General features: G+C 59.6%; 50 protein-coding genes (1 of these 50 cut by a window edge). 34 read left to right on the top strand and 16 right to left on the bottom strand.

The window, feature by feature from the left end:
• On the bottom strand, window positions 1-787 hold the 5' end (the start) of the coding sequence (gene mnmG, locus MJQ68_RS08660; protein WP_238750647.1) for a tRNA uridine-5-carboxymethylaminomethyl(34) synthesis enzyme MnmG. Its footprint begins 1079 nt before the window's first position; 787 of the gene's 1866 nt are visible here — the first part of the coding sequence; the start codon lies at window positions 785-787; its stop codon lies off the left edge, out of view.
• A gap of 317 nt (window positions 788-1104) precedes the next feature.
• On the opposite strand from mnmG, the gene MJQ68_RS08655 reads away from it, so the two are divergent.
• From MJQ68_RS08655 to nqrF, 6 genes are all read left to right on the top strand, one after another.
• Window positions 1105-2715, top strand: a complete 1611-nt coding sequence (locus tag MJQ68_RS08655; protein ID WP_238750646.1) for a Na(+)-translocating NADH-quinone reductase subunit A — start codon at window positions 1105-1107, stop codon at window positions 2713-2715.
• Between the two features lie 48 nt (window positions 2716-2763).
• Complete coding sequence (locus MJQ68_RS08650; protein WP_238750645.1) at window positions 2764-4164, top strand: NADH:ubiquinone reductase (Na(+)-transporting) subunit B; 1401 nt, start codon at window positions 2764-2766, stop codon at window positions 4162-4164.
• A gap of 13 nt (window positions 4165-4177) precedes the next feature.
• Entirely contained in the window at window positions 4178-4930 is a 753-nt protein-coding gene (locus tag MJQ68_RS08645) for an FMN-binding protein (protein WP_238750644.1), read from the top strand.
• 56 nt (window positions 4931-4986) lie between these two features.
• Window positions 4987-5745 (top strand): NADH:ubiquinone reductase (Na(+)-transporting) subunit D, encoded by a 759-nt coding sequence (locus MJQ68_RS08640; protein WP_238750643.1) that lies wholly within the window; start codon window positions 4987-4989, stop codon window positions 5743-5745.
• A gap of 81 nt (window positions 5746-5826) precedes the next feature.
• Entirely contained in the window at window positions 5827-6441 is a 615-nt protein-coding gene (gene nqrE / locus MJQ68_RS08635; RefSeq protein WP_238750642.1) for an NADH:ubiquinone reductase (Na(+)-transporting) subunit E, read from the top strand.
• A gap of 63 nt (window positions 6442-6504) precedes the next feature.
• On the top strand, window positions 6505-7779 hold the full coding sequence (nqrF, locus tag MJQ68_RS08630) for an NADH:ubiquinone reductase (Na(+)-transporting) subunit F (protein WP_238750641.1): 1275 nt from the start codon (window positions 6505-6507) through the stop codon (window positions 7777-7779).
• An 84-nt stretch (window positions 7780-7863) separates the two neighbouring features.
• On the opposite strand, the gene MJQ68_RS08625 is transcribed toward nqrF, so the two are convergent.
• The 3 genes from MJQ68_RS08625 to fabG are packed head-to-tail and all read right to left on the bottom strand — an operon-like array spanning window position 7864 to window position 10891.
• Window positions 7864-9468, bottom strand: coding sequence for a cellulose synthase family protein (locus MJQ68_RS08625; protein WP_238750640.1), 1605 nt, complete (start codon window positions 9466-9468; stop codon window positions 7864-7866).
• A 2-nt stretch (window positions 9469-9470) separates the two neighbouring features.
• Window positions 9471-10160, bottom strand: coding sequence for a glycosyltransferase family 2 protein (locus MJQ68_RS08620; RefSeq protein ID WP_238750639.1), 690 nt, complete (start codon window positions 10158-10160; stop codon window positions 9471-9473).
• Window positions 10160-10891, bottom strand: coding sequence for a 3-oxoacyl-[acyl-carrier-protein] reductase (fabG, locus tag MJQ68_RS08615; RefSeq protein ID WP_238750638.1), 732 nt, complete (start codon window positions 10889-10891; stop codon window positions 10160-10162). The genes MJQ68_RS08620 and fabG overlap by 1 nt, the downstream gene beginning before the upstream one ends.
• 97 nt (window positions 10892-10988) lie before the next feature.
• Here fabG and MJQ68_RS08610 point away from each other — a divergent pair, with 97 nt between their 5' ends.
• The 5 genes from MJQ68_RS08610 to MJQ68_RS08590 all read left to right on the top strand — a co-directional run bounded on the left by MJQ68_RS08610 (window position 10989) and on the right by MJQ68_RS08590 (window position 16673).
• Entirely contained in the window at window positions 10989-11288 is a 300-nt protein-coding gene (locus tag MJQ68_RS08610) for a YbaB/EbfC family nucleoid-associated protein (RefSeq protein ID WP_238750637.1), read from the top strand.
• A gap of 29 nt (window positions 11289-11317) precedes the next feature.
• Window positions 11318-13225, top strand: coding sequence for a cation:proton antiporter (locus tag MJQ68_RS08605; protein ID WP_238750636.1), 1908 nt, complete (start codon window positions 11318-11320; stop codon window positions 13223-13225).
• An 86-nt stretch (window positions 13226-13311) separates the two neighbouring features.
• The gene (locus MJQ68_RS08600) at window positions 13312-13728 is read left to right on the top strand and encodes a hypothetical protein (RefSeq protein ID WP_238750635.1); all 417 of its coding nucleotides are present in this window, start codon (window positions 13312-13314) and stop codon (window positions 13726-13728) included.
• A 42-nt stretch (window positions 13729-13770) separates the two neighbouring features.
• On the top strand, window positions 13771-15339 hold the full coding sequence (locus MJQ68_RS08595) for an NAD(P)/FAD-dependent oxidoreductase (RefSeq protein WP_238750634.1): 1569 nt from the start codon (window positions 13771-13773) through the stop codon (window positions 15337-15339).
• Window positions 15336-16673 (top strand): glycosyltransferase 87 family protein, encoded by a 1338-nt coding sequence (locus tag MJQ68_RS08590; RefSeq protein ID WP_238750633.1) that lies wholly within the window; start codon window positions 15336-15338, stop codon window positions 16671-16673. The genes MJQ68_RS08595 and MJQ68_RS08590 overlap by 4 nt, the downstream gene beginning before the upstream one ends.
• 300 nt (window positions 16674-16973) lie before the next feature.
• Here MJQ68_RS08590 and MJQ68_RS08585 read toward each other — a convergent pair whose 3' ends face one another.
• Window positions 16974-18392 (bottom strand): CCA tRNA nucleotidyltransferase, encoded by a 1419-nt coding sequence (locus MJQ68_RS08585; protein ID WP_238750632.1) that lies wholly within the window; start codon window positions 18390-18392, stop codon window positions 16974-16976.
• A gap of 77 nt (window positions 18393-18469) precedes the next feature.
• Here MJQ68_RS08585 and MJQ68_RS08580 point away from each other — a divergent pair, with 77 nt between their 5' ends.
• Window positions 18470-20326 carry a lamin tail domain-containing protein gene (locus MJQ68_RS08580; protein ID WP_238750631.1) on the top strand — a complete coding sequence of 619 codons (1857 nt, stop codon included), beginning with the start codon at window positions 18470-18472 and terminating at the stop codon, window positions 20324-20326.
• Here MJQ68_RS08580 and MJQ68_RS08575 read toward each other — a convergent pair.
• Both MJQ68_RS08575 and MJQ68_RS08570 read right to left on the bottom strand, forming a co-directional pair.
• Entirely contained in the window at window positions 20299-21594 is a 1296-nt protein-coding gene (locus tag MJQ68_RS08575) for a serine hydrolase domain-containing protein (protein ID WP_238750630.1), read from the bottom strand. The two genes, MJQ68_RS08580 and MJQ68_RS08575, sit on opposite strands and share 28 nt — an antisense overlap.
• Before the next feature lie 39 nt (window positions 21595-21633).
• Window positions 21634-22422: an acyl-[acyl-carrier-protein] thioesterase gene (locus MJQ68_RS08570; RefSeq protein WP_238750629.1), complete on the bottom strand. Its 789-nt coding sequence runs from the start codon at window positions 22420-22422 to the stop codon at window positions 21634-21636.
• Between the two features lie 44 nt (window positions 22423-22466).
• Between MJQ68_RS08570 and MJQ68_RS08565 the strand changes: the two genes are divergently transcribed.
• From MJQ68_RS08565 to htpG, 8 genes are all read left to right on the top strand, one after another.
• Window positions 22467-22982, top strand: coding sequence for a hypothetical protein (locus MJQ68_RS08565; RefSeq protein WP_238750628.1), 516 nt, complete (start codon window positions 22467-22469; stop codon window positions 22980-22982).
• A gap of 184 nt (window positions 22983-23166) precedes the next feature.
• Window positions 23167-24891: a DUF6089 family protein gene (locus tag MJQ68_RS08560; protein WP_238750627.1), complete on the top strand. Its 1725-nt coding sequence runs from the start codon at window positions 23167-23169 to the stop codon at window positions 24889-24891.
• A 166-nt stretch (window positions 24892-25057) separates the two neighbouring features.
• Window positions 25058-25996: a tetratricopeptide repeat protein gene (locus MJQ68_RS08555; RefSeq protein WP_238750626.1), complete on the top strand. Its 939-nt coding sequence runs from the start codon at window positions 25058-25060 to the stop codon at window positions 25994-25996.
• A 54-nt stretch (window positions 25997-26050) separates the two neighbouring features.
• Complete coding sequence (locus MJQ68_RS08550; protein WP_238750625.1) at window positions 26051-27988, top strand: OmpA family protein; 1938 nt, start codon at window positions 26051-26053, stop codon at window positions 27986-27988.
• A gap of 15 nt (window positions 27989-28003) precedes the next feature.
• Window positions 28004-28693 carry a hypothetical protein gene (locus MJQ68_RS08545; RefSeq protein ID WP_238750624.1) on the top strand — a complete coding sequence of 230 codons (690 nt, stop codon included), beginning with the start codon at window positions 28004-28006 and terminating at the stop codon, window positions 28691-28693.
• On the top strand, window positions 28693-29673 hold the full coding sequence (locus MJQ68_RS08540; protein ID WP_238750623.1) for a succinylglutamate desuccinylase/aspartoacylase family protein: 981 nt from the start codon (window positions 28693-28695) through the stop codon (window positions 29671-29673). The genes MJQ68_RS08545 and MJQ68_RS08540 overlap by 1 nt, the downstream gene beginning before the upstream one ends.
• 10 nt (window positions 29674-29683) lie before the next feature.
• Complete coding sequence (nadD, locus tag MJQ68_RS08535) at window positions 29684-30265, top strand: nicotinate (nicotinamide) nucleotide adenylyltransferase (protein ID WP_238750622.1); 582 nt, start codon at window positions 29684-29686, stop codon at window positions 30263-30265.
• 204 nt (window positions 30266-30469) lie between these two features.
• Window positions 30470-32356 carry a molecular chaperone HtpG gene (gene htpG, locus MJQ68_RS08530; RefSeq protein WP_238750621.1) on the top strand — a complete coding sequence of 629 codons (1887 nt, stop codon included), beginning with the start codon at window positions 30470-30472 and terminating at the stop codon, window positions 32354-32356.
• Between the two features lie 55 nt (window positions 32357-32411).
• On the opposite strand, the gene MJQ68_RS08525 is transcribed toward htpG, so the two are convergent.
• Window positions 32412-32996 carry a VOC family protein gene (locus tag MJQ68_RS08525; protein WP_238750620.1) on the bottom strand — a complete coding sequence of 195 codons (585 nt, stop codon included), beginning with the start codon at window positions 32994-32996 and terminating at the stop codon, window positions 32412-32414.
• Between the two features lie 62 nt (window positions 32997-33058).
• On the opposite strand from MJQ68_RS08525, the gene MJQ68_RS08520 reads away from it, so the two are divergent.
• The 3 genes from MJQ68_RS08520 to MJQ68_RS08510 all read left to right on the top strand — a co-directional run bounded on the left by MJQ68_RS08520 (window position 33059) and on the right by MJQ68_RS08510 (window position 36738).
• A complete protein-coding gene (locus MJQ68_RS08520; protein WP_238750619.1) occupies window positions 33059-33658 on the top strand; it encodes a hypothetical protein in 600 nt (199 codons plus the stop codon).
• 158 nt (window positions 33659-33816) lie between these two features.
• On the top strand, window positions 33817-35328 hold the full coding sequence (locus MJQ68_RS08515; RefSeq protein ID WP_238750618.1) for an SUMF1/EgtB/PvdO family nonheme iron enzyme: 1512 nt from the start codon (window positions 33817-33819) through the stop codon (window positions 35326-35328).
• Window positions 35329-35415: 87 nt separating this feature from the next.
• The gene (locus tag MJQ68_RS08510; RefSeq protein WP_238750617.1) at window positions 35416-36738 is read left to right on the top strand and encodes a UDP-N-acetylmuramoyl-tripeptide--D-alanyl-D-alanine ligase; all 1323 of its coding nucleotides are present in this window, start codon (window positions 35416-35418) and stop codon (window positions 36736-36738) included.
• 1 nt (window position 36739) lies between these two features.
• Here the strand turns inward: MJQ68_RS08510 and MJQ68_RS08505 are convergent, their stop codons facing one another.
• The gene (locus MJQ68_RS08505) at window positions 36740-38599 is read right to left on the bottom strand and encodes a cation:proton antiporter (protein WP_238750616.1); all 1860 of its coding nucleotides are present in this window, start codon (window positions 38597-38599) and stop codon (window positions 36740-36742) included.
• A gap of 90 nt (window positions 38600-38689) precedes the next feature.
• Between MJQ68_RS08505 and MJQ68_RS08500 the strand changes: the two genes are divergently transcribed.
• From MJQ68_RS08500 to ppgK, 3 genes are read left to right on the top strand one after another with little or no spacing between them, the layout of a single operon-like run.
• Entirely contained in the window at window positions 38690-38980 is a 291-nt protein-coding gene (locus MJQ68_RS08500) for a hypothetical protein (RefSeq protein ID WP_238750615.1), read from the top strand.
• A gap of 35 nt (window positions 38981-39015) precedes the next feature.
• On the top strand, window positions 39016-39891 hold the full coding sequence (locus tag MJQ68_RS08490; protein ID WP_319937472.1) for a peptidylprolyl isomerase: 876 nt from the start codon (window positions 39016-39018) through the stop codon (window positions 39889-39891).
• A gap of 53 nt (window positions 39892-39944) precedes the next feature.
• On the top strand, window positions 39945-40724 hold the full coding sequence (gene ppgK, locus MJQ68_RS08485; RefSeq protein ID WP_238750614.1) for a polyphosphate--glucose phosphotransferase: 780 nt from the start codon (window positions 39945-39947) through the stop codon (window positions 40722-40724).
• Here ppgK and cysS read toward each other — a convergent pair whose 3' ends face one another.
• The 3 genes from cysS to MJQ68_RS08470 all read right to left on the bottom strand — a co-directional run bounded on the left by cysS (window position 40725) and on the right by MJQ68_RS08470 (window position 43430).
• Complete coding sequence (gene cysS, locus MJQ68_RS08480) at window positions 40725-42215, bottom strand: cysteine--tRNA ligase (protein WP_238750613.1); 1491 nt, start codon at window positions 42213-42215, stop codon at window positions 40725-40727.
• Between the two features lie 64 nt (window positions 42216-42279).
• Window positions 42280-42894, bottom strand: a complete 615-nt coding sequence (locus tag MJQ68_RS08475) for a DNA-3-methyladenine glycosylase family protein (RefSeq protein ID WP_238750612.1) — start codon at window positions 42892-42894, stop codon at window positions 42280-42282.
• Complete coding sequence (locus MJQ68_RS08470; protein WP_238750611.1) at window positions 42894-43430, bottom strand: flavin reductase family protein; 537 nt, start codon at window positions 43428-43430, stop codon at window positions 42894-42896. Before MJQ68_RS08470 ends, MJQ68_RS08475 begins: the two co-directional genes overlap by 1 nt.
• Window positions 43431-43615: 185 nt before the next feature.
• Here MJQ68_RS08470 and MJQ68_RS08465 point away from each other — a divergent pair, with 185 nt between their 5' ends.
• Genes MJQ68_RS08465 through MJQ68_RS08455 form a run of 3 tightly spaced genes read left to right on the top strand, consistent with a single transcriptional unit; the run spans window position 43616 to window position 46578 of the window.
• Window positions 43616-44374, top strand: a complete 759-nt coding sequence (locus MJQ68_RS08465; RefSeq protein ID WP_238750610.1) for an MbnP family protein — start codon at window positions 43616-43618, stop codon at window positions 44372-44374.
• 2 nt (window positions 44375-44376) lie between these two features.
• A complete protein-coding gene (locus MJQ68_RS08460; protein ID WP_238750609.1) occupies window positions 44377-45450 on the top strand; it encodes a cytochrome-c peroxidase in 1074 nt (357 codons plus the stop codon).
• A gap of 9 nt (window positions 45451-45459) precedes the next feature.
• Window positions 45460-46578, top strand: a complete 1119-nt coding sequence (locus tag MJQ68_RS08455; protein WP_238750608.1) for a cytochrome-c peroxidase — start codon at window positions 45460-45462, stop codon at window positions 46576-46578.
• 37 nt (window positions 46579-46615) lie between these two features.
• Here MJQ68_RS08455 and MJQ68_RS08450 read toward each other — a convergent pair whose 3' ends face one another.
• Complete coding sequence (locus MJQ68_RS08450; protein WP_238750607.1) at window positions 46616-49210, bottom strand: hypothetical protein; 2595 nt, start codon at window positions 49208-49210, stop codon at window positions 46616-46618.
• Between the two features lie 180 nt (window positions 49211-49390).
• On the bottom strand, window positions 49391-50107 hold the full coding sequence (locus MJQ68_RS08445; protein ID WP_238750606.1) for a GLPGLI family protein: 717 nt from the start codon (window positions 50105-50107) through the stop codon (window positions 49391-49393).
• A gap of 997 nt (window positions 50108-51104) precedes the next feature.
• On the opposite strand from MJQ68_RS08445, the gene MJQ68_RS08440 reads away from it, so the two are divergent.
• The 3 genes from MJQ68_RS08440 (at window position 51105) to MJQ68_RS08430 (ending at window position 53602) form a co-directional block, all read left to right on the top strand.
• Window positions 51105-51968 (top strand): DUF6624 domain-containing protein, encoded by an 864-nt coding sequence (locus tag MJQ68_RS08440; protein WP_238750605.1) that lies wholly within the window; start codon window positions 51105-51107, stop codon window positions 51966-51968.
• Window positions 51969-52080: 112 nt separating this feature from the next.
• Window positions 52081-53061, top strand: a complete 981-nt coding sequence (locus tag MJQ68_RS08435) for a sterol desaturase family protein (RefSeq protein ID WP_238750604.1) — start codon at window positions 52081-52083, stop codon at window positions 53059-53061.
• A complete protein-coding gene (locus MJQ68_RS08430; RefSeq protein ID WP_238750603.1) occupies window positions 53006-53602 on the top strand; it encodes a hypothetical protein in 597 nt (198 codons plus the stop codon). Before MJQ68_RS08435 ends, MJQ68_RS08430 begins: the two co-directional genes overlap by 56 nt.
• On the opposite strand, the gene MJQ68_RS08425 is transcribed toward MJQ68_RS08430, so the two are convergent.
• Window positions 53599-54804, bottom strand: a complete 1206-nt coding sequence (locus MJQ68_RS08425; protein WP_238750602.1) for an outer membrane beta-barrel protein — start codon at window positions 54802-54804, stop codon at window positions 53599-53601. The genes MJQ68_RS08430 and MJQ68_RS08425 overlap by 4 nt on opposite strands.
• Window positions 54805-54901: 97 nt before the next feature.
• Window positions 54902-55843, bottom strand: coding sequence for a hypothetical protein (locus tag MJQ68_RS08420; RefSeq protein ID WP_238750601.1), 942 nt, complete (start codon window positions 55841-55843; stop codon window positions 54902-54904).
• A gap of 684 nt (window positions 55844-56527) precedes the next feature.
• Between MJQ68_RS08420 and MJQ68_RS08415 the strand changes: the two genes are divergently transcribed.
• Complete coding sequence (locus MJQ68_RS08415) at window positions 56528-56917, top strand: SMI1/KNR4 family protein (protein ID WP_238750600.1); 390 nt, start codon at window positions 56528-56530, stop codon at window positions 56915-56917.
• A 95-nt stretch (window positions 56918-57012) separates the two neighbouring features.
• Window positions 57013-57342, top strand: coding sequence for a hypothetical protein (locus MJQ68_RS08410; RefSeq protein WP_238750599.1), 330 nt, complete (start codon window positions 57013-57015; stop codon window positions 57340-57342).
• Window positions 57343-57493: the final 151 nt, after the last annotated feature.

Raw genomic sequence — 57493 nt, 5'->3', positions numbered from 1 at the left:
TGAACATAGGACTGCGATCGAAGCCCTCGCGCAGGGTCTCGTGCACGTCCAGGTTGGTGTAGGTGACGTGGCAGGGCAGCTGGTCCACCAGCGGTGGCGTATCGGTGTAGCTGAAGCGGCCGGGGTTCTCGTCGCCGGGCTGCTCGGTCATGACGCTGTAGTCGAGGGTGCGGCCATCCAGGCGGGCGGGGGTGCCGGTCTTCATGCGGCCGGCCTCGAAGCCGAGCTCCTGCAGCTGGGCGGTGATGCCGGTAGAGGCACGCTCGCCGGCCCGTCCGCCACCGAGCTGCTTTTCGCCGATGTGGATGATGCCGTTGAGGAAGGTCCCGTTGGTGAGCACGACGGCCTTGCCGGGAATCTCCATGCCCAGACCGGTCTTCACGCCCGCGATCCTTCCGTCCTTCACCCACACGCCTACGACCATCTCCTGCCAGAAGTCGATCAGGGGGTGGGCTTCCAACTTTTCGCGCCAGTTGAGGGCGAAGGCCATGCGGTCGCTCTGCGCACGCGGGCTCCACATCGCGGGACCCTTACTGCGGTTGAGCAGGCGGAACTGTACCATAGTCTCGTCGGTCACGATGCCGGAGTAGCCACCCAGCGCGTCGATCTCGCGCACGATCTGTCCCTTACCTACGCCGCCCATGGCCGGGTTGCAGCTCATCTGTGCGATGGTCTGCATGTTCATGGTCACCAGCAGGACCCGGCTGCCGAGGTTGGCCGCCGCTACCGCTGCTTCGCATCCCGCGTGCCCCGCCCCAACCACAATCACGTCATACGTAGGAAACATAGCTCGTCCTTTAGTCCAGTGCTGCTAACGCCAGGCCAAAGTTAAAAGTTACGCAAACGCTCTGCGGGTTACCAGCCCCCCTCTCCAGCGAAGCGGCTGGAGAGGGCCGGGGAGAGGTATAGAAAGCAGGCGGCACACCAACTAACGGGCGCGGACGCAGGTGCCATGTAAACTAGATAAAATCTAAATAAGCCCCGAAACCTCTCCTGACCGAGTGTGCCCGGCGTAGAACTACGTTAAGTCGTAACTTTGCCCCGATTTCTTCCCCCGTCGGCTGCCCGCAGTCCGATTTACCGCCATATAACGCTGCCCCGCGTATGAAAATCTTGAAACCGGCTGGCTTTTCCCTGCTGCTCGTCACTGCGCTGCTGCTGCAGTCCCAGTCCTCCCTGACGGGGGGCAACCTGGTGTTCTACAGCATTGCTGCCCTGGCCTTGATCATCTTCTTCTTCATCGTAGTGAGCGTGGCCGACAACTTCATGGTCATCGAGTCCAAGCAAATGGGCCTCGACAACGAGAAGGAGGCCGGGCTGTTTCCCCACTTCAACCAGCTGTTTCAGAGTAAGCAGCCCGACTACCTGAAGAAGGCCCACGTCTTCACCCTGCGGGCCGGCTACGATATCCCCATGGCGGGCGAGCCCGTCGAAGATATCCGTGAGCCGAAGGTGACCCGCTTCGCCATCAGCCCCCCCGATTACTTCGGGCTGCGGCCTATCCCTAAGGTGGTGGTCGAGGAAGGCGATACGGTGAAGGCCGGCGACCCCATCTTCTACGACAAGCAACTGAGCCGCATCAAGTTCTGTGCCCCCGTCAGCGGAGAGATCCTCTCCGTGACCCGCGGCCTCAAACGCTCGATCGCCAACATCGTGATCCTGGCCGATAAGGAGCAGCAGTACCGGGACTACCAACTGCCCAAGCCTACAGCCTCCCGCGCCGAGCTGGTCGACTTCCTGCTCGAAAGCGGCGTCTGGCCCGCAATCCGCCAGCGGCCCTACAATGTGGTGGCCGATCCCGACCTCGTGCCCCGCGACATCTTCATCTCCACCTTCGATACCGCCCCCGTAGCTCCCGACCTGAAGCTGGCCGTGCGCGGCCGCATGGACGTCTGGCAAGCCGGCATCGACGTGGTGCGTCGTCTGACCGAGGGCATCGTCTACCTGGGCCTCGACGGACGGGCTGATCAGGAATCCCCCTACGCCATCACGCGCGGGGTAGAAAAGCGCTACTTCCGCGGAGCCCACCCGGCCGGCAACGTAGGCACCCAGATCCATCACATCCACCCCGTGGGTACGGGCGACAATACCGTCTGGACGCTGGCCGTCGAGGACGTACTGCTCATCGGTGAGCTGTTCCAGAACGGCCGCTTCGACACGAGCCGACTGGTAGCGCTGAGCGGCAACAGCTACGCTACGCCCCACTATGTAAAGACCTACGCCGGCGCCAACATCGGCGAACTGCTGGCTGGTGAGACGATCCGGGAGAACTCGCGCATCATCAGCGGTGACGTGCTCTCGGGTACGCAGACCAGCGAGGGCGGCTTCCTCAACTACTTTGACAACCAGGTGACGGCTATTCCCGAGGGTGACGAGGCCGAAATGTTCGGCTGGTTGTTACCCCTGAGGGACCGTGCGTCCATCTCTCCTACCATTCCGGTACTGAGCAACCAAATCGACATCACGACCAACAGCCACGGCGAGAAGCGGGCCTTCGTAGTCAACAATGATTATGAACAGGTTCTGCCCATGGACATTTACCTTACGCAACTCATGAAGTCCATCATCGTCAACGACCTGGAAAGCATGGAAGGACTGGGCATTTACGAGCTCGTCCCCGAGGATGTAGCGCTGGCGGAATTCAGCTGTGTGAGCAAGCAGCCACTGCAGCAGATATTGCGTCAGGGACACGACACCATGATTGCGCAAGGTTAACTATACAATAGTCGGGCTGTTTTCCTATACAGCCTACACCCATTAGTTATGAAAGCATTAAACGAGTTCGTCAGAAAGTTCGAGCCGGACCACGCTACCCAGCCGCTCCTGCACACGACCTATGACGCCTTTTATACCTTCCTCTTCCAGCCCGGTACCACCACCAAGGGTGGCGTGCACGTGCGGGACGGCATGGACCTGAAGCGGCAGATGGTCTGGGTGGTACTCGCCCTACAGGTACTGTACATCTTCGGTACCTGGAACATCGGCAACCAGCACTTCACGGCGCTGGGCCGGTACACCGGTCTGCTCGAGGGCCTGCACCTCAAGATCGTATACGGACTGATCCAGATCATCCCCATTTTCGTGGTCACCCACGTGGTCGGTCTCGGTATCGAGTTCCTCTACGCCGCCAAGAAGGGCCACTCCGTCGAGGAGGGTTTCCTGGTATCGGGTGCGCTGATCCCCCTGATCATGCCGCCGGACATTCCCCTGTGGATCCTGGCCGTTTCCGTCGCCTTTGCCGTCATTCTCGGCAAGGAAGCCTTCGGTGGTACGGGTATGAATATCTGGAACATCGCGCTGCTCTCCCGCGTGTTCATCTTCTTTGCTTACCCCACCACCATTTCCGGTGATGAAGTATGGGTGAGCGGTATCGAGAAGGTGGATGTAGGTGTGTACGCCAGTGAGGCCTACACCTTCGTACACCATGGCTTCGACTGGTTGTTTGCCGGTCTGGGCTGGAATACCTTCGGCCTGGGGGGCCAACTCGTAGCCGATGGCTACACCGGCGCCACCCCGCTGGGCATTGCAGCCAAGGAAGGCTGGGCGGGCGTCTCCGCCGTCTACGATCAGAGCTCGATCTTCTGGGGCAACATTCCCGGCTCGATCGGTGAATCCAGCGTACCCCTGATCCTGTTCGGTATGGCCTTCATCATGTTTACCCGCATCGCCGACTACCGCATCATCGTAGGCGGACTGATCGGCTTCATGGTAGGTGGCTTTATGCTCAACGCCATCGCCCCGAGCGAACTGACCGCAGATACCCCCGGTATCTTCAAGTTCATGGCTATTCACCCGCTGCGGCAGATGATCATGGGCAGCTTCCTGTTCGCGATCACCTTCATGGCTACCGACCCCGTCAGTAGTGCAGATACGCCTACGGGCAAGTGGATCTACGGCTTCCTGATCGCCTTCATCGGCCTCATCATCCGGGTACTGAACCCGGCCTACCCCGAGGGCTGGATGCTTTCCATCCTGCTGCTGAATACCTTCGCCCCCCTCATCGATCACTACGTTTACCAGGCCAACATCAAGCGCCGCGCCAAGCGGACCGCCAGCATGGCCATCACCCGCGACGAGATCATCACCAAGCGTGGTGACGTAGACGTGTTTACCCCCGAAAACGATGAGGATTACCGTCCTGTCGGAAACGTAGGTATCTACTAAACTCCCCCCTGCCATGAGCACCAAATACATTTATACCTTCGGTACCATCATGACGGTCGTCGTGGCCCTCGTACTGGCGGGTTTCCGTACGGCTACCGCCGATGCCGCAGCGCGTAACGAGGATGTCTTCAACAAACGGGAGATCCTGGCTACCGTAGCCGAACCCCTGGAAGCTGCGGGCAAGCCCGTGGGCAGCCTGACGGACGAGGAGGTCCTGCAGATCTTCGACGAGCAAGTACAGCAGGTGGCAGTCAATGCCGCCGGTGAAGAAATCACTGATGTCGACTTTGCCAGCATCGACCTGGCTACGGAATACAAGAAGGCCGAGAACGAGCGGGCTTACCCCGTCAATATCTTCAACCTCAACGGTGACCGCTACTACGTCTTCAGTGTGCGGGGTAACGGACTCTGGGATGCCATCTGGGGCAATATCGCCCTGGCCGGTGACCTCAACACGGTGACTGGAGCCAGCTTCGACCACGCCGGTGAGACGCCCGGTCTGGGTGCCGAGATCAAGGATAATGCCGGTTGGAAGGCGCAGTTCAAGGGCAAGAAGATCTATGACGGCGACAAATTCGTCAGCATTATCGTCCGCAAGGGCGGAGCGGTCAATCTCGACCACGAAGTAGACGGTCTTAGCGGAGCCACGGTGACCGCTGACGGCGTGACCAAGATGCTCTGGAACGGTCTGAAGGCTTACGAGCCCTTTATCGAGGAGCAGCGCGCGGAGACCGCGTCGGAGGCTACCAGCATGAACCTTAAGTAAATATCCCACCGCGATCCGGTACCGCAGGGTCCGGATCGCGGTATTTCTATTAGCACATGGCAGAATCAACTGAACTCAAAACAGGCGTTGTAGCAGACAACCGGCCCGAGGAGAAGCAGCCCATTTTCGGTAAGAAGGAGGCGATCCTCATCACCGATCCACTTCTCGACAACAACCCCATCACCATCCAGGTACTCGGTGTGTGTTCGGCCCTGGCCGTTACTTCGCTGGTGTACCCTTCGCTGGTTATGGCCGTAGCTGTAGTCTTCGTGTGTGGCCTGTCCAGCCTGTTCACCTCGCTGATGCGCAACATCATCCCGAAGGCCGTGCGACTGATCGTGCAGCTCGTCATCATCGCCACCCTGGTGACCCTGGTGAACGAAGCGCTCAAGGTGCTGGCCTTCCCGGTCTATAAGCAGCTGTCCGTATACATCGGTCTCATCATCACCAACTGTATTGTGATGGGCCGTCTGGAAGCCTTCGCGATGGCCAACAAGCCCTGGCGCTCCTTCCTGGATGGGATCGGCAACGGACTGGGCTACGGACTTATCCTGGTGGCCGTAGGCGTAGTACGCGAGCTGTTCGGTAAGGGTAGCTTGTTCGCCGGCTCCCCCATCGCACTGAACATCATCGGCCCCAGTGGAGCCACCACGGATTACCTGATCAATACGGCCGCCGAGAGCGGCATCGGTAGCTTCTTCGGTTGGTACGCTAACAACAACCTGATGGTACTGCCCGCGGCGGCCATGTTCGTGATCGCGGTATTCATCTGGATCCAGCGTAGCTACAACACCAAGCTGGTCGACGTATCGTAGGAGATAACTCCCGTACCGATCTACTAGCACGTATCTGACTCCCTTATCGCCGCAACGCACTGCGCCGCAAATTTCTTCCCAATGGGTGATTTTCTCAATATTTTCATCAAGTCGGCCTTCATCGAGAACATGGTGCTGGCCTACTTCCTGGGGATGTGTTCCTTCCTGGCCGTATCCAAGACCCTGAGCACGGCGACCGGACTGGGCCTGGCGGTCATCTTCGTCCTCGGCGTCACGATGCCCATCAACTGGGTGATCAACGAATTCATCCTGATCCCGGCCGATCTGGAGTTCCTGCGCTTCATCCTCTTCATTGCCGTAATCGCTTCTACCGTACAGCTGGTGGAGATGGTGCTGGAGAAGTTCAGCCCCGGCCTCTATACAGCGCTCGGTATTTTCCTTCCGCTCATCACGGTAAACTGCGCCATCCTCGGTGGTAGCCTCTTTATGGTGAGCCGGGACTACAATCTGAGCGAGTCGGTGGCCTTCGGTCTGGGTGGTGGCTTCGGCTGGTTTCTGGCCATCATTGCGCTGGCGGCGATCCGCGAGCGGATCCGTTACAGCAACGTCCCCCCCGCACTGCGCGGCCTGGGCATGGCGTTCCTGATCACGGGGCTTATGGGTATTGCCTTTCTGAGCCTCACGGGCATCGACCCGGCCGTCTTCGCGGGCTGGTCACCTCCCGTTGCCGAGTAAGTTTTACCCTGTACCGATAAACCGCCGGTCGTCATTCCGGCTTACATATAAAATTATCCCATCATGATCACCATTGGAGCCGCGGTCGTCGTTTTTACGCTCATCGTGCTAGCCCTCATTACGATGCTGCTGGTCGCGCGCCGCAGACTCGTCCCCCAGGGCGAGGTAAAGATCATCGTCAACGGAGACACCGAGAACCCCCTGCTCGTGCAGCCCGGCAGTTCGCTACTCAACGCGCTGTCCGACAAGAGTGTATTCCTTCCCTCGGCCTGTGGCGGAGGTGGCACCTGTGCCATGTGCGAATGCGAGATCACCAAGGGTGGTGGCGATGTACTCCCCACGGAGCTCAACCACCTCACCCGCCGCGAAGTCGCCGAGCACAAGCGCCTGGCCTGCCAGGTGAAGGTGCGTCAGGATATGGAGATCCATATCCCCGAGGAGATCTTCGGTATCAAGAAGTGGGAGTGTACCGTAGACCGCAACTACAATGTAGCGACCTTCATCAAGGAATTCGTGGTGCGGCTGCCCGAAGGAGAGAGCCTCGACTTCGAGTCCGGCGGCTACATTCAGATCGATGTACCCAAGGTGACGGTCGACTTCAAGAATTTCGACATTACTCCCCACCCCGTGTTCCATAAGGGAGCACCCGCCGACAAATTCAAGCCCGACTGGGATAAGTTCGGTATGTGGGACTTCACCATGAAGAACGACGAGGAGCAGTTCCGCGCCTACTCCATGGCCAACCACCCCGGAGAAGGTGACATCATCATGCTCAATATCCGGATCGCACCCCCGCCCTTCGACCGGCAGAAAGGTGCCTACATGGACGTTAACCCCGGTGTCTGTTCCAGCTACGTCTTCGACCAGAAGCCCGGCGATAAGGTGGTCATTTCCGGCCCCTACGGTGAGTTCTTCATCAAGCCGACCGACAAGGAGATGATCTACATCGGCGGTGGTGCCGGCATGGCCCCCCTCCGTAGCCACATCTTCCACCTCTTCCATACCCTGAAGACCGACCGCAAGGTCAGCTACTGGTACGGTGGCCGCTCCAAGGCAGAGCTCTTTTACACCGAGGAGTTCGAAGCGATCGAGCAGGACTTCCCCAACTTCAAGTACCACATCGCCCTGAGCGATGCCCTGCCCGAAGACAATTGGGACGGCCTCACCGGCTTTATCCACCAGGCGGTGCTGGACAACTACCTCAAGGAGCATCCCGAGCCCGAAGAGATCGAGTACTACCTCTGCGGTCCTCCCCTGATGCTACAGGCCGTCCAGAACATGCTCGATGAGCTGGGTGTCCCCGAAGAGAATATCGCCTTTGACGATTTCGGTAGCTAGTAGCTAAGCCCGCAATGAAAAGCCCCGACTCACAGCGTGAGTCGGGGCTTTTTTATGGTTGCAGTCCTATACAGATCAGACCCGCTATCCGTCCTTCGCCAGACTAAGGTGCTTAATGCTGAGGAAAAAGATCGCTCCGAAGCCCAGCGCCAGCAGTCCGTGAAAGACCACGAAGGTGGTATTCTGTAGGTGAAAGCCTCCCCAAACCGCAAAGAGGAAGTATACACACAGCAGGCCCTCCCCGAGGGTGATCAGGCTCAGCCGGCCGGAGACGTACTTCGTCGTCCGGAGCTTATCGCGCACCGACTTGATGTTGAACTTCGGCGTACGCACGAAGGCGCTCTTCTTGCCCCGGTAGCCCTGCAGTACGGCTACTGAATTGTGTAGCGACAGGCCCATACTCAGTGCCAAAAAGAGCGGAAACAGAAAGACGAACTTGAACACGGACTTACCGAAGCTCGGCTCCTTATTCGCCACGCTCTGCACGTTGGCTACGTAGTAGATACCGATCACTGAAAGCAGCCCCGTAAGGAATACGGCAAAGAAGTTCTTGCTGAAGCCCAACTGCGCCAACTCGCCGAATAGGAACAGCAGGGGCACACTAAATACCGCGCAGAGAAATACGAACAGGAAGATCGAGGAGGCTAGCAGGTGGGCCGTCGCGTGTACTTTATGGTTCCAGGGTAGGGCACTGCGCCAGACGTCCGGCAGCATCTTGCGCGCCGTCTCCGCACCGCCCTTCATCCAGCGGTGCTGCTGACTCTTGAAGCTGTTCATCTCGATCGGCAGCTCGGCCGGGCTCCCCACACGCTCCAGAAAATGAATGCGGTAACCGGCCAACTGGCTCCGGATACTCAGGTCCAGGTCTTCGGTCAGCGTATCGGGTTGCCAGCCGCCACCGGCCTCGATGGCCGCCCGCCGCCACACGCCTGCCGTACCATTAAACTGTAGCAGGTGCCCCCCGTTCATGCGCCCCACCTGCTCCACCGTGAAGTGTACGTTAAGCTGCAGGGCCTGCAGGCGGGTGATGATGCTGTACTCCTGGTTCAGGTGCTCCCAGCGGGTCTGCACCACCCCGACCTTCGGGTCGGCAAAGTGCGGGATCGTACGCTGCAGGAAACTCGGATCGGGCACAAAGTCCGCATCGAAGATCGCCATGAACTCCCCCCGCGCTTCCGCCATTCCGTCGCGCAGTGCACCCGCCTTATATCCCTGCCGCTCGGGGCGGATGATCTGCCGGATCTGGAACCCCTCGGCGGCATACGCGCGCACCTTTTCCGCGACCAACTCTACCGTCTCGTCGGTGCTATCGTCCAGGATATGGATCTCGTAACGGTCTCTGGGGTAATCGAAGGCCGTCACCGCGTCGATCAGTCGCTCGATCACGTAGTACTCGTTGTAGATCGGTAGTTGTACGGTCACGAAGGGATAGGCGGAAGCGGGCGGGGTCGCAGGTGCGGGGGATACCGCTACCGGGCCATCTTCGTGGGCGGATGCGGCCACCAGCGCAGCATTGCCTACCCTGGCCGTACGGACCGCCGAGAGCTGCTCGAACGATACCGGGTGCTGCGTGGGGTCGGGACTCTGCTTGTAGTGGTACAGCAGGTTGAACTGCAGCAGGCAGTAGACCGTGATGTACAGTAGGCTCAGGGTGTAGACCGCCAGTACCACAAGTGCCAGTACCGTCATGCTCAGAGGAGTTTAAAAATGGTCCACAGGATCTTATGTCCGGCCAGGAAGGTGCCCCGTACCGTTCCCGATATCTTGGATATACCGATGCGGCGACGGTAGCGCACCGGCACCTCCGTACAGCGTAGCCCGGCCTTAGCGGCGCGGACCTGCATCTCCACCGTCCAGCCGAAGTCGGGGTCCTGCATGCCCAAAGCGAGCAGCGCCGGATACCGAATGGCCCGAAACGGTCCCAGATCGGTGAACTCATAACCGTAGAACAGGCGGATAAGATTTGTGGCCAGCCAGTTGCCAAACACCTGTGGTAGCGTCATACTGCCCGCCTCTACCTCCCCCAGGGCCCGCGAGCCGATGACCAGGTCATAGCCCTGCTCCAGGATCGGGGCGATCAGCTCGGGCAGCTGCTCGGGGTAGTCGCTGTGGTCTCCGTCAATAAAGACGACGATGTCAGGCTGCTCGGCGGCGGGGCGCTCGGCGATATGCTGCATTCCCCGTAGACAGGCCGAGCCGTAGCCGGGGCGCCGTTCCGTGACCACCGTTGCACCGGCGGCCGCGCCCACTTCGGCGGTGCGGTCGCGACTGTTGTTGTCGCAGACGATGACTTCGCGCAGCAGGGCGTGCGGCAGCTCGGCTACGACCAGCCCGATGCTAGCTTCTTCATTGTAGGCGGGTATGATGACATCGACGATCACTACGATAGGCCGCCGTCGACGCTGAGTACCTGTCCGCTGACGTAGCTGCTCATGTCGGAGCCCAGGAAGATGCACACCTCGGCGATTTCCTCGGCCCGGCCGAAGCGCTTGAGGGGGATGTTGCTGAGGTAACCCTGGCGGACCTGGTCGGGCAGCTCGTCGGTCATGTCGGTCTCGATGAAGCCCGGGGCTACGACGTTGCAGCGGACGTTGCGACTGCCCATCTCCTTGGCGATGGACTTGCTGAAGCCGATGATGCCGGCCTTGCTGGCGGCGTAGTTGGCCTGACCGGCATTGCCCTGGATGCCGACGATGCTGGACATACTGATGATGCTGCCGCCGCCACGCATCATCGTGCGCAGGGCATGCTTGGTGAGATTGAAGACGGACTTGAGGTTGTTGTCCATAACCGTGTCCCACTGTTCCTCGTTCATGCGCAGCATGAGGGTGTCGCGGGTCACGCCGGCGTTGTTGATCAGGATGTGGAGTCCGCCCAGATCGGCGACGACGGATTTGATCAATTGCTCGGCGGCGCTGTAGTCGGCGGCATCGCTCTGGTAGGCGGTGACCTGCTCGCCCAGTTCTGCGACGAGGGCCTCGGCGGGACCGGCGGAACTGCGGTAAGTGAAGGCGACCCGGGCGCCGGCGGCGGCCAGGCTACGGACGAGGGCGGCACCGATGCCGCGGGAGCCGCCGGTGATGAGGGCGACTTTGCCGTCGAGTAATCCCATAATAGCTTTATTTGGTGACGGCCAAAGGTAGGATAAACTAAAAAGCCCGCCCCGGCCTTTACCAAGTTCACGAAATGCCCACGCTATGTTTGGAGATATGATGAAACAGATGGAAGAAATGCAGGCCAAGATGCAGGAGCAGCTCGGCCAGCAGACCTTCGAGGCCGAGGCCGGCGGCGGCGCCATCAAGGTGACCTGCGACGGCACCCGTACGATCCAGAACGTCAGCATCGACCCGGAGCAGGTAGATCCCAGCGACCTGGAGGCCCTGGAAGACCTGCTGGTAGTAGCCACTAACCGGGCGCTGGAGAAGGCCGCGGCCTACGAAGCACAGCAGGCTGGTGGTATGATGGACAATATGCTTCCCGGCGGACTGGGCAGCCTGCTCGGCGGATAAACCCTACTTTACCCCCTAGCTGATCAGGTATGGAAGAACTCGCGGGCATCATCATACTCGGCATCTTTGCCCAGTGGTTTGCCTGGCGGGTGAGGGTGCCGGCGATCCTGCCGCTCATCGTGATCGGTCTGCTGGTAGGACCACTGTCCACCCTCTTCACGGCCGACGGCAGTAAGCTGATCTCCCCCATCTTCGAGGTGGTCGGGGAGGAAGGGGAGGGCCGTGGCTTGTTCCCTGGGGAATCCCTGTTCTACTTCGTGAGTCTGGCCATCGGCATCATCCTCTTCGAGGGGGGGCTGACGCTGCAATTTCGGGAGGTGAAGCAGACCCAGCGGTCGATCCTGCGCCTGATCTCGATCGGTAGCCTGATCACCTTCCTGGGGGCGGGACTGGCCGCACACTACATCATGGGACTGGGCTGGAGCATCAGTTTCCTGTTCGCCGCCCTCATCATCGTGACCGGCCCTACGGTTATTGCCCCCATCCTACAGAACATCCCCCTCAACCGCAATGTGAGTACGGTGCTGAAGTGGGAGGGCATCCTGATCGATCCCCTGGGGGCCCTGGTGGCGGTACTGGTCTTTGAGTTCATCAGCTCTACCGATCACGGGCTGGGCTTTACGGGCGAGGCGGTACGCACCTTCGTGCAGATCATCATCTACGGGGGTACGCTGGGCTTCCTGGCCGGCTACGGACTGTTCCACATCATCAAGCGGGAGCTGGTACCTCACTACCTGCTCAATGTATTCATCCTGGCCTACGTGCTGCTCATCTTCGTGGTGAGCGATCAATTGGCCCATGAGTCTGGTCTGCTAGCCGTAGTAGTGATGGGACTGGTACTGGCCAACAAGGACGTACCCCGCATCAAGGAGATCCTGTCATTTAAGGAATCGCTGAGCGTCCTACTCATTTCCATCCTATTCATTCTGCTGGCGGCCAATATGAATATGTCGGAGCTGCGGCTACTGACCGAGGATTGGCGGCCCCTGGCACTGTTCGGCTTTGTGATCCTGGTGCTGCGCCCCCTGAGCGTATTCATCAGCACGGCCCGGGGTAATCTGGATATGAAGGAAAAGCTGTTCATCAGCTGGGTAGGGCCGCGGGGCATCGTGGCGGCGGGTATCGCCTCGCTGTTCGGACTGAAGCTAGCGGCCGACGGGGTGCCGGGGGCGGAGTACATCACGCCGCTCGTATTTATGATCGTGCTCGGTACGGTTCTGATCAATGCTACGACGGCCCGCTTTGTGGCGCGCCTGCTGGGTGTCATTCAGGATTCCTCCAACGGGGTACTTATCCTGGGGGCGACTGACTTTGCTATCACGATCGCTGAATACCTCGACGGAGAGGGGCGGGAGATATTCCTGGTCGACAGTAATTCCGGAAACATCAAACGGGCCCGCAAGAAGGGGCTGCGGGGTATCGTAGCCAACATCTACAACTCCGACCTGAGCGATGAGTATGACCTGCTCGACGTAGGCTACATGCTGGCGCTCACTGGCAGCGACGACGTCAACTCCTATGCCATCAACCGCTACGAAGACATCTTCGGGGAGCGGGGCGCGTACCGCCTGATCTCCACGGAGGAAATGAAGGGTGAGGTCACGCCGGATCAGGCCGGCCATATCTTTAGTCATACCGACGACTTCATCAACTTCAGTGAGGCCCAGCGGGAGGCCGCCGTGGTGCACGAGCGGCCGCTGTACAGCCAGCGCGAACTGCTCGATCTACTCATCGAGGCCCGGGGGGAGAACTACTCCGTACCGCTATTCATCAAGGAGCCGGACGGACAACTGCGGGTACTACCCCAGGATCCGGAAGCGATCGACGTAGACTCCGGGGGCTACACGCTGGTGTACCTGGGTGTAGAACTACCGGACGTCGCGCAGCCCCGGCCAGTGGCTCAAGATCAGGAAAACGGACAAAAATCCGTACTTTGATCAGGTTTAGCGTTCTATAGTTAGTAGCGGTGTGCACCAAACCAGCGTTCGCCACCGTTTTCAAACCAACTGGAAATAGTACTCACATGCGTCATTTACTCACCCTGGCTCTAGTAGCCTGGGCTGCTCTGTCCCTTGCACAGGACCCGGCAGACATCTTTCACAAGACCGTCGACGTCGACCGGGTAAACCGGATATCCTTCGATGTATACCCCAACGACAGGGTCGAATACCGGACTTGGCCCGGTGATGACGTACTCATCGAGACCAGCGTCGAGATCGCCAACGCCAAGCAGGATATTCTCGACTTCTACATGCGGCAGAACCGCTACGTGCTCAAGCCCGAAGTAGAGGGCGATGCCATGTCGCTCGTGAGCTTCGACAAGACCCGCCGCACCGTCAAGGGCACCGAGGGCAATGCCTTCGAAACCGTAACGATCGTCGTCTACCTTCCGGAAAACTTCACGTCGACCGCCGACGGACTGTACACGCGCAACCAGTAGTAGTCCACCGCCCGCCGCCGGCAGTGCGTACCTTTGGGGCCGATGCCCACCACTGTAGAAATCAAGCTTCCCCCCGCCGTCCTGCACGATGCAGCGGCGCTCCGCCGTGCCGTCAGCCGCAAGACCAGCGTGCCCGAGGCCGAGCTGGGCAAGCTAACGGTCGACCGCCGTAGCATCGACGCGCGGGGCAGCCAGCCGGTCTACCGCCTGCGGGTCGCGGTGCAGGATGCTGACGAGCCCACTGCCGCCGCGCCTCCCGGCTTCGAGCTTCAGGATGTATCGGAAGCCCCCACGGTAGTCATCATAGGCTGCGGACCGGCCGGTATGTTTGCCGCTCTCGAGCTCATCGAGCTGGGGCTAAAGCCCGTAATCATCGAACGCGGAAAGGACGTGCGCGCCCGCCGCCGCAGCCTCCGGGCGATCCAGCAGTTCGGTGAGGTCGACCCCGATTCCAACTACTGCTTCGGAGAGGGTGGTGCCGGTACCTACAGTGACGGTAAGCTCTACACCCGCAGCCTGAAGCGGGGCAACTACCTCAAGGCCCTGCACACCCTGGTCGAGCACGGCGCCCAGGCGGATATTCTCATCGATGCCCACCCCCACATCGGCTCCAATAAGTTGCCGGCCGTGGTCGGTAATATGCGGGAGACTATCCTGAAGTGCGGCGGAGAGATCCGTTTCGGTCACCGCCTGACGGATCTGGAGTATACCACGGACTTGACCGCCCTGCACATCGTCGATCCCGACGGCAGTACCTACCGCCTGGCCGCCGAGGCCTTCATTCTGGCCACCGGTCACTCGGCCCGCGATGTATACCACCTGCTGCACGCCCGGGGCATCCGGCTGGAGGCTAAGCCCTTCGCCCTCGGGGTGCGCATAGAACACCCGCAGCCCCTCATCGATAAGATCCAGTACGGGCAGGAACAGCGGGAGGAGAACCTGCCGGCCAGTAGCTACAAGCTCGTCACCCAGGTGGGTGACCGGGGGGTGTTCAGCTTTTGCATGTGCCCGGGCGGACTGGTCGTACCCGCCGCCACCGCCCCCGGCGAGCTGGTCGTCAATGGCATGAGCCTCAGCCGCCGTGACAGCCCCTACGCCAACTCCGGTACGGTAGTCGCCGTGGAGGTGGAAGACCTGTCCCCCTTCGCCGACGCGGGCGTGTTTGCCGGTCTGGCGTTCCAGCAGTCCGTCGAGCAGGCGATGTTCCGCAGTGGAGACGGTACCCAGCGGGCGCCCGCCCAGCGGCTTACGGATTTTGTGCAGCGGCGCGTTTCCCAGGACCTGCCGGATACGAGCTATATCCCCGGGCTACACGCCGCACCGATGCACGCGCTGCTACCGGATAGCATCTACTCGAAACTACAGGAGGGCGTCAAGGCCTTTGGCCGCAAGATGAAGGGCTACTACACCGCCGAGGCCAACGTGATCGGTACCGAGAGTCGCACGTCGTCCCCGGTACGCATCCCGCGTGACCGCAAGACCTACCAGCATCCCGAGGCGGCTTCCCTATTCCCCTGTGGGGAGGGGGCGGGCTTCGCCGGTGGCATACTGAGTGCGGCGATGGACGGGCAGAACGTAGCCCGTGCCGTGGCCGCAAAAGTGGGTGGATGAGGTTGCTCGTCCGTAGCGTAGGCGGTCTTTTACTGACGGCGGGGGTGCTGTACCTGGGCTATCTCGTAGACCGTACCGACTTCCATTCGCTGTTTACCGCCGTCGCTGCTGCCTTTCTGGGTTATCTGCTGATCGTATGGCGGCCCGTCGCCACGCCTCTGCGCTACTGGATCGGGCTGGGTATCGTGCTGCGGGTTCTCCTGGTCTTTGCCTTTCCCCAGCTGAGCGACGATGTGTACCGCTTCATCTGGGACGGAAAGTTGGTCGCAGCCGGCCACAACCCTTTCGCGCAGCTGCCGGCCTACTACCTGGAGGCCGGCCATAGCGTAGCCGGCCTCAATCAGGCACTCTTCAACCGGCTCAATTCCCCGGACTATCATACGATCTACCCACCGGTAGCCCAGGCCGTGTTTACGCTGGCTGCCTGGCTCAGCCCCAACAGTTGGTACGGGGCGGCGGTAGTGATGAAAACCGTCCTTCTGCTGGCGGAGCTGGGCAGCGTCGTATTGCTGTACCGCCTGCTCGGTACGTTCGGTCTTCCCCCCGATCGGGTGCTGTACTACTGGCTCAATCCGCTCATCATCGTAGAGATCGTGGGTAACCTGCACTTCGAGGGCATGATGGTATGTTTCCTGCTCCTGAGCCTCTACCTACTGACTAAAAGTAGGTATGGCGGGGCCGCGGGTGCCATGGCGGTGTCCATTGCCAGTAAGCTCCTGCCCCTCATGCTGCTGCCCTTCCTGCTGGGCCGGCTCTGGCGACGGTCGTTCTGGGTGTTCTTCGGAGTGCTCGGCGTAGCTACCGGACTCCTCTTTCTCCCGCTGCTGCTGGGTAGCGGATTCATCGAAGGCTTCGGGGGGAGTCTGGACCTCTACTTTCGGACCTTCGAGTTCAACGCCAGTGTGTACTACCTCCTGCGGGCCTACGGCTACTACGAGCTGGGCTGGAATCAGATCGCTCGCTTCGGACCCCTACTGGCACAGGTGGCGGCGGGGCTGATCTTCATTGTGGCCCTGGCGGACCGCAGGACGGACTGGCGGAGTCTGCCGGGACTGTGGCTGGCCGCCTTCATCATCTATCTGTTATGTGCCACTACCGTACACCCCTGGTACCTGGCCGTACCGATCGCGCTCTGTGGATTTACGCGCTGGCGCTTTCCGCTGCTGTGGTCATTTCTCATCATGCTCACCTACGTGAGCTACACCGTGATACCGTACCAGGAGAATCTGCTGGTGGTAGCCGTAGAGTACGGCCTGGTAGCAGGCTGCTATGTATGGGAACGGCAGACCGCAAAAAAAGAAAGGCCCGCACGTGGTGCGGACCTTCAGATGTAGTATTTTAACTACCGAAATAACTGGAATTTAGAGCGCCTTGGCGCTAGGGATTACAATACAAACCTTCAAAACCGGTGGGGAGAAAACCAACAATCCCGCCACCAAATCAAATGAACACGCTTTTTGGAAAAACACGAGGAGAAGTTGCACCTTCCCCTTCGATACCTCAAAGATAGGGGGAGGGGTAGGGGGGGGACCACCCCACGGTCGTGGGGTGTCAGGAAAATACTCAATTAAATTTTTGCGCTTAAATCCCCGATATCCCCCCAAATATTGGCATCATCCCCCAGGAATACCCGATCATGCCTGCACCGGCGTGATGGATAGCTCGGCGGCTACCGCCAGCATCTTGGTGTATGCGGCCTGGTATTCATTGTCGATATCGCCGTCCAGGATGGCTTCCCGTACTGCATCCTTGATCTGTCCTACCTCGCGACTCGGCGGGATGCCGAAGGTTTCCATGATGAGCTCTCCGGAGATGGGGGGCTGCCAGTTGCGCAGGTGGTCTTTTTCTTCGATCTCCTGCATCCGGCTACGCAGCTGCTCGTAGTTCTCGAGGTAGCGCTTCACCTTGCGGGGGTTCTTGCTGGTGATATCGCTCTCGCAGAGGGTCATCAGGTCGTCGATGTCCTCACCCGCATCGAAGAGAATACGGCGCACGGCCGAGTCGCTGATCTCCTCCTGGGTCAGGGATATGGGCCGTTGGTGCAGGGCTACCAGCTTTTGCACGTACTTCAGTTTGTCGTTGGGTAGGCGCAGGCGGCGGAACACCTTGGGTACCATACGCTCCCCCACCGCGTCATGGGCATGGAAGGTCCAGCCCGCCTCGGCTTCCCAGCGTTTGGTGCGGGCCTTACCGATGTCGTGGAGCAGGGCGGCCCAGCGGAGCCAGAGATCCGGGCTCTTGCGGGCCAGATTATCCACCACCTTGGCAGTGTGCAGGAAATTGTCCTTGTGCTTGCGCCCGTTGCGGCTCTCTACACCCTTAAGGGCGGACAGCTCGGGCAGTACGTAATCCAGCAGACCGGCCTCGTCGAGCAGCAGCAGACCGATGCTCGGCCGGGGCGCGAGCAGGATCTTATTGATCTCGGTGGCGATACGCTCCCAACTGATGATCCGGATCCGGTCGCGGTACTCCTGGATGGCCCGGAAGGTCACCGGATCGATCGCGAAGCCCAGCTGGGTCGCAAAGCGAATGGCGCGCAGCATCCGCAGGGGGTCGTCGCTAAAGGTCTTGCCCGGCTCCAGGGGGGTGACGATGCGCTTAGCCTCCAGGTCCTCGAGTCCGTTGAAGGGGTCGATGATGGTGCCGTAGTCCGCATCGTTCAGGCTGATGGCCAGGGCGTTGATGGTGAAGTCGCGCCGCAGCTGGTCATCCGCCAGGCTACCTGACTCTACGGTGGGCTTGCGGCTATCCGAGCGGTAGCTCTCCTTGCGGGCGCCTACGAATTCAATATCCAGGTCGTGGTGCTTGAGAGCTGCGGTACCGAAGCGTTTGTAGACCGTGACCCGGCTCCGGGGATGCAGGCTATCACCCACACAGCGTGCCAGCTCGATACCACTACCCACGCATACGATATCCAGGTCCTTACTGGGCCGCGCCAGTAGCCGGTCGCGCACATAACCCCCTACCACATAAGTAGGATAGCCCAGCTGCCCGGCGGCATGGCCAATAAGCTCGAAAATCTTACGCTCGTCGTCCCGAATCTGAAATACCATACCAACTGCAAAGATAAGATTTAACCGCACTCCACATATAGTAGAGTGGGCCGGGCGACCTATGTGGAAAAAACAGTATGACCCACATTATCCCCCGCTTTCTATGTATTGCACTCCTGTGGTGCGCGCTCTGCACCAGCGGCCGCGCCCAGGATACCATCTATTACCAGGACTTCGAAACACCCGACGAAGGAACGCTGGACTACAGCACCAACGTGGCCCCCTACGGCAGCGGCGGATTGCCCACCTGGAACGTCGTATCGCGTATCAAAGGTATCGAAACGGCCTACTCCGGCGATTCTTTCTGGGCAGTACGCGACGCAGACAATGCCCTGGCGAGTGAGCCGGTCGGGCGACTCACCTTCGACGCCGGTGATATCTGCCGGCTCACCAGCGCCCGCTTCGTCTTCGCCTATAACGTGATCGGCTACGACGGGGGGGACGACTTCGGCTACGAACTGTACCTGGACGGCTTTCTGCACGAACGGGTCATCCTGGTGGACGGGCGCAACGGCGGGGGCGTATCGACCGACGGCTGGGTCACCGATACCGTAGCCGTACCCGGTACCGCACAGACGGCCAAACTGGTCCTGTACTTCGACCAGAACGGCGACGACGTAGCCGGGCTGGATAACCTGCAACTGCTCGCTACCGGCACCAATGGAAGCTGTGCTGCCGTATGTGGCATCAAACTCGGTAAGCCCAAACTCGACTGTACAGACTTCACCGCCGCCGCCGATGGGGTGCGTCTGACCCTCCCCTACCGGGGAGCCGAAGCGGGTGTCCGGGTGCGCATCGATGGGGGTACCGTCGGTGGCGACGACCCGGCCCTGGTACAGGACGGTAAGATCGACGTACAGGGCCTGCAGGAAGGGCAGTCCTATATACTACGGGTAGACGGCGGCGACTGCGCCCTGGAATTATCCCTGGACCTGCCGGCCGATCAGTGTGCCCCCAGCGACCTGGTGATCAACGAAGTGCTGGCCGACCCGGGCGAGGACATCAACGGCGACGGAATGATTAACGCGGGTGATGAGTTCGTAGAGATCTACAACACTGGTGACCAGACGGTAGACGTAGCCGACCACACCCTGCACGATGGGTCCAACTCCGGTCCGCGCTTCATCTTTCCGGATGGGGCGGTACTGGGGCCGCGCGAGACCTTTGTCGTATTTGCGGCGGGGAGTGACCAGCTGACCGCATCCTGCGAATACGGAATCGCCAGCGGCTTTCTGGGGCTAAATAACGACAGTCCGGAAACCGTCACCCTGCGCAACCCCGCCGGCCGGGTAGTGGCCCAGGCCAGCTTTGACGATGCGCCCGCCGGGGAGTCGCTCACGCTTCACCCGGATGGCAATAGCGCGGGAGGGTACGTACCCTACTCCTCCATCGACCCCGACGCTACCTCCCAACCCTGTAGCCAGGTGGTGGCCGCACCGGTGGAGCTGCTCTTCTTCACCGCCACCCCCATGCAGGACGCCGTACGTCTCGACTGGGCTACGGCCAGCGAGCAGAACAACGAGCGCTTCGTCGTGGAGCGGAGTAAGGCCGGTCGCGTCTTCGAGACGGTGGGTCAGGTACCGGCCGGCGACGGCACCTACGTACTGGTGGATAACACGCCCTTTCCCGGACAAAACCTCTACCGCCTGCGGCAACTCGACTTCGACGGGGCGGAGACGATCTACGGACCCATCAGTGTGCGTCTTGATAGCGGCATCATCCGGCTGTACCCCAACCCGGTGGTCAGTAAGGTCTTTCTGAGTGGAGAGCTGCCCGCGGATCAGCCGGTGACCATATTCCGCAGCGACGGTCACGTAATGCTGCGTACCCAGGGTACGACTATAGATGTCTCCCACTTCCCGGCCGGCAGCTACTACCTGCGCCTGGAGGGCGGCGGCGGGGCACCTCAGTCGCTGCGGTTCATAAAGGAATAGAGCAGGGTGTGGATGCGCGGTCGGATATTAAGCGAGTAGATGGCCCCCCGCTCCCTGCTGGGGTGGACGCGGTTGCTCAGGAACACGTACAGCAGCTCGTGGGCCGGGTCCGCCCAGACAAAGGTGCCGGTATATCCGCTGTGTCCAAAGCTGGCCGGGGAGGCCGCCCGGGCCACGGAGCTCGCCGCTGCATCGTAGGTCAGGAGCGGCTTATCGAAGCCCAGTCCGCGGCGGTTGCCCTCCTCGGGGTACTGGTAGCGGGTGAATTCCGCGATCGCTTCCTCGGTCAGGTACCGCCGCCCGTCGTAGGTGCCCCCGTTGAGGAGCATCTGGTACAGCTTAGCCAGGTCTTCGGCGGAGGAGAACAGTCCGGCATTGGCGCTTACTCCCTCCATCATGGCCGCACCCTCGTCGTGCACCACACCGTGCAGGGTATCCATGCGAAAGAAGGTGTCTACCTCGGTGGGCACGATCCGTTCCAGCGGGATACCACGCTCCAGCGGCCGGTACCCCAGGGTAGTGGCCCCCAGGGGATCATAGAACTGCTGGCGCAGGTACTGCCGGTAGTCCATTCCCGTGGTGCGCTCCACGTAGGCGGGCAGCAGGTAGAACAGCAGCCCGGAGTAGGCGTAGGTGCCGGGCGGCTGCAGGGGAGATTTGCGGATGGCCCGGTAGATGTGCCGCTGGCGGTACTTGCGGTGGAGCCACAGCTCGTCTGTAAGCCGGATCGGAAAGCGGCGCGAGCTATCGGACTTAATGGTCGCCCAGCGGAAGCGGCGGTCGTTGGTACGCGTGGCATGCCAGTCGTCCTTCCAGGGGTAGCGGGCTTGTCCCCGCAGGGTGGTCTGCCAGTAGGGTACCCAGGGGCGCAGTCCCGCCCGGTGGGCCAGTACGGAGCGTAGGGGGATGTGCTGCTTATCGGTCTGCTTCAGCTCCTCGAACAGGATACCGAGGGGGGCATCCAGGTTCAGCCGGTGCTGTCCGTACTGCTGCATGAGCACGAGCAGGGCGGAGCTGGTCTTGGTCACCGAGGCCAGATCGTACACATCGTCCGGTCGGGTGGCGCGACGGCGCGCGTAGGTGTGGTGGCCGGCCGTGACGTGTACCAGCCGCTCCCCCTTGTGCCACACCAGCACCTGTGCGCCGGGAAAGGCACCCCCCGCGATGCCTTCCTCCAGTACCGCACGGATGGAGTCGGCCAGGGCCAGCGTATCCTGGGCATGCACCGACGTACCGTAGAATAGCAAAACAAGCAGGAGTAGACGCATAAGAATGAAGTGGGCGGGAACGCGGGTGCGGTGAATATACTACCGGGCTACCCACTCGGTTTCCATGGTAGCCAGTAGCTCGTCGTCCCGCATCAGGGTATGGCGGAAGGTGACGGGGCCGTTGGTGTCCAGGCGGGTAGACCCGGCGCGCAGCAGGTCGCCGTAGCGCGCCTCCCGGTGGTAGGTGATGTCGGCCCGACGGGGCAGGTACTGGGTCAGGTGATCGATGCCGAGGGGTTCCACCATGAGTTCGGCGAAGGCCGGATTGGTGAGGTGGTTATTGAAGTCTAGGTGGGCATAGGTGACGCGGAAGGTCATTCCCTGGTCGGTCCGTTCCGGGGGCTGCACCTTGCCCTCGGGCCAGGGGAGGTGCTGCGCTGGCGGCGGCAGGTCAGTCAGCAGCTCTGTGACACTGGTGGGGAGGGGTTTGATCCGTCGGCTGCTGGTGTTCATGGTCGACCAGGCGGAGGTAGACGTGATCAGGGGGGTACCCTGCGCGTCGAGCAGGTAGAAGTCGCGAATGATGAGCAGGCCGCGTTCCACCCGGGCGGGAAGGGTGAGGACCTGTACGTCCTGACCCAGGGTAGGCCAGTGCGCAGCCTGGATGATCTGACGATGCAGCACCCAGGTAAGTCCCTGCTGTGCTACTAACTGGGGGGTGGAGATACCTAGCCGGTCCGAATTGCGCATGGCAGCTTCCTGAAACAGGCGGATCAGGTGGGGGAGGGTCAGGTACTGGTGGGGGCCCACCGCGGAGGCCAGAATCCGGGAGGAAACCGTCTCGGAAAGAGAGGTGCGCGGCGGAACGGAGGGAGGGGAAGCGGACAAAGTAAAACTATTTGTTTAGTTTTGGGCCACTCAAAACATCTTGTATGGCCCTACGCGCTAGTTTGCGTCCGGCACGCCGACCGGTCTACCTCGCATCCTACGAAGGTACCGTACGGTCGCTGGAACCTACCGAGGATACTGAATCGACCGCGCAGCCCGAGCCCGACGCTGACCCTGTTCAGGCCGGGGTGGCACCGCTGCGGTACGCGTTTCCGGAGGCGGGGGCCGATACTGCCGGCGGACAGTGCGACGGGTACTGCTTTTCCATTCTGTTTGCGGCGGGCAAACTGGAGCGGACCTATACCATGGTGCGGGAGTTCCTCCTGGAGCACGGCTACGGTAGCGTACCCATACCCGCTGACGTGGCCGAGCTGCAGGCGTTTCGTCTGCCACCCAAACTGCGGCACCAGCTCTCGCTCTTCGGGGTAGATGGCTACGTGCACAACCCGATCAAGATCGTATTTCCACCCCGGGGCAGCAAGCGCGGTAGTCTCCGCGTTGAGTTGTACGACGAGGCAGCCGCCGGTCACCTGCTGCGGTTCCACCAGCGGAGCAAGTAAGTAGCGTGTGAAAGTGGCCTATTCGCACAATTACTAACTGCGTAAGCTGTTTAAGCCCTAAAATTGCACCCTCGTACTACCACGCCTGAACAAAAGCAGGCCATAAACGATAGAACGATCAATGCCCCCAAACCAACCAAGGGGGTGCATACCTAGCACACAATCAAACGTCAAACCCGCACATATGCTTAAGCAACTACTCTTCGTTTTCGCGGTTCTCACCAGTATTACCGTGTACGGACAGGATACTCCCGTCACCATGGACGACCCGCTTACTACGGATGCTCCACTCAGTACTGAAACCCCCGAGAGCCCCTACCCCTGGTCGTTCGGCCTCAAAGTAGGTGCCGCATCCATGGGTGGCGATCTGGTTGACAAGGACATTATTATCCTCAACCAGCCCCGTCTGGGTGCAGGTGTCTTCCTGCGGCGCGCACTGGGTGATGCCCTGGCCCTTCGGCTCGACCTGATGTACTTCTCCCTCCGGGCAGAAGACGAGAATAGCGATGATGCCGGCCGCCGCTCGCGAGGCTTCACTTCCCAAACCACCATCATCGAGCCCAGCCTCAGCATCGAGCTTGCCCCCTTTGCCGGAGGTCGCTTTACGGATGATTACACCTTCCGCCCCGGACTTTCCCCCTACGTGATGGCCGGAGTAGGCTACGGTATCTGGGGTGACGTCACTACCGAATACAATGAACTAGGTAACCCACCCAGCACCCAGGAGCTGGCGCTGATCAACACCGACAAGAGCGACCAGGCCGATGACGGCGGCGGAATAGTCTTTCCCCTAGGCGTAGGCCTGCGGTACCACCTCAGCCCTAAATCTGCGCTAGGTGTCGAGTACAGCTTCCGGATCACCGGTTCTGACCTCATCGACGGCGTGTCCGCTTCCGGCGACCCCGATGATGATGATACCTATGCCTTTCTCGGTCTGACCTACACCGCCGGCTTCGGCTCGCGCGATGCAGACGGCGATGGTATCAATGACGAGGATGACGAATGTCCCACCCAGCCCGGACCCGCGAACACCAATGGCTGTCCTGACGCGGACGGTGACGGTGTAGCCGACAAGGACGACGAATGCCCCAATGAGGCCGGTGTTGCTAACCTCAACGGTTGCCCCGATGGCGACAGCGATGGCGTAGCCGATAAGGACGACGACTGCCCCACCGAGCCCGGTACCGCTGCTACCAACGGTTGCCCCGATGGTGACGGTGACGGTGTAGCCGACAAGGATGATGAGTGCCCCGATGAGGCCGGACTCGCCAGCCTGAACGGTTGCCCCGACGGAGACGGTGATGGTATCGCCGACAAGGACGATGAGTGCCCCGCCGAGGCCGGACCCGCCGCTACGAATGGCTGCCCCGACCGCGATGGTGACGGTATCGCCGACAAAGACGACGAATGTCCCGATGAGGCTGGTGTAGCCGAGCGCAACGGTTGCCCGCTGCCCAACGACCGCCCCGAGAACCTGCAGGAGCGGACCACCCGCTACGGTCAGATCCTCGAAGGTCAGGACTTCAGCCACATCCGGATCGACTCGATCAACGGAACGATCATGATCGACCGTATCTTCTTCCCCACCGATGCATCGAGCCTGAACCGGCCCGACCGCCTCATCATCGAAGAGATCGACCGCTTCCTGTCGCTGCCCGGTGCTGAAGACTTCAAGATCCGCTACGAAGGTCATGCTGACCGCCGTGCTTCGGACGAGTACAACATGAACCTCTCGCAGCGTCGGGCGAACTCCGCCAGTGAGTACTCCGAGCGTCAGGGTGCCGACCCCGCTAACCTGAGTACCATCGGCTTCGGTGAAAACCAGCCCGTTGGTGCTACCCTACGTGAGAATCGGGTAGTGATTCCAGTAGCTACCGAAGCTACCCGGATGATCGATCTGCGCAACTAGGGTAAACTTAGTATACCCATTCTGTTGAAAAGAGGGTGCCTCCCGTACGGAGGCACCCTCTTTTCGTTAGAATATTCTCACCTTTGTGGTAACACTCAGTGGGGAGAGCGGGCCGGTACACGAAGATGTACTTATTGGTTAGTAGGAGAAAAAAGCTTATTGGGAAATGTCTGAGTACAAAGTCATTATTGCAGGACAATTGGAGTTCGGCTCCCGCCGGGCATTCAACCAGGTCATGGAGCAGTACGCGCACCGGATGGAGAATTACTACAAGAACGATATCCTCCTTAAACCGGAGAATATCTTTAAGGAGGAAGAACTCACCCTGGACGTGCCCCGCACCGTACTGCCCAGCAGCGAACGGCTCTGGCTCAACACGCTGAACCTGCTGGAACGGGTGGTCACCTTCAGCATCGCCGGTAGCCTGAATATGTGGCGGCTCAGCGCGGGTACGATGATCGACTACTACCAACTCGAACCGAAGAGCGATCGTACCACCGTTCAGCTCTTCAACCGGGGCCGCGAACTGGTCGACCAACGCGACAACGAGCAGGAAGCGCTCAATATGATGACCAAGGTGGTGGGGCGCTTCGAACGGCACGCCCAGGCCTACGAGCGGCGGGGATTCGTCAACTACCGCCTCGGCAACGACAAGGACGCGCACTACGACTACTCCAAAAGTATCTCGATCAACCCCCTGATGCCCGAGAGCTACTACGGACGGGGACTGGTCAATCTCCGCATGGGAGATATGGAGGCCTCAGCCGTAGACTTCGAAGCCGTCACCAAGAACAGTATTCCGCACCAGTCCATCTACTGGATGGCACAGGTAGCATTAGGCGACGTCTCGCTACAACTCGGCCGACCAACGGATGCCATGCGCACTTATGGTATGTTCACCAAGCGCAAGCAACGCATCGCCAGCCTGGACCGCTACGACCGCCGGGTAGGCTTCGAACTGGGCAAACTGTACCTCAAGGCGGATCGTGCGGTCGATGCGGTCGTCGCCCTGGAGCGTGCCCTGGAGGGTGCACCCGACCATAAGGCGCCGGAAGAAGCAAAGATCCGTGCCCTGCTCGACACCGCCCTGGCCAGCCGCTCGTAGCGTACTTTTCAGGCGCCGCACGCGTTGGTAGTACACAAGCGTCCGTGATCTCTTATGTACTTCTTCTACCTGCGTCTGCTCTGGACCCTGCTGCTGTGCAGCCTGCTTTCTCCCCTCATGGGGCAGGCAGGAACGCAGGAGCTCAAGCGCCGTGACCTGGAGGAACTAGCCGCCGTGCAGTCCCTGATGACACTGCAACGCTTTGACGATGCCAGTCAGCGGCTGGCCAAATTAGTAAAGAAGTACCCCGAAGTAGCCGAGTTGCGGTACCTCGACGGCGAGATCGATCAGTACGAACACCGCTACGCCGAGGCCGCCACGGCCATCACCAAGGGCATTGCGCTGGACGGAGGTAGCAGTGCACGGGCATACCGTAGATTGGGTGACGTATGCACTCAGGCGGGTGACTACGCTGCCGCACTCGGCCACTACGAAACCTACCGCGCCAAAGTAGGTGAGGGCGGACGTGCTTCAAGTATCGCTACGGCGGATAAACTGGTCGCTCAGGCGCGCACCGTGGCCGAGCTCGCTGCTAATCCATATCCCTTCGCACCTGCCCCCCTGGGCCCCGGTGTCAATACACCCGAAAGCCTGGAGTACTTCCCCAACCTGAGCGTAGACGGGCAGCAACTGATCTTTACCCGCCGGGTAAACCGGCAACAGGAAGACTTCTACCAGAGCCGGCGGCAGGCTGACGGGCAGTGGGGCAAGGCTACCCCCCTTACGGGCGTCAATACCGAACTGAACGAAGGAGCTCAGACCATCACCGCCGATGGTAACTACCTCGTCTTTACGGGCTGTGGGCGTCGGGACGGGGCCGGTGGCTGCGACCTCTACGCTAGTACGCGCGTAGGCGATCGCTGGACGGACGCGGTCAACCTTGGTCCGGGGATCAATACCCGCTCTTCGGAGAGTCAGCCCAGCTTATCGCAGGACGGCAGCCTGCTGTTCTTTGCCAGTAACCGGGAGGGCGGGCTGGGGCAGGACGATATCTACGTCGTGGGTCGTAGGGCAGACGGCAGTTGGGGCAGACCGGTCAACCTGGGTCCGACCGTAAACACGCCATCCAATGACCGCTACCCCTTCTGGGCCGCAGACGGTAAGACGCTCTACTTTACCTCCAGTGGCCGACCCGGTATGGGTGGGGCAGACCTGTTCAAGACCTCGGTGAACGCGGCCAATCAGTGGCAGAAACCCACTAACCTGGGCTACCCCATCAACACGCCGGGGGAGGAGACCAATCTGTTCATCGCCCTGGATGGACGGACGGCCTACTTCAGTAAGGGAGTGGGTAATGATATTGATATTTACACCTTCGACTTACCCGGCAAACTGCGTCCCGCCCCGGCTACCTACGTACAGGTGAGCGTGGTGGACGATCAGACGGGCCAGCCCCTGGAGGCCAGCGTACGCCTGCAGCCGCAGAAGCCGGGCGGGATCGTCTCGGCCCGGTCCACCGATGCCTCGGGACACTACCTGACCGTACTGCCGATCGGGCTCGACTACGGCTTTTCCGTGGAGAAGTCCGGCTACGTATTCTATTCCGACCGCTTTTCGCTGACCGATACCTTCTCCGTCACGGAACCCTTCCGGCTACAGATCCGGCTACAGCCCGTCAAGGAGGTCGCCAGTAGTGAAACTGCCGAAGCGGATGGTGCGATCGTGCTGCGCAATGTGTTTTTCGAGACCGCCAGCGATGCGCTCATCGGGCTGTCCACCGAGGAGCTCGACCGGCTCGCTACGCTGCTGCGGGAGCAGCCCGCAGTGTCCGTAGAGATCGCCGGACACACCGACGATGTGGGTACGGAGGCTGCCAATCAGACCCTCAGTGAGCGCCGCGCCCGGCGGGTAAAGGCGTACCTAGAAACGCAGGGTATCGCGGCGGAGCGTATCACGGCGGTGGGCTATGGGGAAAGCAGACCAGTGGCTACGAACGCTACCGAAGCGGGGCGTGCCAGCAACCGCCGCACCACCTTCCGCTTGGTCTTTTAGTCCTACTTTTGTGGCATGTCCGATCAATCATTGGTGGCCCCTCCCCCAGCATCCCGCAACCTGCCGGCCCTGCTGATCAGTGGGTTATTCCATCCCCTGTTGATGCCGACCTACCTGTTCCTCCTCCTGGTGGGCGTGAACCCCTACTTGTTCGGCACTACGGAACTGGGGGACTCCCGGGCGATGAGTAACCTCATCCTCATCTTCCTGGACACCTTCGTGATCCCGGTCGTAGCGGTGTTCATCATGGCTCGGCTCAACATGATCAGTAGCGTCATGATGCACGAGAAATCGGAGCGCATCGGGCCGTTGCTCCTCGTGATGGTCCTCTACTTCTGGATCTACTGGAACTTCAACAAGAGCAATCAGACCCCCACGATCTTCAATGCTTTTCTGCTGGGCGTGGTCATTGCGCTGGTGGTGGCCTTTGTGATCAATCTGCTGGACAAGATCAGTCTGCACGCTACGGGCATGGGCGGACTGGTTGGAGCAAGCATCATCCTGCTGGGACTCTACGGCGGAGACGGCATCCCCATCGGTAGCCTGACGATCGGACTGCCCCTGGTCGTGCTGATCGCCGTACTGCTGGCCGGGCTAGTGGGTACGGCCCGCCTCGCACTCGGGGCGCACGACAAGCTACAGCTGAGTGTAGGGTATGCCCTGGGATTCGTGGCGCAGTTCGTGGCCCTAAAGGTGTACTACTGATGCAGCATACCGGTGAACACCTCCAGGCCGATCCGCTCGGGGAATCTCCGCGGGTCATCGGACACTACGTCGGTACGGAGATGGGTCCGCTGGTGGTGGCCATCGGTGGTATCCACGGCAACGAGCCGGCGGGCGTCACCGCCCTGGAGCAGCTCTTCGACCTGCTGCGCGAGGAACCCTTGATCAATCCCGGCTTCACTTTCCGGGGCGAGTTGCTGGCCCTACGCGGCAACCTGGCTGCCCTGCGCACGGGGCACCGCTACATCGATACCGACCTGAACCGTATCTGGAGCCCCACCCGCAAGCGCCAGGCGACCAACTCCGAAGACCGGGAACTGGACGGACTACTGGCTGCCATCGCTCATGCCCTCGACGAGGTACCGGCCAGCGAGCTGATCCTGCTCGACCTGCACACCACTACGGCTACCGGTGGAGTATTCGCCGTCACGGGGGACGACCGGCCGAGCCTGCTCCTGGCTGCCGAGCTAGGCGTACCCGTGATCAAGGGAATGCTCAGCAACCTACAGGGGACCACCCTGGGGTACTTCCGCGGTGGCGACTTCGACTTCCAGCGGCCCAGCCGTGCCGTCACCTTCGAGGCGGGCTCCCATACCGATCCGCAATCGGTGGACCGTGCCCTGGCCGCTACGGTCAGTCTGCTGCGCGCGGTAGGCTGCGTACGCCCCGAAGACGTCAATACCCACTACGACGATACTCTGCGGGATGCAGCCGCCGGTGCCCCCCCACTACTCGAACTGGTCTACGTGCACCGGATCACGGCGGCCGAGCGGGATTCCTTCGTGATGCGGCCGGGCTACGAGAATTTTCAGCCCGTGACGGCCGGTACCCTACTAGCTGACGACGCCGGCGGACCCATCGCCGCACCCTGCGATGGCTACCTGCTCATGCCGCTCTACCAGGCGCAGGGTGAGGAGGGCTTCTTCATCGTAGCGACCTATCCTTCCCCCTCCGGCTTCTAAGTACTACACTATGGCCAGGCGGCAGATCGGTCTTTTTTTTGGCTCCTTCAATCCGGTGCACACCGGGCACATGATCCTGGCCAACTACATGGCCACCCGGACTGCCCTGGATGAGGTATGGATGGTCGTGAGCCCCCAGAATCCCTTCAAAAAAGCCGGTAGTCTAGCCCGCGATCACGACCGCCTGCACCTCGTCGAACTGGCTATCGGAGAGACGCCCCGCCTCAAGGCCAGCCGGGTGGAGTTTGACCTGCCGAAGCCGTCCTACACCATCGATACCCTGGCGGTGCTGCGCGACAAGTACCGCGACTACGACTTCACCCTCATCATGGGCAGCGACAACCTGGCCTCGCTACACAAGTGGAAAAACGCCGATATCATTTTGCGCGATTACCGCATCCAGGTCTACCGCCGGCCCGGCCAGGAGGGCGGGGAGTTGAGTACCCACCCCAGCGTCACCGTATACGACGCTCCGCTGATGCAGCTCTCGGCCACCTACGTGCGCAACTGCATCCGGGAGGGGCACAGCGTGCGCTACCTGGTGCCGGATGCGGTGGCGGAGGAGCTGGAGAAGTCCGGGCTGTATCGGTAGAACGCAGCCTCCTGGCTGCGTAGTCCAATGCAACCTCCGGTTGCGCCGGTGAGACTCGCTACCGGAGGTAGCTTCGAACTTCGCAGCCGGGAGGCTGCGTCTGACGCGTCTGATGCCCGCCAATCTGACAGTCGGACTCATTTGGAATAACTCTTGAGCCTTATCCCCGGGACCGTGCGTCCCCACCACCAAAACAAATCAACTATGCAGAAGGGTAATATCTCCGTACAGACGGAAAACATCTTCCCCATCATTAAGAAGTTTCTCTATTCCGATCAGGAGATCTTCCTGCGGGAGCTCGTATCGAACGCGACCGACGCTACCAGTAAGCTAGTCACCCTGGCCCGTAAGGGGGAAGCGAAGGGAGACTACAGTGACCGCACCATCGATATTATGATCGATAAGGAGGCCGGCACCCTTACCATCCGCGACCGCGGCATCGGTATGACGGAGGAGGAAGTCAAGAAGTACCTCAACCAGGTAGCGCTGTCCTCCGCTCAGGACTTTGTCGATAAGTACCAGGACGACGCCTCCATCATCGGACATTTTGGCCTGGGCTTCTACTCCGCCTTCATGGTGGCCGATAAGGTAGAGGTAGTCACCAAGAGCTACCAGGACGGTAGTACGGGCGTGCGCTGGATCTGTGCCGGCGACCCCAGCTACGAGATCGGCGAAGCCGAGCGAGACATGCAGGGCACCGACGTCATCCTGCACATTAGCGAAGACAGCAAGCAGTACCTCGAAGAAGACGAGATTGAAGGCCTGCTGCTGAAGTACTGCCGCTTCCTGCCCTATCCCATCCGCTTCGGCACCAAGACCGAGACGGAGTATAAGGAGTTTGAAGGGGAGGTAGCCGAAGGCGAAGAGAAGCCCGAACCCGAGAAGATCGAAACGGAGGTAGATAACGTCATCAACAACACCGATCCGCTCTGGAAGAAGTCGCCCGCCGACCTTACGGACGAAGACTACAAGGCCTTCTACCGCGAGCTCTACCCCATGGGTGAGCCCCCGATGTTCTGGATCCACCTCAATATCGATTACCCCTTCCACCTGACGGGTATCCTCTACTTCCCCAAGGTGTCCGGTAAGCTGGAGCTGCAGCGCAACAAGATTCAGCTGTACAGCAACCAGGTGTACGTCACGGATAACGTATCCGATATCGTCCCCGAATTCCTCACCCTCCTTCACGGGGTGATTGACTCCCCCGATATCCCCCTCAATGTATCGCGGAGCTACCTCCAGGCCGATACGAACGTCAAGAAGATCACCGGCTACATCACCAAGAAGGTGGCCGAGAAGCTCAGCAGCCTCTTCAAGGAAGACCGGCAGGCGTACGAAGAGAAGTGGCCCGACCTGGGCGTGTTCGTCAAGTACGGCATGGTGAGCGAGGAGAAATTCTATGACCGCGCCAGCAAGTTCGCCCTCCTGGAGAACACCGAGGGCAAGTTCTTCACCATCGAGGAGTACTGCGAGCGGATCAAGGAACAGCAGACCGATAAGTACGAGCGACTGGTAGGTATTTACACTGCCGATGCCACGCGTCAGCACACGCTCGTCGAAGCGGCACGCGACCGCGGCTACGACGTACTCAAGTTGGAGCACGCCATCGATGCGCCCACCATCCAGACCCTGGAGCAGAAGGAGGACAAGCTCACCTTCGTCCGTGTCGACTCGGCTACGCCCGATCAGCTCGTGCAGAAGGACGAGGAGAAGGAGAACCTGCTCGACGAGACCCAGCAGGAGACCATCACCAAGCTATTCACCGATGCGGTAGGCACCGGCGGCACCGTAGAGCTCAAGCCGCTTGACGTGCAGGACGCCCCCGTGCAGATCGTCCGCAACGAGTTCATGCGCCGTATGAAGGAGATGCAGATGATGCAGGGCATGGACGCCAACATGTTCCCCGACAGCTACCAGGTCGTTGTGAACGCCAATAACCCCATCGTGAAGGAGCGCCTATTGGACGTAGAGGACGAGGCCACCCGCGCCGAGAACGCCACCTACCTCTACCAGCTCGCCCAGCTCAGCCAGCAACTGCTGACGGGTGCCGACTTGAAGGCCTTCATCGACCGCTCCATGAAGATGATGTAGATCACTTGATGTAGTCCCTGACGGGCCCGGTAGCTTGCTGCCGGGCCCGTTTTCATTACAGCCGTACCAGCCCAATGGGCCCCCGCACCGTAGCGGCGATACGCGGGCTAGCGGCCTGCACCGCCCGCTGACCGGCTCCGTAGCGCTGTAGGGTTTGATTAACCGTGTGCTCGTCCGGGCTGTACAGCCGCAGGTCTACCAGTTCTACCCCGGCGTCCGGCAGGGCCTCGGCGGGGTGAGTGGTGGAGCCCGACCAGTCGATCAGGAAGGGCACGACCTCGGTGGCCGGGGCCGAGCCGGGGTCGGTCAGTCGCCAGTGGAGGGCCCGGCCATCCGCTAGGATGCGGGTGCCCTGCTGCCAGTCTTCCGTGGGGAAATCCTTCGCACCTGCGTGTAGCGCCCACCTGCTCAGCCGGGGGAGGGTGCCCAGGTCGATACCCATCCAGCGGGGTGCCGGTAGATCGGTCGTGGGGTCTACCGCCAGTACTTCCAGGTAACTGCGGGGCCCGAGGCGGAGCAGGGCGTTGTGCGTACCGCGTGCCGTATGCCGTCCGCCGGGGGAGAACAGCAGGCCCGCGGAGGCAAAACGAGCGACGGCAGCCTGGAGATCGGCCACCACATATACCAAGTGATCCAGCATGTACCAAAGGTAGGCGCTAACTTTGCCGCTTCCTTGCTGGACTACCCCGATAACTGACACGTATGCGTTTGTTCTTTTTCCTGTTACTGCTGTGCCTGTGCGCCAGCCTGCCCGCGCAGAAACGCGGCAACCCCGCCCTGGCCCAGGACGTGCCCCTGCAACTGCAGTTCGATACCGTGATCCAGGTCTCCAACCGCTACCGCGAAGGCAATAGCGAGTTTCGGGTAGTGCGCCGCGCCTACCTCGATGCGTTCATGGCCAACGTGAGCGACTCCCTCTCGCAGTATCCCCTGGAGATCGGCCGGCTACAGGAAGAGAAGGCCGCGCTGCAGGAGCAGATCGACGCCACCAGCTCGGAGGTGAGCGAGCGCGATGCCACGATCGCCGAGCTGAACGCGGAGCGGGATAGCGTCAACCTCCTGGGCATGCAGCTCAACAAGGGCACCTACAGCCTCATCATGTGGGCCCTCGTGATCGGTCTGCTGATCGCCCTGCTGGTAGCTCTGGCCAGCACCCGAATTGCGGCGGCCAACAACACCGAACTCAAGCGGGAGCGCGACAAACTGGCCGGTGAGCTGGAGACGAGCCGCAAGAGCCGCCTGACCGTAGAACAGGACCTGCGCCGTCAGCTGCAAGACGAAATCAACCGCCGCGGCAGCTAGGACCGGGCGCGTGCGCGGGTGCGGTGAAAGTTTAAGAAAACGAACACAATAGTCCCCCGACCTATTGGGTTTTACTAGCCGTAGGTCCGGCCACCCCTGCGTACCCTAGCTGCAACGATTTCCGGACTACTACCTTATAACTGGACGACCACCGTACTATGCATTTATCAAAACTCCTGCCGTTCTTCTGTCTGGTACTCCTACTGGCCGGCTGCAACCGTAACAACGAGCGCAACCGCACGACTAACTGGAAGTACAACGACGAGAAGTGGGGCGGCTACGAGAAGAACGCCGACTTCGAAGGGCAGGAAACGCCCCCGAATATGGTGCTCATCCCGGGCGGCACCTTCGTCATGGGCTACACCGAAGAGGACGTACCCTACGACTGGGACAACATCCCCCGCCGCGTCACCGTAGCGAGCTTCTACATGGACCAGACCGAGATCGCCAATGAGGACTACCTGTTGTACCTCGACTGGACCGCCGACGTCTACTCCGAATACCCCGAAGTACTGCTCAATGCCCTGCCCGATACGCTGGTATGGCGCGATGAGCTGTCCTTCAACGAGCCCTACGTGACCGGCTACCTGCGCCACCCCGCCTACGCCCAGCACCCCGTAGTGGGCGTGAGCTGGAACCAGGCCCGGGAGTTCTCCCGCTGGCGGACCGACCGCGTCAATGAGTCCATCCTCATCGACAAGGGCATCCAGGAGAGCCGCCCCGATCAGCAGGGCTCCGACGTGTTCGTCACCGATGCCTACCTGGCCGGACAGTACGAAGGCGTAGAGCGCAAGGGCAAGAAAGACATGACCACCGGAGGTACCCGCCCCGTGCGACTGGCCGACGGTATCCTGCAGCCCGACTTCCGCCTGCCCACCGAGGCGGAGTGGGAATACGCCGCCCTGGCCCTACAGGGACTACAGGAGAACGAGAAGGACGAGAACTACACCGACCGGCGCATCTACCCCTGGAGCGGTACCAGCATGCGCTACCAGCGCCACGATAAGAACCAGGGTAAGATGTACGCCAACTACAAGCGTGGCGCGGGTGACTACTCCGGTATCGCCGGCCAGCCTAATGACGGTAGCATGATCACCAGCAACGTCTTCGATAACTTCCCCAACGACTTCGGCCTCTACAATATGGCCGGCAATGTCAACGAGTGGGTGCTGGATCTGTACCGTCCGCTCACCACCCAGACGCTGGTCGACGCCGACAACCACGACCTCAACAGCTTCCGGGGCAACGACTTCCAGAACATCAAGCGCGATCAGGACGGCAAGGCCGTCGAAAAGGATAGCCTGGGTCGTCTGGTCTACGTACCCGTAGAGGATGCCGACGTCGCCAACCGCGACAACTACAACCGCGGCCGCGTCTATGACTACCTTGACGGAGACGAAGAGAGTGGAGCCGAGTACGCCACCGACGAGTACACCCTCATCAGCGATAAGGCGCGGGTGTACAAGGGAGGAAGCTGGGCCGACCGTGCCTACTGGCTCAGCCCCGGTACCCGCCGCTACCTCGACCAGGACCGCTCCAGCCGCACCATCGGCTTCCGCTGTGCCATGGTACGGGTAGGAAATAGCTCCGGAGTCGAAGACGCCAAAGTGAACCGCTTCGGATTGAAGCCAAGCAAGCAGAAAAAGAGCCGCCGCCGGTCCCGCCGGTAAGTAGCGCAACCTACTGCACTACAAAACGCCCCGTCTGAATTCAGGCGGGGCGTTTTGTTTTTGGCCCCCGTCCGGTAGCTTTGCGGTATGGAGTCACCCTACGTACCCCTCGCCGACCTCTACACCAACTACCTGGAGCGGCGCGACGTGCAGATCGACAGCCGGCAGGTACGTCCGGGCAGCATGTTCTTCGCCCTGCAGGGGGCAGCGGACGGCAACCGCTACGCCGCCGCCGCCCTGGAGGCCGGAGCAGCCTTCGTGGTCGTGGACGACCCCGGCGTAGTCGTACAGGACGACGACCGCTACCTACTCGTCGAAGATAGCCTGACCGCCCTACAGCAGCTTGCCCGTCGGCACCGTAGCAACTACGGGATGCCGGTACTGGCGATCACGGGAAGCAACGGTAAGACCACCACCAAGGAGCTGATCGCCGCCGTGATGGCGCAGCAGTACACGGTGCACGCTACCCCGGGCAACTACAACAACCACATCGGGCTGCCGCTGACCATCCTTTCGATGCCCGAGACCACGGAGATTCTGATCCTGGAGATGGGGGCCAATCACCAGGGGGAGATCGCCGCGCTCTGCGCCATCGGGCAGCCTACCCACGGGATGATCACCAACGTCGGAGAGGCCCACCTGGAGGGCTTCGGTGGACTAGCAGGCGTGATCAAGGGGAAGGGGGAGCTGTACGACTACCTGGCCGCCCACGGTGGGGTAGCCTTCCTCAACAGCGACGAGCCGCACCTGCCCACTATGGCCGTGGGCGTGGAGCGGGTCGTGGCCTACTTCACCAGTGAGTCCCCCTCGCCCCTCGTGCCGGGTATGGAGATCGGTACCCTGGCCGTGCACCCCGCCGTGCGGGTGGTCTTTCTGGACGAGCAGCGTGCCCTGCTTACCGCTACCACGCAGCTCAGCGGACAGCATAACCTGCAGAACGTCAAATCGGCCATAGCCATAGGGAAGTACTTCAAGGTGCCCGGCGTCCGCATCGTCAGTGCACTGCGCGACTACCAGTCCCGCAACCACCGGAGTCAGGTGCTGGAGCACCGGGGCGTGAGCTTTTACTGGGATGCGTACAATGCCAACCCCAGCAGTGTACTAGCTGCGCTACAGGGCTTTGCCGCGGGGCGTGATCCACAGAACAGTGTGGTCATCCTGGGCGAAATGCTGGAACTCGGCGAAGCATCAGCAGCGGCCCACCGGAGGGTCGTACTGCGGGCCGGACAGGTGGCGCGCACGGTGCTGCTGGTGGGGCCGGAACTGCTGGCGGTGGCGCGGGAGTTCGAGCGGCCGTACTTCGAGGACAGTCGGCAGCTGGCCGAGTGGTTCTGGCAGCAGGACTGGTCGGGCCGCCAGGTATTCGTGAAGGGGAGCCGGGGCAATAAACTGGAGCGCCTGCTGGAGTAGGTCAGGCCTCGATCTTCCGCTCCTTCTGGCCCGTAGGCGGACTGGTCTGCGTCAGGGGTTCACCCAGGAAGTACAGGGTATCGCCGGTCGTGACCGATAGCGTTCCTTCATTAGCGGTGATGAAGGTGATGTCACCGTACTCCGCGCAGCGCAGGTAGAGGGGGATGGCCTTCTCCTGCCGCAGTTGGGCCAGGAGCGAACCGATCTGCTTTGGATCATCGATCTCCAAAGCCTGCACCTCCCCGAAGTTGCGAGCCGCCCGGTTGAAGAGCAGGTAGCTGGCGTAGTGACCGAACAGCGCCTCGTCGTTGAACCGCTGGGCCTGTATTTCCTTGCGGGTTACCAGGCGGAATGCGCCACGGATACCCTCGCGGCTGCGGTAGGTGTTCAGAAGGTAGAAGTTGTCTTCGTCGCTCCCGGTGAGGGCCAGGATATAGCCGATATCGCTCAGGTCCATGTGGCGGTCCAGATCGGCGTCGATGGGGATGGTGATGGCGGTGAGGTTATCTTCTTCCGCCACATCGGCCGCCGCGCGGTTCGGGGTGACCAGGGTGACATCCCGCCCGCTTTCCTGTAGTGAGTTGGCCAGCTGGCGTGCACCCTCCGAGGCGCCGAAGATGAGCACGCTGCTGCCCTTGGGGAGACTGACCTTGAGCTTGCGGGCGACCAGACCGGCCAGCGTCGCGTTGAGTAGCACGGTGCCCAGTACGATCAGGAAGACCAGTGGGGTGATGTACTCCGCATCGGCGATGCCCTCCTTCGCCAGTTCGATGCCAAACAGGGAAGCTACTCCGGCCGCTACGATACCGCGGGGCCCGACCCAGCTGATGAAGGCCTTGTCGCGCCAGGTCAGCTCGGAACTCCGCAGGCTCCAGAATACCCCCAGTGGGCGGGCCAGTACGACGACGATCAGGAATACGAACAGGCTTTCCTTGGTCAGTACGAGCGTGATCTGCTCTACGGTCATATTGGCTGACAGCAGAATGAAGAGTAGGGAAATAAGTAGGAGCGTGAGGCTTTCCTTAAAATCCAGGATATCGTCCAGAAAGGGTACGTCCCGATTGGCCAGGTAGGCGCCCATCACTACGGTGGTGAGGAGTCCGCTCTCGTGCGCGATCGAGTCCGACACCAGAAAGGCCCCCACGACTGCCCCCAGGGTGAAAATATTGAGTAGAAACTTAGGGATGTAAAGCCTACTGATCAGGATGAACAGAATGTGGCCGAACACGAAGCCCAGTCCGATACCTACTAGGCCCGACTGTACGAACTTGACCAGCGCCTCGTAGATCGTAGCCTGGGGGTCGTAGTAGGCTACGATGAAGTTGTAGAACAGTACGGCCAGAAAGGCTCCGACGGGGTCGATCACGATGCTCTCCCACTTCAGTACGGTGGCTACCTGCCGCTTCACGTTGATCTGCCGCATGATGGGCGCGATGACCGTGGGGCCGGTCACGACGATCAGGGTAGAGAAGAGAAACGCGATCTGCCAGTTGAGCCCCATCACGAAGTGAGCGGCCAGACCGGCTACGACCGTAGTGGTAAACGCACCGTAGGTAGTGAGCCGGAAGATGCTGTCGGCCAGTCCGCGGATCTCGCGCAGCCGCAGGGTGAGGCCTCCCTCGAAGAGGATGAGGCCGATGGACAGGGAGACGAAACTGTATAGCAGGTTACCCGGAAACAAGCCCGTGCCGGCCTCGCTATCGAAGCGGGGGCTTACCAGCCGGTGACCGCTGTACCACTCCCAGCCGGGACCGATGAGGATGCCGGCCAGAATGAGGGGAAGAATGGCCGGAACCCGTAGCCGCCAGGCAATCCACTGAGCGACTACGCCGATAATGATCAGACCTCCGATTTCGTACATGGAAGTAAAGGTCTACTACGGCAAACTTGTTTTATTGGCCTATCTTCGCCGGCCCTTTACCACGCGTACTACTAATCCCCCCTCCCTCCCTTGACCCGTCAGGAATTCGACGCTTCCCTCCGCGAAGCTACTCCGCCAACGTCCTTTGGGCTAGAACTGACCTCCCTGTGGTGGATCAGCAACAACCAGTGGGAACGGGCCCACACGCTCATCGACGATGCTATCGGGCCGGACCGCGCCTGGGTACACGGCTACCTGCACCGCATCGAGGGCGACGAGCCCAACGCCCGCTACTGGTACCAGCGCTCGGGCCGCGATGCGCCCGACTACGGACTGAGCAAGGAGCGCGACCTGCTGCTGGAGTACTTTTTGAGCAAATAGCGACGCTGCCGCGTTGTCCCACCAAACTACCCCCCATGCGTCTGCTCTCCTTGCTTCTGCTTGCCGGCCTGCTCGCCCACTGTGCCCGCCCCGTGGCAAGCTTCACGGCCGAGACCGCCACAGTAGTAGCCGCTGATACCGTGCGCTTCCGCAATACCTCCGAGCGGGCCACGAGCTATCTGTGGGACTTCGGCAACGGACAGACCAGCACGGAAGCCGAGCCCCAGCTGCGCTACTACACCTCCGGGGACTATCCCGTAGTGCTTACGGCCACCGACGATAAGGGCAAATCCAGAACCACCACACAAACCATCAACGTGACTCCACCCAACGAATGCCTCGTGCGCATCGAAACGCCCATGGGCGACATGCTCGCACGCCTCAGCAACCTCACCCCCAAGCACCAGGACAACTTCGTCAAGCTGGTCGAGGACAACTTCTACGATAGCCTGCTCTTTCACCGGGTCATCGACGGCTTCATGATTCAGGGTGGCGACCCCGACAGCAAGAATGCTACGGCCGGCGCACGCCTCGGTAGCGGCGGACCGGGCTACCAGACCCCCGCGGAGTTCGATCCTTCGCTGGCCCACGTCAAGGGAGCCATCGCCGCGGCCCGTACCAACAACCCAGAGAAGCTGAGCAGCGGCTCCCAGTTCTACATCGTGCACGGCCGGCCCGTGACCGAGGCCGAACTCAGCCGGCAGGAAGGACAGACCGGCGTCAGCTACCCCAGCGACGTTCGCACCGCCTACCTGGAAAACGGCGGGGTGCCCTTCCTGGACCAGCAGTATACCGTATTCGGACAAGTCATTGAAGGGCTGGACGTGATCGACAAGATCGCCGCCGCCGCCACCGGAGCCGGCGACCGGCCCAAGGAGGACGTGACGATGAAGATCAGTCTGGTACGCTAGTTCGCTGACTGCGGTCCGGGGCCCTATATTCACGCCCAGACTAAGACAGCGGCATGAAGGACACCACTATTCTCGGCGTAGACGTAGGCGCCACCGGCTTTAAGGGCGGACTGGTAGACGTAAAGACGGGCAGCATGCTCACCGAGCGGTTTCGCTTCGATACGCCGCAGCCGGCTACCCCCTCGGCCATGGCCTACACCTTCCGTAGCCTGATCGATCACTTCGACTACAGCGGCGTGGTGGGCGTGGGCTTTCCCGCCATCGTGCACCGCAATGTAGCCGGCAGTGCCTCTAACATCGATAAGGCCTGGATCGGCACCAGCATCTCGGAGACCTTCGGGCGGATGCGCGACGTGTCCATCTACGCGCTCAACGATGCCGACGCCGCCGGGATCGCCACCATGAACTTCGGCACCGGCCGCTCCCATAAGGAAGACGGTACGGTGGTCATGATCACCATCGGCACCGGACTGGGCGGAGCCATGTTCCTCGACGGAGAGCTCATCCCCAATTTTGAGCTCGGCCAGTTGTACCTGAAGGGCATGGACATCATCGCTGAAAAATTCATATCCAATAAGGTGCGCAAGGACAATGACATGGACTGGAAGACCTTCGGCAAGCGCCTAAACAAGTACCTGACGCACGTCAATTTTATCCTCAATCCCGACCTGATCGTCCTGGGTGGTGGCGGTAGCAAATACTTCGTGGACTACAAGAAGTACATCAAGTGTGGCTGCGAGGTCAAGCCCGCCGAGATGCGCAATACGGCCGGTACGGTAGGGGCGGCAGTGTACGCCTACCAGCGGCACCACCGGAAGGTGGCGGCCGTGTGATCAGATCGACCAGCTAGCTCCTTCCTTACCGTCCTTGACCGTGATGCCCGCCTCGTTCAGCGCATCGCGCAGTTGATCCGAGAGCGCCCAGTTCTTATCCGCCCGCGCCTGTTGCCGTAGGTCGAGGATGATCTGCATGGCCTTGTCGAGGGCTTCCTGCTCCGCTCCACCACTGGCGGCCTCGTCCTTCAGGCCGAGCACATCGAAAAGTAGCCTGCCCAGCCCCTCCTTAAAGGCCGCAAGCGTCTCGGCACTTACTTCCTCTAGGGACAGTTGTCCACCCTGCAGCGCATTGATGCGGGTGACCAGCTCGAAGACCCGGGCCAGCGCGCGCGGAGTATTGAAGTCATCGTCCATCTCGGCGTAAGCAGCGGCCAGACCCTCGGTGAGTTCCTTACCTACGGTGCCGTTCTGTGCACCGCCCTTAGCTTCCAGGCCCTGCAGGAGGTTCCAGGCTTCCAGTAGGCGGGTGTAGCCCTTTTTGGCGGCCTGGAGTGCCTCGTCGCTCAGGTCCATCGTACTGCGGTAGTGGCTCTGCAGCATGAAGAAGCGGACGACCATGGGGCTATAGCCTTCGGATACGTGGGGACTGTCGCCGCTGAAGAGTTCCTCGGGGCTGATCGTGTTGCCGTCCGACTTCGACATCTTGCGGCCGTTCATCAGCAGCATATTGGTGTGCAGCCAGTAGCGGGCACCGCCATGGTGGCAGGCGCCGACGTTCTGGGCGATCTCGTTCTCGTGGTGGGGAAACTTGAGGTCGTTACCGCCGCCGTGGATGTCGAACTCCGTGCCGAGGTATTTGGTGCTCATGGCCGAGCACTCCAGGTGCCAGCCGGGAAAGCCCTCGCCCCAGGGACTGTCCCAGCGCAGGATGTGTCCGTCGCGGGCCTTCATCCAGATCGCGAAGTCACTCGGGCTACGCTTGTCGCCCTGCGACTTCAGCTCGCGGCTTTCAGCCAGTAGCTCGTCGATCTTGCGGCCGCTGAGCTCGCCGTAGCGGTCGTCGTTGGCCGAGTTGTAGGCCGCTACGTCGAAGTAGACCGAGCCGTCGACCTCGTAGGCGTAGCCGTTCGCGATGATCTCGCGCACCATGTCGATCTGCTCGATGATGTGTCCGGTCGCGCGGGGCTCGATGCTGGGGGGTAGGGCGTTGAGCATCCGCAGCATGTCGTGAAACTGGTTGCTGAACTTCTGGGCCACCTCCATGGGCTCCAGCTGCTCCAGGCGGGCCCCGCGGCTCATGCGGTCTTCACCGTCGTCGGTGAGGTGGCCTACGTCGGTGATGTTGCGCACGTAGCGCACCTTGTACCCCCGGGCCATCAGGTAGCGGTACATGACGTCGAAGCTCACGAAGGTGCGGCAGTTGCCCAGGTGGGCCGGATTGTACACCGTGGGGCCGCAGACGTACATGCCTACGTGACCTTCCACGAGGGGCGTGAAGGTTTCCTTCTCACGGGTCAGGCTATTGTACAGGGTAAGCGCGGTGGACATGCCGGGGTAGATTTTAGCGCGCAAAGGTAAGCCGTCGGTGTTGGTTCCCTCTCCCCCGGCCTCGCTACACCGCCGTGCCTTCCATCTGCCACAGGTAGCGGCTGGCGTAGCTGCGGTAGGGGCGCCAGGGCTCCGCCGCTGCGGTCATGGCGGCGACCAGCGCCTTGCCCTTCAGGTGACCGAGGTCGAAGAGCGCGATCAGGTTGCGGCGCACGACGAGATCGTCCAGCGGGAGCAGGTCGGGCCGCTGCAGGACGAACATGAGCACCATCTCCACGGTCCACTGGCCTACGCCCTTGATCTGGGTGAGCAGCTCGATGATTTGCTGATCCGTGTAGGCCGACCAGTCCTGATCGATAAGCTTGTGCTCGAGCCAGAAGGTCGCTACGCCGTGGAGGTAGCCCGCTTTGGGCCGACTCATCCCTACGGCGCGCAGATCGGTTTCGGACAGCTCTAGTAGACGGTCGGGGTGGGGGTAGCCGTCGGGGAACAGGTCCAGGAAGCGGCCGAAGATGGTGCCCGCCGCCCGCCCGCTCAGCTGCTGGTAGGTGATGGAGCGGAGCAGCCCGAAATACACATTGCCCCCGTGGTCGGGCCGGGGGGTAAGGGTGTGGCGTGCGACCAGGGGGGCGAGGTGGGGCTCCTGACTTAAGTGTCTGGTGATGTGATCGGCAACCACTAGCTACGTGGGCTCACGCCTTCGTAGTGCTTGCGGGTGTCTAGTTCGGTGATGGGCTGTCCGTCCTTGCTGGTGGCCTTGATGACCTTGCCGACGAACAGGATATGATCGCCGTGGGTGGTCAGGGCGTCTTCCAGCTTGCACTCCAGGGTGGCTACGCCGCAGTCGAGGACGGGGGCGCCGGTCTCGCCTTCGGTGTAGGATATACCGTTGACGGAGTGGGCACCGTAGTCGACGTCGGTCTGCTTGGCGAACTTCTTGATGAGCTCCTCGTCGTCCTTACCGAGTACGGTGAGGGAGAAGGACTGGGCCTTCTGGATGGTCTCGTTGACGTCGCTGTCCTTCTGGATGGCGATGGTGATCAGCGGGGGATCGAAACTGGACTGGGTGGCCCAACTGACGGTAGAGGCGCTGACCCAGTCTTCGGAGCGGGTCTTGAGGTCGCTGCCTTCCTTGCGGGTGGCGACGATGTAAAAGCCGTAGGTGAGTTGCTTGAGGGCTTTATCTAGGGGGGAATTGGGAGACTGGTCGGTCATGCGTGGGGTATATGGTAGGTTAAATATGGTGTGCTGGTCCAACGGGATTGATTTTGTACTTGTTCAACCTACGGTATGCGCTGTGGCGCCGACACTTACCGCCGGGAAGTTGGCAAGCCGGCCGGTTACCGCCCTATCTTGCTCATCCTCCACCATCAACTGCGCACCTGCGTGCGCGCCCGCTTATGAAACACCTGCTGCTGTATTTGCTTTTGCTGCTGGGACTGACGGCCTGCCTGGACGACGATGACCTGCCGGCCGTAGCCGAGACCGACCTGACGCTGGACTTTCGCGCGGAATACGGAGGGGAGGGCCTGGCCATTCAGCGGGAGGCCTACGGCTACCCGACGGGCGATACGCTCAAGCTGCTGCTGTTTCAGTACTATGTGTCTGACCTGGAACTGCTGCCCGCCGGTGGGGCCGCGCCCGTGCGACTGGCGGAGATCGACCTGCTGCGCTGGAACTCGGCCAGTGACTCGGCGACCCTCACGCGCAGCTACCGGGTGCCGGCGGGGGAGTACGTCGGACTGCGGTTCGGACTGGGCGTAAAGCCGGAACTGAACGCACAGGATCCCAGCACCTTTGCCGCCGACTACGTGCTCAACGAGGCGGAATTCTGGGGGCCGACCACCCGCTATGTGTTCGCCAAGATCGAGGCCAATGCCGATCTGGAGGGCGATGGGCGCTTCGACACCGGACTGAGCTACCACATGGGCAGCGATGCGCTGTACACTACCGTAGAGTTCGCGCGTGACCTGCGCATCGGGCCCGGGCAGACGGAGCAGCTGACCGTAGTGGCCGACGTACTGCGGGCCCTATCCGGCAACGGGGAGACCTTCGCCATCGACAATCCGGACCAGCAGGCCGTACATGGCGGCAACCAGGCCGTGGCCCAGGACATCTGGAACCGGCTGGCCGCACAGTTCACCCTCGAAGTGCGGTAGGGATGCGCGGCGGGCTATCCATAGTACTGGCGTTACTGCTTTGCTACGGCTGTGATCGCAAGGAGGCCGATACTCCGCCCGACTTTGCCGCCATCCTGTATCCCGACGATAATGCATCCACCCCGGAGGGTGTCGATCTGGGGGAGCGCTTGTTCTTCGATCCGCTGCTCTCGGCCGATGGTACGGTGAGTTGCGCCAGTTGCCACCAGCCGGCGCTGGCTTTTTCGGACGGTAAGCCCCTGAGCGTGGGGATCGACGGTCTGGTCGGCTTCCGCAATACGCCCAGCCTGACCAACGTCGGCTACCTTCACCAACCACTATTCTGGGATGGGCGGGCGACCAACTTGGAGGCTCAGGCGCTCCACCCCGTTGGCACTGCCCACGAGATGGCCGGCAGCTGGCCGGTGGTGATCGACGCGCTGCGCAGCCGGCCCACCTACGTGACCGCCTTTCGCGAGGCGTTCGGGGACGTACCCATCGACTCTACCCTGGTGGGGCGGGCCCTGGCGCAGTACCAGCGCACGCTGGTGAGTATGAATAGCACCTACGACCGGGTCCGGCAGGGGGAGGCGCAGTACACGGAGCAGGAGGCCCTGGGGCACGCCATTTTCTTCGACCTGGGCGACGATCCGGGCGGACCGTTCGCCGGGCTGGTCCGCGGGGAGTGCGCCCACTGTCATACGCCGCCCCACTTCACGAACCAGCGGTACGCCAACAACGGGCTCGATGAGGCGGTCGATCTCGACGACTTTACCGACAAGGGGCGCGGGGCCATCAACGGGCAGCGCTACGACAACGGGCGCTTCCGCACGCCGGGCTTGCGCAACGTAGCCCTCACCGCGCCCTACATGCACGACGGCCGCTTCGGTAGTCTGCAGGAGGTGGTGGCGCATTACAACAGCGGTGGAGAGTATGCGGAGAATAAGAGCGCGAATGTGCGTCCGTTGGGGCTAAGTGTCCCGCAGCAGGCGGCTTTAGTGGCATTTTTGGAGACCCTTACGGATGATTCATTCGTTGTAGGATCGCTGCGTGGGGTAGGGTTAAACACGGATTCTACGGATTACAGCACGGATTAGTCACGGATTATGGGTCGTCGTATCATCCTTCTTGGTCTTAGTGTGCTGCTGCTGGCGGCGGGCTGCGGGGATGAGCCTGGTGTGGGCATGGAGGTGCCGGTGGAGGGGACCATTAGCGGTCCGAGCACGCCGACGCCATACGCGCTGGAGGTGCCTGCCTACCTACCCGCGCCGATCGTGGATCCGGAGAACCCGGTGTCGGTAGAGGGGGTGGAGCTGGGGCGGCACATCTTCTACGATGCGGAAATTCTGAGTACGGACGGTACGATGTCGTGCGCCAGTTGTCACCGGCAGGAGCTGGCCTTTACCGACGGGCTGGACCGTTCGTTGGGGGTACGCCGTTTGGCGGGGTCGCGGAGTGCGATGTCCCTGGTCAATCTGGCGTTCAACCCGAACGGCTTTAACTGGGACGGCAGTGCGCCCAAGCTCTGGGAGCAGGCCATTCACCCCGTGGAGGATATGCTGGAGCTGGACAACGACTGGGAGGAAGTGCTGCGCAAGCTGCGCGCCGATGCCGACTATCCGGCCCGCTTCCGGGCGGCCTTCGGGATCGACAATACGGCCGAGATCAGTCGGGAGCTGACCATCAAGGCCCTGGCGCAGTTCGAGCGCACCATCATTTCGGCCGACAGCAAGTACGACCGGGTCGTATACCACAACACCGACTTCTTTACCGAGCAGGAGCAGCTGGGGGCCGATAGCCTCTTCTTCGTCGAGAACCTGCCCCCCGGTGCGCTGCACCCCGGCTGTGGCCACTGCCACAACGCGCCCAGCTTCGGCGACAACAAGTTTCATAACAACGGACTGGACGACGTAGCCTCCCTGGACGATTTCATCGACAAGGGGCTTGGCGGCGTGAACGGCAACCGCTTCGACAACGGCAAGTTTCGTACCCCCACGCTGCGCAACATCGCCCTGACGGCCCCCTACATGCACGACGGCCGCTTCGAGACCCTCGAGGAAGTACTCGACCACTACGCCAGCGGAGGCCACGACGTAGAGAACGAAGATCCCAATATCACCGGCTTCACGCTGACGGAGCGGGAGAAGGAGGCGCTGCTGGCGTTTCTCCATACGCTGACGGATGAGTCGTTGCTGACGGATGCGCGGTTTGCTGCTCCCCATTAATATCAATCTTCTGCCCTACGGAACATTCCGCTTTATCCTAATTGAATCGAAACCCGTAGGTCAACTTAATGTACCTTCCGAATAGCTCGTGCCGGGTTTGGTTTAGCGCTACCGTACTCTGATCTATACGCTGAAAATTATCGGTATCAAACAGGTTGCCTGCATCAAGGTGCCAAGAAGAGTTTTTGTGCATATAGCGGAGCTGCAGATTTAGCATACTGTTCAACGATTGGGAGCGTGCTGCGGGAAAATACACTTGGCGCAGATCAAAATCACAGAATAGGCGATCTGGTAAAAGGTCAGTACGCACATTTGCGTTTAGCCATACCATCTGTTGGGTCGTGCGATTTTGATTGAAATTTGTCAGGTAGTCTATGTGAATGTATTTAGGCGTAATACTTAAATTCAGCGGACTATCTTCCCACTCTGTAGAGGCTCGCAGGCCAATGCGGTAGTCCCGACTGTAGGCAATGATGGGCGACTCACGATCAAGCTGATTTTCCGCAACTGTCCGAATATGTTCCGGTTCGAGCCGGAAATTTATGCCACTTCCCTGGACTCTACGCTCTAAGGCGACAGAGAAGATAGCATACCGAGCAAACAGCTGATCAACTTCTCGTACAATGACATCACTACTGAGTTGAGTCGCGTAGCCCGTACGATCGCGACCGTGCAGGACACTTGCATCTACTATCCAGCCCCGTCCACTTATGGGTAGAGAACCCATGAAGGATACGACGGTCTCCTTGGTGGGGCCTATATTCTTGTCTCCGGGCAGAGTGATGGTCTGAAAGTTACTGATGCTTCCTCCCGGCAGTAAGTCATAGAAAGGCAGTGGAGTAAAGTGATGCTGCCAATTGAATTGGAAATTCGTAAAGTTGCCCAGATCTAAACGAGCATCGATCTCGTACTCTAGGCCGCTACTGGAGTTTAACGTACGGCCCGTACTGTTCGGGTAATTAAGTATCGAATAGTTGACCCGGTTGTCGAGGTACACCGGAACTCGCGGCAGGGTCACTTCCCACCGTAAATATGGAGACGTTTTAATCGTGCGTATGGTAGCATCTGCACTGGTGAGTCGATCTAGGATCAGTGGCTGCGCGGGATACTGTACTAAACTTGCTGCCGTTGTATTGATCGCTGCCTCAGATTCATACCCCATACCGGCCTCGAATAGCCCTATGTTCTTGGAGGAATAGGATGCTGCCAGGGAAATAGTTGTCGATTCTCGCTGAGGAGTAGCGGTCTGGGTAGTCAAGCCTGTTCCGTTCGTAGGTAGTGGCGATAAAAAATTTGTGACGGATCGATCGTACAGCCGAGTGCGGTTATCATGACTGCTCCTTATTAAGGCGCTGTTCAGCGTTAGTCCAACTGCCGAAGTGAGTAACGTTTGTGCCTGGAGTGTAAGATATCCTTCGTGAGCCACACTATTCTGCTTGAGATAAACATCCTCAATAGAGGAAGGGTAAATCTCAGCAACTATTTCCCCTGCCGCTATTTTACGCACTATATAATTCCCGCCAATTGAGAACCTATACGTTTCGCTGTCATACCGTAGAGCGAGCTTGTTCAAGCTGAGCGCCTCTTCAGACTGTTGGACAGCATCAAATCTATTCACATCGCCGAAATAAAAGTCTTGTGTATTCTGACTTCGGTAGCGTGACAGGGTAAGATTGCTGTATGATCCCAGGTAGATGCTCCACTCGTCGTTTAGATCATGACCGAGGCTGATGCCAAGGGTATGCTGATCACGTCGCGCAAAGAAATTGGTGAAGTTGTAAGTTTCTGGCTCATACCCTCCTACTTGACTGGCGTCTTTGAAGTTGGCAGGAGTAGCAAACATGCCCTGAAGCGCTTCTTCGCCCATATTGCGAATACTGGCTAGCTGAATGGTCTGCTCACCAAACCGATTGGACTCGGCAAAGACATGCAGTCGAGTATGTTCCTGTAGCTTAAAACCGTTTGCATACGCGCCTACTTTTGAGGTGCTTTGAACGCCTAGATGTGCTTCTACACGACCAAAAAGGTCTTCATCTACGGCATCCTTCAATTGCACGTCAAGCACCACATAGCCACGAGTAGTTAATAGGCTTTCCTTGAGTTTGGAATCCTGCTCATCCGTTCGTACTTCGATCGTCTGCACATCCTGGGGGTGGATGGAGCGGGTTAGCAGTGCGGTCCCCTGCTGGGATACTTCCTTGCCATTAATCGTCACTTTATCAACCAGCTGACCATTTACGACGAGCTCTCCTCGTTCGTTGATGCGCATTCCGGGCAGTTGGGACAAGACGGCCTCCAGGGTTTCGTGCCTGGCTTCCGTCCAGTGCGGCAGGTCATAACGTATAGTGTCGCCGTTCACCACTACGGGTGATTGTGCCTTTACCGTAATTTCCTTTAGGCTATTTTCACTTGGTTGCATGACAACGGTAGGAAGGTGAACGTCGTCAATAGAGGTACCCTTACCAAGTACTATCTCTCTACGCTGTGGGGTGTATCCAAGATAAGTGTACTCGATCGATATGATACTAGGCGCGCCACGTCGTACCTGAAGCTGATACCCACCCGCGCTGTCCGATTGAGTATAGGCAAGTATTTCCTGTGTTCCGTAGGTGCGTGCTACAATGTTCGTCATAGGTAAGGGCGCATTCATACTATCCCGGTCCATGACCCGTCCTATAATTCTTACTTCCTGTGTATAACCAGACGTGACGACTAGACAGCAGGCAATGCACAACAAGCAGCGGATTATGCACTGACAGCTTACTACTACTACTGTCCTCCCATTCCTGTACTCAGCCAGCAGCATGATAACCTACCGACTTGAGACCTCCTTCCAACGTTTCTTCTCGTCCCGCAGCCACTTGCGATCTATTCCATAGGGGCGAACGATTTCTTCCAATGACACTACGATGGCCGCGGCCGGAACCTCCACCGCGTCCACTGTGTCGATGTCATCGAAAGAGATGGCCTTAAGCTTGGTTCTGACCGTCTTGCGACCGCTGTGTTCTAGCAGTACAATCAAGCCGGGCAGGCCGTAGTAGCGCTCCGGTCCGACGCTTACTGGGATGTCCATCGTAAACCATGCTATAGCATCTTGTAGATGATAGTCACCAGTTGCTGGGACATAACTATTGGTACAGATGGCCTTTTGCACCGTGTAGCCGTCGATGATCTTTGTTTCAGTGGTGATCTCCCACTCCGGATTTGGCTGCCCCTTAAAGTAGATCGGCGTCTGGTCTTCTAAAATTTTTCTTTCCGCGACTACCTTACTGGGATAGGTTATCGACCAAGTGTAGAATTCGTGTGGTAGGTAGTAGGTATAGGTGGAACCATCATTCATATCTATTTTATCCGTTCTTTGATGGTGTTCGTATGCTGCTGTGGTACCATCAAATATCAATATGAATTCTGCGCGATAGTCGGTGGGCGTCTCCTGATGTTCGTATACTGCTATGAAACTTTGTTGCGCATAGGTATTGGAAGTGAGAAGGAGGGCGGAGCAGATGAATATTATTCGGATAAGTGGCATGACATCTATTTATGGGCTGATTAAGGGGAGGGCCACTACATAGTGCTTACCTGCTTGTAACCCTCCCCCTTTGGGTTAATGAATGTTATTGTTCTACGCTTTCACAAAGATTAGAACAGTTGCATATTAAGCAACTTGCCTTGATGCGACCCTCGTTATCATAGCAACGGCAGGCTACACCCTCTTCCGCGGTGAAGACCAACTCTGTAGTTGGACCGGAGATTAGCTCTCCATCTACTACCGAGGTAGTGCCGGATGTAGGTACGCTTGCTGTGAGAACAAAGACAAAGGCTAGAAGAAAGCCAAAAACTAACATGAATTTGCGCATGGTATTTGGATTATGCGTGATGATTACTCTAGGTTCCGGTTTTCAGCTTCTCCGGGTCGACGCAATAAAGTTCGAGGATGAATATGCAAAATTTCTGCACATTGAGAAAAAATCACTCCTCCTCGTCCGTTGTTCTGAATATCTGCCAGTCTGACCGTAATAATGACGCATACACATAAGACCGTCGTTCAGTATCAAAATGGATGTCCGCGCCAAGCTCTTGCAGGTCTGCTAAAAGGTAATTGATGGTACGTTCCGACACCCCGAACTTGTTTGCTAATGTTCGCCTATGACCGGTGCTGCGACGCCGTATAAGTGCGTCCAAACGCTCAAGTTGGCGTTTCTTCCTAATCCAACTGCTCATAAAAGGGAAGGTGTAAATAAAATTAGGTGTTTAACCTTCCTTAGGAGAGGTTTAGGTGAATCAAATATACTACGCAGCGGCTAACTGCGCAAAATGCTCTTTGGACGAATAGGACGAGATATAGCCCTGCCATCGCGCCGCCCCCCCTTAGCAAAGCAGTATACCGCTGAAGCCTTTCCGTACCGAGACACTCTGTTATCCCTGATTTTCCTGTCAGGACTTCGCACCGTCATGTTCGCCTTCATTATCTGCGCAACTATGTACACTACAGCGTAAGGCCCCACAGACCGTCATATATTGTGGTAATGCAATTTAGCGATACAAATACTAAGAAGGGTCTACTGAAGTACCTGTATATCCTCGCAGTGATCAGTCTGGGCTGTGCCACCGATACAGCCTACGTACCCCACGGACTCACCCGAGTATCCGACGAAGAGTTACTTACCCGTGCCTACCATTTTGACTACCCAGACGGTACTAAGTTCCCTACGCTGAACACGCTAGGAGATACCATCACGATGGACTCCCTGAGAAACATCCAGGACCCTACAAAGAAGTATGCCTTACACTACTACCAGGATGCGAACGGCGTCATACAGGAAGCGATCATTGTAGAAATAACGGAGGCTGAACTAGTCTTCCAGCGCAAACTAGTCGAGGCAGTTAATACCGGTCCGGAGCTGCGCAGGCTACCCATAGACTGCTCCGACAAAGCCAGCATACTTCAGGAAGTATTTGATCGCGACCAGGCGATCCGCGGCGGTCAGCCCTACGATAAGCGGGTAGACCACCAAAACCTGGAAGTGATCACCAGTTTCCTTGACCACTGCGGCATGCCTACGCTGGCCGAAGTCAATGAAGTGCAACTGGCCGCAATCTGGGCGGTCCTGCAGCACTCCTCAAATCGGTACCGAAAGCGGTACCTGCCGCTGTTGGAAGCAAGTGCCCGGGCGGGAGACCTCAGCTGGGGAACGATCGCCACCATCACCGATCGTATCGCCCTAGATGATGGAAAGCCGCAACGCTACGGCACGCAAGTAGTGCGGGATCCCAACACCGGTAAGTGGCAGCTGTACGAGCTGGCCGATCCGGACTCCGTAGATAAACTACGGCAAGCTATCGGTCTACCGCCCCTGGAGGAATCGCTGCAGTGGTGGGATATGGATTGATGCTGATGAATTTTTACCTCTCCCCCAGCCCCTCTCCAGATGAGAGGGGGGACGTCTCCGAAGCCATCTCCCCAGTGTTCAGTAACTTCATCGCAGCCTAGCCATTACCACCATGCCTACCTTTCTGTTTACCGATAACCCCGTGGCGATCCACTACGCCATACCGGCCTTCGTGCTGCTGCTGGCGATCGAGATCGGGGTGGCGGTGTACGAGCAGCGGGACTGGTACGACACCAAGGACACCCTGAGCTCGCTGAGTATGGGTATCGGCAATGCCGTTATCCGCCTATTTACGAAGGTGGTTATCGTGGGGGTGCTCTTCTTTTTGTACCAGTTCCGACTGTTTGATCTGGGGGCGGCCTGGTGGGTGTGGGTGCTGTGCTTCTTTGCCGAGGATCTGAGCTACTACGCCTTCCACCGGGCGAGCCACGAGGTGCGCTACTTCTGGGCCAGTCACGTAGTGCACCACAGCAGCAAGAAGTATAACCTCTCTACCGCCCTGCGGCAGACGTGGACGGGGGAGCTGTCCGGCTCCTTCATATTCATCCTCTGGCTGCCGCTGGTGGGTTTTCATCCCATCATGGTGGCTATATTCGGTAGCCTGAGCCTGATCTATCAGTTCTGGATCCACACCGAGGCGATCGATAAGCTGTGGCGACCGGTGGAGTTTGTGTTCAATACGCCGAGCCACCACCGGGTGCACCACGGTAGCGACGTCAAGTACCTGGACCGCAACCACGGCGGCGTACTCATCATCTGGGACCGCCTGTTCGGTACCTTTCAGGAGGAAGAGGAGCGGCCCGGCTACGGACTGGTCACTAACATCGACTCCCACAACCCCCTGCACATCGCGACCCACGAGTGGGTAGCCCTGGGCCGCGACGTTTGGCACGCGCCGGATTGGCATAGTCGGCTGGGTTATATATTCGGTCCTCCGGGGTGGAGCCACGACGGGAGCCGGAAGACCAGCGCCCAGTTGCGTTCCTCCGCACCTGCGAGCGCGCCCGATGAAGTACCTACCGCACTAAACCCTACGCATGCAAGCGATCCGCTATCCCCTGACCTTCTCCTTCAAGATCACCACACTGGCTAATGACTTCACGGCGACCGACGCCAGTGGGCAGGTGGTGGCCTACGTACGGCAGAAGCTGCTCAAGTTTAAGGAACACATCGAGGTGTACAGCGACGATAGCCGGAGCCGGGTGAACTACCACATACGGGCCGACCGCTGGATCGACTGGTCGGCCGCCTACGCCTTCACCGATCACCGCGGCACGGCCCTGGGCAAGATCGCGCGCAAGGGCTGGAAATCGCTCTGGAAGGCGGAGTACGAACTGATCGACGCCCAGGACAAACCGCAGTACCACATCCGCGAGGAGAACGGCTGGGTGAAGGTGATCGACGGACTGGTGGGCGAGATCCCCGTGCTGGGCTGGTTCACCGGCTACGTGTTCAACCCGAGCTACCTGGTGACCGACCTGCGCGACCGCGAGATCGCCCGGCTGACCAAGCAACCCTCGTTCTTCGGTAAGGAATTCAAGGTGGAAAAGCTGGGGCAGATCGATGAAGACGACGACGACCGCATCATGCTGGGCCTGATGATGATGATCCTGCTGGAACGCCGCCGCGGCTAAAAGACGTAGCTGGTGATGGCGCGGATGCCACCGCTGCGGCTGGCCTGGCCGAGTATGCCCAGGTTGTCGGTATTGTGCTGGTAGCGGACCTCGATGCCGAAGTGCTCACGAAAGCGCAGGCCCAGTCCGGCCGAGGCAGTGAAACTACCCTTTAGCTCGGTATCTGGACCGCGGTCGTACATGATCTCTCCGGAGAAGAAATTGTAGCCGCCCATTACCGTAGCGAAGGCCTTCGTGCCCGAGCTCAGGTAGCTGTAGTAGCGCAGGCCTACGGGCAGCTCCAGGGCGGAGTAGTCGGCAGCTGCCATCTCAATGCGGGAGACCGGACTGTAGGTGCCGCTAGACTTGTAGCGGTAGTAATTGGGCTCGAAGACCAGGGCGATCTTGTTGTTGCCGAAGGGGAGGCGGTACTCCAGCTCCAGCCCGATCCGCGGACTGGCCTTGGCCTCCATGGAGACCAGCATGCGGTCGTTGCCGGGATCCACCAGTTCAAACTTGCCGAAGAAGACGCCGGGCGTGACGCCGATGTACAGTCGTTTGCCCCGGGCGGCATTGTTTGTATAGATCGTACTCGCTGCGCCCCGGCAGCTGTTGTAGTCCAGCACGACCTTGCGCAGTTCCCGTAGCTGGTAGTCGGTCTGTGCGCTGATGGACGTAGTTCCACACTGCAGTGCACTGCGCAGCTGCGTTACGTACTGCTCGTTGGTACGCACGGTAGTTCCGGCACCCTGCCAGCGCTGGTACATCAACTGCACCGGTGGCGTACCCGCCTCCAGCTGCAGAAAGAACTTCGTGAGCTGCGGCGTGCGGTAGCTGTACAAACTGGCCGGTCCTTCCACTTCGGTGCGTAGTAGTATCCGCTGCTCTTCCTGCGGGCTGGGCGCGTCCGCCAGTAGCTGGGTCTCGGTACTGCTGCGTTCCAGCTGTACGGTATGGTTCACGAAGCGTGCCTTGCCCGGAATAGCGAACTCGGTCAGTGTAGCGGGATCGATGATGGTGGGGCTACCGTCTCGCAGTACGGTCAGGGTAGTGGGGGTATAGCGCCAGTCTACGTTGAGGATCTGGACGGATTCCCGCTGCCCGTCGGTAGTGATCAGGTAGCCGGTCTCGTAGGTTTGCTGGGCGGTGAGTAGGGTAGTGCACACCAGGGCCACGGTGAGCGCGAGCATGCGGAAGATGCTACGGGCGAATAGGTAAGACATACAAAAGTAGGTATACGCGTGAAGGGGGTCAACAATGACCGCACGGGACCCATAACGCGGTGCCGGGAAAAGTATTCTTGACTAGTCGCTCCTATGCCTAGGTGCGCGTAAAGAAACGGCCGATGAAGACCGCCACCTTGAGGGCGGCGCGTTTGCGCCGGATCTGGGCCGGGGAGAACACCTGGATGGGCCCGTCTACGTACTGCCAGTACTGCTTGTCGGCAAAGCTGGGCCGGGCGCCGGTCACGAAGATATCGCGGATAAAGGCCTTTTCCCACGGTTTGGTGCGGCCCGCCGCGTGCGACATCACGTAGCCGAACTTCCCGAAGTCCATCGCATCCGGCCCCATGATGGTCACCTTCGCCGTCAGGTCCTTGGCTACGTTGAGCGCGTCCTGGTCCATGAAGTGAAACATATTCCACCGGTCGGCGATCCCGATCTGGTCCTGCTGCATGCCGGTGAATTCCTTCATGTGCACCTGCAGCTCGTGCCACAGGCTGGAAAAGCCCCGGTACCGCCGGTTGATGCCCACGAAGCCACCGTTCACGTAGATGCTGTCTTGCGGCACGTAGTCGATGCCGAACTTAGCGTAATACTCGGTCCACTGCAGCCGCAGCGGGTGCGACACAGCGACCGGCGAGTTCATATCCTCCACCAGGGCGATGCCGTACTGTGCCCAGGCTTCGAAGTGAGGCCACTGCGCCTTGATGATGATGTCACAGTCGATGTAGAATACATTCTCCACCCCCTCCCCGTAGCGGGCCCACACCTGCTGGATCAGCTGCGGCTTCACGTTGGCGAGCATCTCATCGGTCTGCTGCAGGGCGAAGTGGATCTCTAGTCCGTCCGCCACGCTATAAACCTGCACCCCGTCTACTTCGGTGAGGGCGCCGGTGGTCCACGGCGGCAGCGCCCCCCGGTAGCCGGCGTAGAGCACGCCGCGGTAGTTGCAGTCGTACAGCGAGTTCGCCAGGGCCCCCACCCCCAGGTGGTACGACCGCTCGAAAACGGTGCACACTATGCTCCGGACGTCATTCATGTAGGGTGGGGCTAAGTCAAAAACAGGTTAGGGCGTACACAGCCGGCGATCCAAGGGCCGCCGTTAGGTGCTAACCCGTAGGATAGACCGTCGGTTCCCTCGCCGGGAAATTCTATTAACGGTGGTGGGGGGTGTTTGGTGTGGGGCGGGGGCGCTGGTGCGGGGGAATGATGTGTGGGGGGTGTGGTATGTTTAGGGGTGTTTTGGTTTGGTGTGGCTAGGTTATTTGGGGCAGGCGTTTCGACGGATGGGGGGCGGAGCCTTGTGGGGGTGGAAAGTTGCGTATACACAACATGCGGGTGGTGTGTATACGCAATTCGGTGGCTACACGTCAAGTTGCGGCTACACGTCAACTGAGCTATACACGTCAATGGGTTGACGTAGATTGGGGGGGTATACGCAATCGTTAGTGCAGATGTTGGGCGACATGGCCCATATGGGCCACGACAATAAACCCGCAGGACAGATAAGAGCGAGCAGTTCTCACTTTCGGTCGTTTGGGAATCAGGGGGCGGTAAGCCTAGGCGAGCGACATGGCATAGAAATTAGAGCTATTTCCAACTTCACCTACGATCGAGTTTTGACCTCTATCCACGGATTACCGATAGTGAGAACGACTGTATATATACACTGAGTTCCTGGTCCCGAGAGTTATACGAGTAGATAGCCTGGTGTTGCGAACAAATGAATGATAATAATATCTATAGGTCTGGATGGTTTCGGAAAGTAGTCCATGGGACTTATGGATACTATCTTCCGAAAGATTACGTATTCTATGTAGAGTCGAACCTGCAACTAGAGAGATTCATTGGTGCAAAATATATAGCCATATGGACGTATGAGGAGGCGATGGAGTTTAACGAAAGCATGGATGAATTTGTCAGGCGGGAACAAATTTTTGGTATTGGTAGTAACGGGGGAGGAGAAACTATCGCAATTGACTTCAATAAAAGCGGAAAAATATTTATATTCAACACGATATCTCAAGAAAGGAGTGAATTCATTGTAATTGGAGATTGTTTTCGCGATTTTATCATTAGATTGGAATCTGGACTATCTTGGATGGCGGAATAGCTTCCATAGGGCTCCAGCGCAGGTTTGTGATTAGATATTCTTACATCACCTGGGCTAAATACTAAGCATTGCACACACTGTATTTTCAATTCTCTATGCCCGAAAAGGAAATCACTAGTAATGAAGATACAAAGTGTTGGGTTGCTATAGCTATTAAGTTACTCCAACACGTAGTTCCTCAGGCCAATCCAGACTTTGATCATTTGATCGGATCTGTTACAAAGTGGATGTTAGAATACGATTGTTTAACCGATTGTGTCACTAGAGAAATTGGTGTTATCAACGGTTCAAATACTGTAGTAAAGCTACCTAACGAAACTAATTATGGATATTGGTCAGATAATATTATGTGTTACAAGGACTTCGTCGAGCGTTTTTCCGTAGAAAAAATATCTAGGGAAGAATTTGAGGAAAAATGGAAATGAAAGGTAGATCGCCCAACACCACGCCAACTCCATTAAGCTAAGCTCTTCCCTACTATACTGGAGCCTTGACCACGGTTGCTTAGCGGCTACTCTTGCGTTGCGGTAGCTTAGAAAGTAACTTTAGGGCATAGTGCCCCCGCCCGGCCGTCAG

It is taken from the genome of Neolewinella maritima, assembly GCF_923081025.1.
Lineage (GTDB): Bacteria > Bacteroidota > Bacteroidia > Chitinophagales > Saprospiraceae > Neolewinella > Neolewinella maritima.
This window is presented reverse-complemented; position numbering and strand designations above follow the sequence as displayed.

Bases quoted from the DNA above. Each gene is read 5' to 3' on its own strand.
- MJQ68_RS08655 (WP_238750646.1), top strand. From the start codon at position 1,105: ATGAAAATCTTGAAACCGGCTGGCTTTTCCCTGCTGCTCGTCACTGCG.
- MJQ68_RS08650 (WP_238750645.1), top strand. From the start codon at position 2,764: ATGAAAGCATTAAACGAGTTCGTCAGAAAGTTCGAGCCGGACCACGCT.
- MJQ68_RS08645 (WP_238750644.1), top strand. From the start codon at position 4,178: ATGAGCACCAAATACATTTATACCTTCGGTACCATCATGACGGTCGTC.
- MJQ68_RS08640 (WP_238750643.1), top strand. From the start codon at position 4,987: ATGGCAGAATCAACTGAACTCAAAACAGGCGTTGTAGCAGACAACCGG.
- nqrE (WP_238750642.1), top strand. From the start codon at position 5,827: ATGGGTGATTTTCTCAATATTTTCATCAAGTCGGCCTTCATCGAGAAC.
- nqrF (WP_238750641.1), top strand. From the start codon at position 6,505: ATGATCACCATTGGAGCCGCGGTCGTCGTTTTTACGCTCATCGTGCTA.
- MJQ68_RS08625 (WP_238750640.1), bottom strand. From the start codon at position 9,468: ATGACGGTACTGGCACTTGTGGTACTGGCGGTCTACACCCTGAGCCTA.
- fabG (WP_238750638.1), bottom strand. From the start codon at position 10,891: ATGGGATTACTCGACGGCAAAGTCGCCCTCATCACCGGCGGCTCCCGC.
- MJQ68_RS08610 (WP_238750637.1), top strand. From the start codon at position 10,989: ATGATGAAACAGATGGAAGAAATGCAGGCCAAGATGCAGGAGCAGCTC.
- MJQ68_RS08605 (WP_238750636.1), top strand. From the start codon at position 11,318: ATGGAAGAACTCGCGGGCATCATCATACTCGGCATCTTTGCCCAGTGG.
- MJQ68_RS08600 (WP_238750635.1), top strand. From the start codon at position 13,312: ATGCGTCATTTACTCACCCTGGCTCTAGTAGCCTGGGCTGCTCTGTCC.
- MJQ68_RS08595 (WP_238750634.1), top strand. From the start codon at position 13,771: ATGCCCACCACTGTAGAAATCAAGCTTCCCCCCGCCGTCCTGCACGAT.
- MJQ68_RS08590 (WP_238750633.1), top strand. From the start codon at position 15,336: ATGAGGTTGCTCGTCCGTAGCGTAGGCGGTCTTTTACTGACGGCGGGG.
- MJQ68_RS08585 (WP_238750632.1), bottom strand. From the start codon at position 18,392: ATGGTATTTCAGATTCGGGACGACGAGCGTAAGATTTTCGAGCTTATT.
- MJQ68_RS08580 (WP_238750631.1), top strand. From the start codon at position 18,470: ATGACCCACATTATCCCCCGCTTTCTATGTATTGCACTCCTGTGGTGC.
- MJQ68_RS08575 (WP_238750630.1), bottom strand. From the start codon at position 21,594: ATGCGTCTACTCCTGCTTGTTTTGCTATTCTACGGTACGTCGGTGCAT.
- MJQ68_RS08565 (WP_238750628.1), top strand. From the start codon at position 22,467: ATGGCCCTACGCGCTAGTTTGCGTCCGGCACGCCGACCGGTCTACCTC.
- MJQ68_RS08560 (WP_238750627.1), top strand. From the start codon at position 23,167: ATGCTTAAGCAACTACTCTTCGTTTTCGCGGTTCTCACCAGTATTACC.
- MJQ68_RS08555 (WP_238750626.1), top strand. From the start codon at position 25,058: ATGTCTGAGTACAAAGTCATTATTGCAGGACAATTGGAGTTCGGCTCC.
- MJQ68_RS08550 (WP_238750625.1), top strand. From the start codon at position 26,051: ATGTACTTCTTCTACCTGCGTCTGCTCTGGACCCTGCTGCTGTGCAGC.
- MJQ68_RS08545 (WP_238750624.1), top strand. From the start codon at position 28,004: ATGTCCGATCAATCATTGGTGGCCCCTCCCCCAGCATCCCGCAACCTG.
- MJQ68_RS08540 (WP_238750623.1), top strand. From the start codon at position 28,693: ATGCAGCATACCGGTGAACACCTCCAGGCCGATCCGCTCGGGGAATCT.
- nadD (WP_238750622.1), top strand. From the start codon at position 29,684: ATGGCCAGGCGGCAGATCGGTCTTTTTTTTGGCTCCTTCAATCCGGTG.
- htpG (WP_238750621.1), top strand. From the start codon at position 30,470: ATGCAGAAGGGTAATATCTCCGTACAGACGGAAAACATCTTCCCCATC.
- MJQ68_RS08525 (WP_238750620.1), bottom strand. From the start codon at position 32,996: ATGCTGGATCACTTGGTATATGTGGTGGCCGATCTCCAGGCTGCCGTC.
- MJQ68_RS08520 (WP_238750619.1), top strand. From the start codon at position 33,059: ATGCGTTTGTTCTTTTTCCTGTTACTGCTGTGCCTGTGCGCCAGCCTG.
- MJQ68_RS08515 (WP_238750618.1), top strand. From the start codon at position 33,817: ATGCATTTATCAAAACTCCTGCCGTTCTTCTGTCTGGTACTCCTACTG.
- MJQ68_RS08510 (WP_238750617.1), top strand. From the start codon at position 35,416: ATGGAGTCACCCTACGTACCCCTCGCCGACCTCTACACCAACTACCTG.
- MJQ68_RS08505 (WP_238750616.1), bottom strand. From the start codon at position 38,599: ATGTACGAAATCGGAGGTCTGATCATTATCGGCGTAGTCGCTCAGTGG.
- MJQ68_RS08490 (WP_319937472.1), top strand. From the start codon at position 39,016: ATGCGTCTGCTCTCCTTGCTTCTGCTTGCCGGCCTGCTCGCCCACTGT.
- ppgK (WP_238750614.1), top strand. From the start codon at position 39,945: ATGAAGGACACCACTATTCTCGGCGTAGACGTAGGCGCCACCGGCTTT.
- cysS (WP_238750613.1), bottom strand. From the start codon at position 42,215: ATGTCCACCGCGCTTACCCTGTACAATAGCCTGACCCGTGAGAAGGAA.
- MJQ68_RS08470 (WP_238750611.1), bottom strand. From the start codon at position 43,430: ATGACCGACCAGTCTCCCAATTCCCCCCTAGATAAAGCCCTCAAGCAA.
- MJQ68_RS08465 (WP_238750610.1), top strand. From the start codon at position 43,616: ATGAAACACCTGCTGCTGTATTTGCTTTTGCTGCTGGGACTGACGGCC.
- MJQ68_RS08460 (WP_238750609.1), top strand. From the start codon at position 44,377: ATGCGCGGCGGGCTATCCATAGTACTGGCGTTACTGCTTTGCTACGGC.
- MJQ68_RS08455 (WP_238750608.1), top strand. From the start codon at position 45,460: ATGGGTCGTCGTATCATCCTTCTTGGTCTTAGTGTGCTGCTGCTGGCG.
- MJQ68_RS08450 (WP_238750607.1), bottom strand. From the start codon at position 49,210: ATGACGAACATTGTAGCACGCACCTACGGAACACAGGAAATACTTGCC.
- MJQ68_RS08445 (WP_238750606.1), bottom strand. From the start codon at position 50,107: ATGCCACTTATCCGAATAATATTCATCTGCTCCGCCCTCCTTCTCACT.
- MJQ68_RS08440 (WP_238750605.1), top strand. From the start codon at position 51,105: ATGCAATTTAGCGATACAAATACTAAGAAGGGTCTACTGAAGTACCTG.
- MJQ68_RS08435 (WP_238750604.1), top strand. From the start codon at position 52,081: ATGCCTACCTTTCTGTTTACCGATAACCCCGTGGCGATCCACTACGCC.
- MJQ68_RS08430 (WP_238750603.1), top strand. From the start codon at position 53,006: ATGCAAGCGATCCGCTATCCCCTGACCTTCTCCTTCAAGATCACCACA.
- MJQ68_RS08425 (WP_238750602.1), bottom strand. From the start codon at position 54,804: ATGTCTTACCTATTCGCCCGTAGCATCTTCCGCATGCTCGCGCTCACC.
- MJQ68_RS08420 (WP_238750601.1), bottom strand. From the start codon at position 55,843: ATGAATGACGTCCGGAGCATAGTGTGCACCGTTTTCGAGCGGTCGTAC.
- MJQ68_RS08415 (WP_238750600.1), top strand. From the start codon at position 56,528: ATGAATGATAATAATATCTATAGGTCTGGATGGTTTCGGAAAGTAGTC.
- MJQ68_RS08410 (WP_238750599.1), top strand. From the start codon at position 57,013: ATGCCCGAAAAGGAAATCACTAGTAATGAAGATACAAAGTGTTGGGTT.